The organism is Bowmanella yangjiangensis (assembly GCF_017255015.1).
GTDB classification, from domain to species: domain Bacteria; phylum Pseudomonadota; class Gammaproteobacteria; order Enterobacterales; family Alteromonadaceae; genus Bowmanella; species Bowmanella yangjiangensis.
The window spans coordinates 36,861-87,681 of the sequence record NZ_JAFKCS010000020.1 but is presented as its reverse complement, the minus strand read 5'-3'; the positions used below and the strand labels follow the sequence as shown (position 1 = coordinate 87,681).

Genomic DNA, 50,821 nt, shown 5'->3' with positions numbered 1-50,821 from the left:
CAATATATAAAGGTTGTTGGTCGGTTCGTCGAGCAGCATGATTTCAGGATCGGCAAACAACACCTGCGCCAACAACACCCGAAGCTTCCAGCCTGGTGCCACTTCACTCATCAGGCCAAAATGTTGTTCAACTGGGATATCCAGCGCCAACAATAATTCGCCAGCGCGGGACTCGGCGGTATAACCATCCATTTCGGCAAACTGCGTTTCCAACTCAGCAACTAACATACCGTCATCTTCGCTCATTTCCGGCAAGGAATAGATGCGATCCCGTTCTTTCTTCACTTCCCATAATTCTTTATGGCCCATGATGACGGTGTCGATAACGCTGAATTGCTCGAACGCGAACTGGTCCTGTCCCAATACCCCTACCCTGGTGTTAGGTTCACGCATCACATTTCCGGAAGAGGGTTCCAACTTGCCAGCCAGAATTTTCATAAAAGTGGACTTACCACAGCCATTGGCACCAATCAGCCCGTAGCGGTTACCTCCTCCAAACTTAATGGAAATATTTTCAAAAAGCGGCTTAGCACCGAACTGCATAGTGATATTGGCGGTAGCAATCATAGGAACCTGTACAAGCGAATAAGTTAGAAGGTTGGCCGACATAGCGGACAAAAAAGCGGCGCAGTTTAGCCCAATTTGCCAAGAAAGTATGCTGATTTAGGGTGTCACCCAAAAATTTATTTTCTTGTCATGAAAATGATGCAAAATCAACAAGTTGCTTCTACATTTCATTAACAAAAAGAACAGCAATATGGAAAGAGCTGTCAAACACCAAGGGGAAGCCATATGCAGATACCGCTATCTGGGTCTGGACAAGACAGTCTTAAGGAAACCTTAAGCAATGCACAATATGCTGAAGCTATTAGTAGTGCACCTAAGCGAACAGCCATGCCCGAACTATCTGTCGTTGTCCCGGTAAAAAACGAACAAGATAATATTCAACCGCTTATCAACGAAATACAGCAAAGCCTGCAGGGGCTAGTTTCCTACGAAATTATTTATGTGGATGATGGCAGCGACGATCATTCCTTTGCGGTATTGGAGAGTTTGCAAAAAGCCGGCGACGTCCCGCTACGCATTCTCAGAAACCCACAAAGTTGTGGGCAAAGCACTGCGGTTCATTTAGGTGTGAGCCACGCCGCTGGCAGACTGATTGCCACGCTGGATGGTGATGGGCAGAATGACCCAGCCGACATTCCAGCCATGCTGGAAATTGCTAAATCCTTCGCAGACAAGCAGGACTTTTTAATTGCCGGGTATCGTAAAAACCGCCACGACAGCAAATGGAAGCTCTTTCAAAGCCGTATTGCCAATAAGATCCGTGCCTCACTGCTGGGTGACAACACACCAGACACGGGATGTGGCCTGAAGCTATTCCCTCGCCACACCTTCCTCAAACTACCTTATTTTGATCATATGCATCGTTTTCTGCCGGCACTGGTTCAACGTAGCGGCGGCATAGTTAAAATTTCCGTAGTAAACCACCGTGCAAGAATGGCGGGGGTGTCTAAGTACGGCATGCTCAATCGTGCCTGGGTTGGTTTAGTAGATATATTTGGTGTGATGTGGTTACAGCGACGTAACCGAATGACCGCACAGTGCACGGAGTATCGGCATGATCAGTCCGGCGCATAAGTCATTCGTACGTAGTCTGTTTCCGGCTTTGGCCTGGCTGGGTGCACTACTTATCATTGGTTGGTTTGTCGGCAAAACCCAATGGCTGGCAGATTGGCAGCCAGAGCGTTTCGGTCAGTACCTGACAGGTAACTCATACTATGATGGCGCTATATTCGTTGGGATGTTCGCATTGCTTAGCGCTGTGGGTCTTCCCAGACAGCTTCCCGCATTTATCGGTGGCTATTATTTCGGGGTGTTCAGTGGGTTAGTATTATCGACCCTGGCGGTTACCCTGGGGGCCAGTCTTACCTTGCTGACAGTTAGGCTAATGGGCAATCATCTGGCCTTTCTCAAACAACGTCTGCCAGGTAAACGACTACGTGATTTTCTCTCACACAATACCCTGCAGGCAACGGTGGCGGTGAGGCTATTTCCGGTTGGAAACAATCTGGCGGTCAACCTGTTGGCAGGTCTGATTCGCTTACCTGCTCTTGCCTTTTTGACCGGTTCATTTATTGGCTACTTACCTCAGATGCTGGTTTTTGCCTTATCCGGTGCCGGGCTTAAATTCAATGCACACTTACAAATGGTGCTTGGCGCTATTTTACTGATTGTCTCCAGTGCCATAGGTCTCTGGTTGTATCGTCGCACTCGCCTAAGCCATCAAACTGAGACTAAGCAGGACGTTCATGCCCATGTTTAGTAAGTTATTTTCAGGCAAGAACGCCAAGTTAATACTGGCCTTGTTGGCTATCCTGGTCATTTTTTCAGGCCTGGGGCTCAGAGCCCCCTGGCCTGCTGATGAACCAAGATTTGCTCAGGTTGCCATTGAAATGGTGGACTCCGGTCAGTGGTTTTTCCCCATGCGTGGCGGCGAACTCTACCCGGACAAACCTCCTGTATTTATGTGGAGTATCGCGCTTTTTTACTGGTTGTTAGGCAGTATCAAGCTAGCCTTTTTGTTGCCATCGGCGCTATGCGGATTGCTGACACTCTGCTTGGTTTATGACCTCGGTAAACGCTTATGGAATGAGCAGACCGGCATATTAGCCGCGGCCCTTCTGCTGATGTGTTTTCAATTTGTGCTGCAAGCTAAAACCGCACAGATTGATGCCATGGTATGTGCGTGGATCACCCTTGGCTGCTATGGACTGTTACGACATATCTATTGTAAAGACGGCTGGCATTGGTATTACCTGGGCTTTGCCGCCATGGGGCTAGGCGTCATCACCAAGGGGGTTGGCTTTTTACCGCTATTGATGCTCCTGCCCTTTTTCCTGGCCCGTCACTTTCGACCTGCAGCCGATGACATTCAAGGCGGTTGGCGTTGGTGGGCAGGTCCGCTGGCTATGCTGGCAGTTATCGCACTGTGGTTTGTACCCATGCTTATTCTGGTGGCAAATAGCAACGATGCCGCCTTTGAAATGTACCGGGATAACATTCTGCTTAAACAGACGGCCAAGCGCTATGCAGATTCGTGGCATCATATCAAGCCATTCTGGTATTACCTGACCTCGGTCATTCCCCTCTTCTGGTTACCGCTTAGTTTGCTCTTACCCTGGTTGCTCCCCAAATGGTGGCGCGCAGTCAAAGCCGGTGACAGACGTATTATTCTGCCTTTGGGCTGGGTAATATTGGTCTTAGTATTCTTCAGTCTGAGTCCGGGCAAACGCGGGGTTTATATTCTGCCGGCCTTGCCTATGCTGACGCTGATTAGCGCGCCGTTTTTACATGATGTTTTGCAACGCCGCTGGCCAACCCGCCTAATAAATGGTGTAGTTGCCCTGCTTGGGTCGCTGCTGTTGATCATAGCCATCGCCGGTCTTCTGGGCGTTGAAAAAATACAGAGTCTGGTGGATGACTACCCTATTCAACCCTGGTGGTTCCTGCTTAGTCTGGGAGTCATAGGCCTGCTTGGTGGATTATTTGTGCGAGACCAGGGTAAAAGTTGGCTGGTGTTTATCCTGCCCTTCTGGCTACTCTACAGCACCTGGGGTTACGCCTTACTAGGCCCGGTGAAAACCCCACAACAGGTACTGAGTAATTTACAACATCACGAGCCCAATCCCGTACCTCTGGTGATCATTGGATTAAAAGAACAGTTTCTGCTGTTTGCGCCTTACCCCCTCGGCCACTTTGGCTACCACACACCAATACGTCTACAAGAGCAAGTGGCCTGGCAATGGTTAGCAGAACATCCAGACGGCAGGGTTTTAGTTGCACGTCAGTCGGGACTTAACTGCCTTAACTTTGATAAGGGCATTGACCTGGGTTTTGCCCATCGCGAAGACTGGCTATTGTTAGATAACTCCGCGAGACAGCCTGACTGCCTTGTGGAAAACCCCGCCCTGCCGGTCTTTTACGCTGCCAAACCTTAGTTTGGCAGCCAGGCTAATTCTCATCTCCCTTTCTTCAGGGTACTGCTGCTGAATACCCTTGTTTCACCACCGCAAATTTCAATCTAACTCCTTGTCAAAAAGGAATTTTATTAACCAAGCTAAAAATGCTTTGAAAAAATCTTGGCGTCTTCAGACTTTCTTAAGACTCAGAGAATAGGCTAAGGGTTAGCAGTATTCTTCAAGGAAATGCCATGCACCCAAGATTGCCCTATTACCAGGCGTTGCCTCTTGGTTTGACCTGCCTTTTAGGGTCAGCATCCATCATGGCATGTGAGCAACCCGCCGAGATTGAACTGAATATTCATACTATTTTTGATGAAAGTGAACCGGATACCACCTGGCTTCACAAGCTAGCCAACAACCTGCACATTGATACCCAAAAAGCCACTTTGGAAAATGAGCTGGCCTTTTTGTCTCCCTGCGAAGCTGATCCACAAAAGCTCTACGAAGTTGAGCGGCACTTACGTAGCCGAAATTATTTACGCGACGCTAAGGTTCAGTTGGTTAAAGACGCTCGTCACACAGCGCCACGGATTCAAATTGACACTTGGGATACCTGGTCGCTGATGCCGATTATGGACTTTGGCCGCAAAGGCGGGAGAAACCATTTTGAGGTGGGCTTAAAAGACCGCAATCTGTTGGGTTTAGGTGTTGATGCCGAACTTGCCTATTTTTCCGATCCACAGCGTACAGGCTACAAGCTGGATACCGAGTTCCCGTTATTTATGGGCCACAACAGCAGTGCCAGAATACGCTTGATTGACAGCCCAGATGGGTATCAGCGTAGCGTCTTTTTCGACAAGCCTTTGGTCAGCGTTGACAGTAACTTTGGTGGCAGTGTCGGTTTTAACCGCGAAGATCGCGTCGATACCCTGTTCCACAACAGCCAGGACGAACTGCTGTTCCGGCACCAGATTGACTACCAGACTCTCAACGTGGGCTGGAAAATCGGTAACTGGGATGATCATCACCTGCGTGTATTGGCGGGCTGGACCAAAGATGAACACAGATTCAGCGAGCCTCAATCAGATTATCTGCCCGCTGACCGTATCTTCAACTATCCCTGGGTTGGCATGGAATGGCTGGAAGACGACTTTGTCACCATGCGTAACCTGCACCTGATAGAAGAGAAAGAAGACATTAACCTGGGCTGGCATTTGCAAGCCAATCTTGGCCACAACCTGGCATCTGGCCCACAACAAGGCGCCTGGCTTTGGAACCTGTCCGCCAGCAAAGGGCTAGCCTGGAACGCCAACACTTTGCTGCTTGCCCGGCTACAAGCTGGCGGGTTTGCTGGCGGCGAACAAGACCACAGTTCCATGACAGGCCGCTTTGGCGGCGAGCTTATCCATCGCATCAACCAGCGTTTTGCCTGGTATGCCAGCGCCGCCTGGCAGTTCTCTGACAATCCTACCCTGGATAACCCGGTGAACCTCGGAGGTGATACGGGTCTGCGCGGATACCCGCTGCAATACCAATATGGAGAGCAAACCTTACTGGTCAGCACCGAACTTCGTTACTACCCCAGAATTAACCTCTTCAAGCTATTTGAATTGGGCGGCGCGGTGTTTTACGACGCGGGTAAAAGTTTCGGTGACACCCCACGCGCTAATGAAGAAACCGGATTATTGCAAAGTGCCGGGATAGGTGCCCGGCTGTATTCCACCCACTCAAGTGATCGTCAGGTCATTCATATTGATCTCGTTCACCCCTTTTCAGACCAGGAAGATGTAAGCGGCCTGGAATTTCGTGTAGAGGTAAAACATGCATTCTAAGCAAATGGAAGGCGCCCAGAACAAAATAATTAGCGCGGATGAACATCCACATCTGATTAAAGCCCAGGGTATGGCCCGGCTGATAAAAGCAGGGCTTAATTCCTATCGTGCAATTTGCTGGCTGTGTAAACATGAAGCCGCGTTTCGACAGGAGATATTGTTACTGGCCATACTGTTACCTGTGCCTCTGCTATTGGATTTATCACTGGGGGGGCGCCTTGCCATGATAATCAGCTTGTTGCTTATCCCTCTGGTGGAGATTCTCAATACGGCCATCGAAGCAGTGGTCGACCGCATTGGCCCGCAGTTTCACCCTTTATCTGGACTTGCCAAAGATCTCGGTTCTGCGGCCGTGCTGCTCAGCATGCTGATTGCCTCCCTGGTGTGGGGCTTATCTTTGTATGACTACTGGGCATAAGGACGCAACATGTTAGGTTTTGTAAGACTCAAACCATGGCAATGCCAAATACTGCTGGTGTTGTTTTTATTACTCAGCGCCAATGCCAGTTTCTTCAGCCAACTGACGACCCTCTACCCGATTAAGCAACATTGGGGCTTTGTGCTCTCAGTGGCCTTGCTGCTGGGCGTTGTGTTGCTGTTGATGGTGCAACTCCTCAGCCTGCTGCTAACACCTCGTTGGCTGTACCCGCTCATCTTGCTGATAGCTGCCATTACCGGGTATTTCACTGACGAGCTGGGCATAATATTTGACCGGGTGATGCTCACCAATACGCTACAGACCAATCCAGGGGAAGCAGGTGATCTGTTAAGCGCCGGGTTAATTTGGCGCATAGTGCTGCTAACTTTAGTTCCCAGTGCGCTACTTTGGTCACTTAATCGCGATGCACTAAGACGTCCTGGTATTAAGGCATCGCTTACGACCCTGTCCGCAACCTTTGTTCTGAGCATACTGAGCATGTTGCCCTATACCGACCAATACGCTACGTTTTTTCGCGAACATAAGACCGTTCGTTATAACGCCATCCCTATCTACCCCGTATACTCTGCCATCGATCTTGGTAGCCGTCACTTACGCAGCAAAACCCCCGACCAATTGGTTGAACTCACCGGTAATGAGGTAAATCCCAAACCAACGGGACACTATGAGCTGATGATTGTGGTGGTTGGTGAGACCGCACGAGCCGACCATTTTTCCCTGAATGGCTACGAGCGACAAACCAACCCACTGTTGTCTAAGCAGGCCAACTTACTCAGCTACGCCAATGTTAGTTCATGCGGCACGTCTACAGCGGTTTCCGTACCTTGTATGTTTTCATTCAGTGACAGAGAGTCTTTTGATTTAGACAGTGCTAAGTACACAGAAAATGTGTTGGATGTCCTGCATAAAGCCAAGGTTAACGTGCTGTGGCGGGATAACAACTCGGACTCTAAAGGGGTAGCAACCCGTCTACCTTATGAGGATTATCGCTCCGATGAAGTGAACCCAGTTTGCGACGACACTGAGTGTCGGGACGTGGGCATGCTGGCTGGGTTACAGCAATACATCGACCAGCAACAGGGCGACATTCTGATCGTGCTGCATCAGATGGGCAGTCATGGACCGGCCTATTACAAACGCTATCCAACTGAATTTGAACATTTTGTACCTGCGTGCAAAAGCAAGGAATTATCCGAATGTTCAGAGCAGGAAATTATCAATGCTTACGATAACAGCATTTTGTACACCGATTATTTTCTGAATGAAGTTATCGAACTGCTAAAGCGCAATACACCTAAGTATGAAACCGCCATGTTGTATATGAGCGATCATGGCGAATCTTTAGGAGAAAACGGCCTTTATCTGCACGGTATGCCCTATTTTCTGGCACCCAAAGCGCAAACCCATGTGCCCTTTTTAGTTTGGGTGGGTGAGAGCTCCGATATCCTGCTGGAGCCTTCTCGTCGCCTTACACATAAAGCCTTTAGCCATGACGATTTTAGTTGTAGTTTGCTGCAGTCTTTTGAAATTGACAGCCATATTGCCGGCGATACCCCTTGTGTTCCTTATTTTGTCTACCGCGATGAATAAGTTGTTTTTACGACATCTGATCCTGACCGCGGCCTTGCTGGTCGTGACTGTGACAGTATTCAGCCTGACCCCGCTGGATATGTTAGTGCAAAACACCCTGTATAACGGCAGTACACATCAGTGGCTTATGGATAAACAAGAGCCCTGGGCCAGATTATTTTTCTACGACGGAATTAAAGCAGCACTCTTTGTGCTCTTTATGTTGCTATCGAGCACACTACTGCTGAGTCGCTTTAAACCATCGCTCAAACCACTTCGAGCGGGTTTACTGATAGTTATACTGTCGATGATACTCGTCCCCTCCTCGGTTAGCATGCTAAAAGCCACAACCAATATGGCCTGCCCGGTAAATCTGGTGCAATACGGCGGTAAAGTGGAACATGTTTCTCTGTTTGCCTCTTATCCTGCGGATAAACAGCCAAGCAGAGCACAGAAATGTTTTCCAGCCGGTCATGCCAGTGGCGGCTTTGCCCTGCTCTCACTGATTTTCTTGATGCCCTCCGCCAGAACTCGCCAATTAACCTTGGTCAGCACTCTTTCACTGGGATGGCTGATGGGGGGCTACAAAATGGCCATTGGCGACCATTTCCTAAGTCATACGCTAATCTCCATGCTACTAGCATGGATGATAATTTGTACCTTGGCGTGGCAGGTATACCGACAATTTGATGTCCCGCGAGATTTGCTGGAATTCTTTGTACGCCCTCGTGTACCAGGTGATACCGCATTTACACCAGTCCCTCCACTGGTCACATCCTCCATTGACTTATCCCCTGAAAAAGCCGAACAATAGTGACATAACCCTACAATTAAAAAGGAATAATGAGATGTCTTCCCAACGCAACACCTATCATCCCATCAGCATTGCCATGCATTGGCTTATGCTGCTGCTCATTGTGGCCGTATACGCTTGCATTGAGTTGAGAGAAATTTATCCCAAAGGCAGTGATCCTCGTGAAGCCCTCAAACAGTGGCATTTTATGTTGGGGTTACTGGTAGGTATGCTGGTACTGATCCGCATTTATTTTCGTCTGACCACCCGTGCTCCGGCTATCGAACCGGCACCGTCTGCACTGCAGATTAAACTTGCAGGGGCCATGCACGGTTTACTGTATTTGCTGATGCTAGGCTTACCTGTAGCAGGCTGGCTTATCTTAAGTGCCGCTGGTAAAAGCATCCCTTTTTTCGGATTAACGCTTCCCCCGCTAGTGGCAGAAAACCGCGAACTAGCCGGCATGGTCAAAGAATGGCATGAAACTATTGGACAGGCCGGCTACTTTTTAATCGGCTTACACGCCTTTTTAGCGCTTTGGCATCATTACGGCAAAAAGGACAATACTCTGTTGCGCATGTTGCCGGGGAAAAAATAAATCAATAAGCCGGCTGTTTTACGGCAGCCGGTTTCTCCTTTGCATCTAAAGACTCAGATAATGTGCAACGATATCCAGACTGGATAAAATTCCCACCACCTCATCATCGCCCACTACCGCCAAATGGTGAAGCTGATGGTCAAGCATTAAGCGACAAGCCTGACGTATTTCGGCATCCTCAGAAATTGTCACCAAGGGTTGAGTGGTCAGTTGTTCAACAGCAATATTTCCTGAGCCATTTACCTTGAGCAGGTCTCTACTGGTAATCAGACCAACTGGCGCCGCGCTCGTATCTACTACCAGCAAGCTACTTATCTTGGCGTTAAGCATTTGTTGGCGTGCAGTTTCCAATGAATCGGATGCTTTAACGTACCTGATGACGGCATGTAAAGGTAAGTCGCCGACTCGCATAACAAACTCCATTTGTGGTTAGAATTCATACTCCAGTACAAATCTTAGCGTATGATCCTTCACCACACCGCTCACTTCTGAGATAAAACCTAATTCCCATTTTAACTGGCGCTGACCGTCAAATCGTTGCACCCCCATCAGTGCGGGGCCTAAACCAACAAAATCTTCGCCCACAAACAATTCAATAGAAGGTTGAACCTGGGGTTTCCAGCGAAACCTGTACTGCATGCGAAACTCGGTTTCAAATTCATTATGTAGCGCCTTACCCCATTCGTATACCAGAAACCAGTTCATGGTCAGGCTGTTACGTCCAAATTCCTTTTCCATCACCAGTCCAGAGGTGGCCTCCCAGGCATCTTGTTTGTGTTGTTTTTCCAACTCAAACACTAGCCCCCAATCTGCCCAGTATTTACCTTGGTCGGTAAGCATCCAGCGGCTTTCAAGTTCGTAGGCCTGCAAACCAAAATTATCGTCTCTGTCTCGTTCACCAACTATGTAAGCCTCCATGGTCACATACTCTGACAACGAGTGGCCATACCCGATACGCTGCGCCAGTACATTACGATCATCATTCTGACGCGACATAAAGCGCCACTCCAATCGCTGTTCATCGGGCAAAACGTTAGGATGGTAGACCTTGTCAACCACGTAGCCATCGGCTTGGGCCAGACAGCAAACCAGCAACGACGCCGCTGCTAAAAATTGATTTTTCATACTTCCCCCTTTGCGGCCAGAGGCGAGCGGGACAGGTGAACATGCCGGTAAAGCCAGCTAAAGGGCAGTACCACGGCTAACAAATAAATACTCAGTTGCAGCAAACCGGGCGCGGCTTCATATCCCATCAAGGAATTCAGCAAATGCCCAAGTTCAGAATTGTCCGCAATCCAATTGCTGGTATCCCAGATAGGCGTCATGGGTGGGAGCAAATCCACCTGGGTCAGAAGGTTAAGGGCGTAACTTAGTTGACCAGCCCCCCACATCAGCATCAGTAAAGCACCAGGCAACATATACCCTGCCGCCAACCACTGTCGACAAAGAATATGCAGCAACACCGCCACGCTCATGCATACGGCTCCCCCCAGAATCGTACCCATAATAAGGGCCAAAGGCGTTTGCTCATGGGCCCAATAACTAAAGAAATACACCAGGAAGTTGGCACCATCCATAGCTAGAAGCAAGGCAACTATCGCAATCGCTGACCAGCGCCAGCCGCGTCGTCTATGACTAAACTGGCAATACAAACTGAGCAGCAGCAACAGGAACGTAGCGACCTGACCGCTGAACATGAAAACCTCAACCCCGGCGCCATCAAGAAGCTCACTGAGATTATCCACCGCATGCGTTAAGCCCAGGCTGCCAAATAACCCCAGTACCAGCGCCCACCATAACCAACTGATTTGCCGGTGCGAATGATTCGCCACCGCTAATAACATGCTGATTAAAACAAACACCGGCAGGGCATCGCGTAAAAACAGGATCACGGAATTAATCAGCATTTCCGCCCTCCTGCCGAACAGCCACCACCTGTCCCCGTGCGGTATTGGGATTAAACTCACCAAAAAAATCATACACACCGGGTTTTAGCGGCCCAATGTACACTGTCGCCTTACGATTGGGGAAAATCACCTTTTCGCGGTTAAGGTCAAAACTGTCAAACTCCTCAGGGGTGTCGTCCTGGTTATGGATAACCAGCTTAACCTTGCGCCCGGCGGGCACCTCCAACCTGGCGGGGTAAAACAAATGTTCCTTAAGCACCAGCTCAAATTCATCTATCTCGGCCTGGCAGGGCAAACCAAACAACAGCAGCAGGCCAAGGGTAAGACGTCCTTTAGTCATACTTACCTCTCGTTTCGCTAAACTGCACCTGCACAGATAATCCGCCCAGCTTTACTGAGCGTTGCAATTGAATATGGGCACCGTATAAATCAACAATATGTTTCACAATGGCTAATCCCAGGCCACAACCCGTGGTACCAGACTGGTGACGATCGCCACCAACCCGATAAAAGCGTTCAAACACCCGCTCATACTCAGATTCTGGCAGACCAGGACCGGAGTCTTCCACACAAAGCCAAATACCCTGACTACGCTGCTCGACACTCACCTCGATCTGACTGCCAACCGGGCTATATTTACTGGCATTGGACACCAGATTCTGCACCAGCACATTTAATGAAAAGGCATCACCACGCATCGGCGTAGCTTTACCAGACAGGCCAATCTGTTGTTGTTTGGCATGAAGCTGAGGATACAGATTAGCAATACATTGTTGGCAAAGTTGGTAAAGGTCAACCTCAAGCCAATTCACGCTGAAATGCTCTGGGTTGGTGCGGTTTAGAAGCAAAATCTGATCGACCACATGCCCCATACGCTCAACGCCATCCGTAAGTTGAGCAAGGTTTGTGGATTTACTTCCCAGCTCCTGAGCCAGGTTATGGCAATTGATTTTCAGCACACTTAAGGGCGTGCGCAGTTCATGAGCGGCATCCGAGGCAAAGCGCCGCTCCCGCGCAAAGGCGCTATCTAATCGAACCAGCAAACGATTTATAGTTTTGAGGACTGGCTGCAGCTCTGACGGTGGTTGATTCAGTTCAACCGGGCTGAGGTCGTCGGCCTTTTTTTGTTTTAACGCATCAGACAAGCCAACCAGAGGCCGCAAACCTTGTTTTACCGCCAGAGAAATCAGCAACGCCAACAGAGGCAAACTGAATACCAACGGCTGCACTGCCGCCAACACTAATTCATCGGCCAAATCGTAGCGATGGCTTAACGGCTGGGCCAACATGAGCCAGTGTTGCGAATCAGGATAATATCGCGCCAGCGTACGCCAACGCTGACCGGAAAAGTTTTCATCGCGAAAGCCCTGCTCAAAGGCTGTCATCGGCGATTTAGGACTGTTAAAGGAATACAGCAGCAACTCGTTGTTGTGCCAAATCTGCAGAATCATCTCGGATTCTTTGCGCAATTGCCCCACCTGCATTGTCAACTGCATCGTCTCGAGCGTATCTGCCACCGCCACCAATTGGCTGTCGAACAAACTGGTAGCTCGTTCCATACTACCCCGGTAGCCTTTGATTGCAGCAAAAAACAGCACCAAGGTAATTACCGAGAGCAGTATCAATACGAGATAGCGGCGAATGGAGCTCATTTGTTTACGGTATAACCCACACCCCGGATGGTCTGAATAAAGCCAGCGGGTAATTTTTTACGCAAATGATGAACATGCACTTCAACAGCATTACTTGCCACTTCATCCCCCCACTCATACAAATGGCTTTCCAGCTGTTCGCGGGATTGAATACGGCCAGCATTTTCAATCAGGGCTTTAGCCAGCATATACTCGCGGCGAGATAACGCCAGAGGCTGCTGTTCAACCAATACCTTATGTGCCAAGGTATCCAGGGTTACCGTGCCAATAGCGATACAGCTATCATCAGAAGTTCCTAATCGTCTGGCGATAACCCGAATCCGGGCCAGTAATTCCGGCACATCGAAAGGCTTGGCAAGGTAATCGTCAGCGCCCAAATCCAAGCCCTTAATCTTATCTGCCATGCTGTCTCTAGCCGTCAATACCAGTATTGGAATACCCAGTCGCTGTTGCCTGGCTTGCTTGAGGATTTCGATGCCATCCATATCCGGTAAACCTAAATCCAGAATAGCCATATCAGCCTGTCGAGCCAGCAAAGCGGACAGTCCCTGACGGCCACTGCTAAGATGATCAACGGCAAAACCTTCGCTGCGCAGCGCCTGAATTAAGCCCGCAGCCAGTTGCATATCGTCTTCAATCAGTAAAAGTCTCATTGTTCCAACAGTCTACTATTTATTTTTGCCAGCATGGTTGAGGCCTGGCGTAAATTCAAGGAATACAAGGGGTCATCATTATCAGGTGAGGCATTAATGGCGAGCTCCAGATGCTTTTTGGCCGTTTGCGCTTGTCCTTTTTCCAGGTGATAGCGAGCAGCAGCAAGGTGATTTGCAGCGCTGTCTGGCCCAACTTTCAAAGCTTCTTCAATCAGCTTTTTCGCCTTGTGTGCATCACCAAAAGATAACGGCCAAGGTGGTGTTTCAAGATACAGCAGCGCTAACTCAGATAATGCTTCACCATCAGCAACGTAGGCATCCAAATGCGCTGCGCGGGTCAATGCATCCCTGGCGGAACGCGCCGCTCTAAGCTGAGCCAATCCGCCTGATTGGCGAGCCAGTTCATGACTGATGCGGCCTAATACCAACCAATTAACCGCACAATCCCCGCATTGGTGAGTATAGCGCTCGGCTTCTTGCTGCAGCCTTATCAAGACTCGCTGCGTTTGCTCGCCATCAATTCCGTCCATCGAATCAGCCAATTGTGTCAGAAGTGGGGTTGCCAGTTGCTGCGCCTGAGCTGGTATAGCTAATTGCCATACCAGGCACATGAACAGTCCTGTTATCCACTTATTCATCGCAATCATCCTGGTTTATTCAATCTGCTGCGACTTTAAAACACTTCCCTTAACAGAATATTAAGTTAAGACGGGCTGCGCACCTTGCATACGCTTTTCCTGCGCCATGGCCTGAACAAGCCCCTGATAAAGCGCCACGACATCATCCAGAGCTTCATCCAGAATCATTAACGAATAACGTACCTGTAGATTAACTGTTTGCCCTGATGCTGTTTCAAACGCGCTTTGAATCAGGCTTGATATCAAACCTTCCATATGTTCTTTGGCACGGATCTCATCTATATCGTTAAGGCAGACCAAAAATTCCTGACTACCCATACGCCCTATCACATCGCCAACCCGGCAAGCCTGACGAAGCTTGTCTGCAACCTGTCGCAGCACTTTTTCAATACTTCCCGGGCCATGACTAAGGTTAATACCGTCCAGGCCATCAATCTCAATTAAACTTATGGCATGGACACGCAATACAGAAGGCCGAGTAAATCCTTTCAGCTTATCCATCGCCGCACCACCGGTCAGCAATCCGGTGTGCTGATCCCGCTGCCGCTCTACCCTGCGACGGCGGTAAAACAACCAGGCGAGCAGCCCCAGCAGTGCAGCCACTACCGACAATGCGGCCACCAAACGCATGGTTGCCACGGCTTCTTTCTTCTTGATCTGTTCAAGGCTAGACTCCAAGGCCACAATGTCGGACAACATTTGCGCGACACCAAGGATCTTGGAAGATGACTGCTGAGTTTCAAATAGGCGCTGACTAACCTGGTCGTAACGCTTGAATACTGCATAGGCAGCATCAGACTGCCCCAGCACGTGATAGCTATTAACCAGCAGGCGTAAATAAGCCAAATCTTCCGACAGCTGGTAAGGCCGCTGTGGCACTTCCAGTGCAATGTAGTCGCGTAAACAGCGCAGATCTAAATCCACCAAGCAGGCTTCAGCCTGCATTCTGCGGTAAATAGTGTCCATGTCTGGGTGTGACAAGTCCGGCAGAAATACCGCCCAACGCGCCAGGCTATCTTTGAGAAGTTGCTGATTACCCTGATAAAAAGCATAACCCGCTTGCGCCTGCTGTACCCAGGCATTACTCAACGCCGTGTTCACCTGACTGTTTTGTTTAATCAGCTCGGAAAGTGCCTGATTGGCTTGTTCTAATCGACCACTATGAAGATAAGCATTGATGGCATTAAACAGCGGCATTAACAGGGTCTCTCCCTGATATACACCCTGAGACATCTGATAAGACTTAATGTACTGATCCCCCGCCAGTTCATGCTGGCCAATTAGCGCGTACAAATTGCCAATATTATTGAAAATATCCGATCTTACGGCTTGATCTTCTGCTGCAGAATAACGCTCCAGCAAGGCATAGAGTTTGGCTAGGCTTTTGTCGATATGCTGCTCGTCAATATCACAAGTAGAGGTCAACTCTAATTGCGCGCCCAGTAAAATTGATTGGGAGTCCACTCTCAGTGCTTCTTGCTCGGCGGCACGGTAATAATCACAGCGCTCTTGCGAGTGACTGCCACTGGTGACGATACCGGCTAAATATAAGGCGTAGGCTAAGTTCTCTGATCCTTCGTTTGGCGGTGGCTCGTTCAACATCTGCTCTAAGAGCTCAGAAGCTTCTTCCAGCTTGCCACCACAGGCCAGGTACTGCGCTTTACGCACCTGCAAATAAAACAGTTTGGAACGAGGTAAACTGTTATATGACAGATGTTCTTCAATTTGTGCTGCTTGCTCGTCGGTCGGACATTCATAATTGTCCGCCTGCAAAGAGCGAACTAAACCGTCTGCTGTCGACGCTGCATGTAGGGTTCCACTCCAGGCAAGTGTCACACTGCCCAGTAAACAGATTAAGCGCAAAGCTCCCTTAGTCATTCAATAACGTGCCGGTTACAGCAATACGTGCCCCATTGTAGCCAGACTATTTAGAGAATAGAAGCAAGTACCTGATAGATTGGCATTTATTAACAACGATTTGTCTTTTAAGCGTTGAATTTTCAACGTCTGTGGGCCATTAGAGCATAAAAGAGTGGACTTTATCCCCTGCACTTGGACGACAAATAACAACGCAGGGCTTCGTAAACGACATAGATTTAATTCGACTGGGTTTGCACTGAAAAGGTCACCCCAGTCTAGTTATCACGGCGATGCGAAGGCCACTCTTGTTCAGACTCAGCGGATGATTGCTGCCACTGATCACCAATAAGGGGATCTGGCTCGTCATCGTCTATGACCACTGGCGGCTCAACCACAGGTTTAGGATCCCGATGTTGAAAAAACACCGATGCCAGACATCCGGCCACAGCACCAAAAAAGTGATATTCAAAGGATATTTGCGGCTCTGTGGGGAAAATACTCATCACCATACCGCCGTAAAGGAAAAAACCGACCATCATCAGCGCCACAGACAGTTTGTCGCGGCGGATAATGGCGGATATCAGCAAGTAAAAAAACACGCCGTGGATCACGCCACTTGCCCCCACATGGGGTGCATGCCTGGCAAATAACCATACGCCGACACCTGAAAGCAGCCAAATAAGCAATAAGGCTGGCTTCCATGAACGTGGATAGCCATAGAGAAACAATGTCCCTAGCACCAACACAGGCAAGCTATTGCTAAATAGATGTATATAGGAGGCATGCAAAAATGGCGCAGTAATAATACCCGTCAGCCCGACTGCACTCCCCGGAACTAAGGCCAATGCGCTGAGATTTAAAGCGAAAAACGTCTCCGCCAGTTTCACCCACCACAGTAGACAAAGTGATAAGCAGGCTATCAGCATAGCCCGCCCCAGACTGGCCGGTTTGGTATGCGGCATCGAAGGCTCCACAATATCGCTATTAGTGTAAATATGAGGTTCGAATAAAGAGTTTAAATGCCGCAATAGCAAAAATTACCGGATAGCGCCTATTTACCTAAGAAATCGGCCGTCGAAAGTCGGTTTACTTGGCATAATAATGGCTAAGAATTTAGCGCCCAATCCTCGCGAAGTAATCCATACAAGGCAGAGTCAGATTTGTGCCCATCAACAATCCAGCGCTGACGCAGATGTCCTTCCTGCTCAAAACCTAATCGCAGTAACGCTTTGGCAGAGCCGGTATTATCTGGATCAATTTCCGCTTCAATACGGTTTAACGCCATCTGCTTAAAAGCAAATTCAAGCAGCGCTCGACCGGCTTCCTGAATATACCCTTTACCCCAAAAAGGAACACCTAAACCAAAACCAATTTCCGCTCGCTGCGAGCTCTGAACGATTTGCCATAACAGGCATTTCCCCATCAAGGTATGGTTGTGCTTGTCCACAATAGCAAAAACGTATTGTTCATCAACCAACATGCCTTGGTGGGCTGCGGCGATGTAGTTTTGCGCATCACTGATGACCGACCAGGGAGGCGTATGCCAATACGTCATTACCTGAGGGTCAGAAAAAATAGTAAACAAGGCATCAGCATCCGAATCCTCGAGATTTCTTAATATCAGTCGCTCTGTTTCCAATACGGGTAACGCTCGCATAATGGCACTCCTTGTAATGTTGCAAGCCTTGCTCAATGAGGCCTAAGTCGTTTATTTCAATCTAGGTAGGACTATTAAATATTTATGATCCCATTGCTCTAACAACAAAAACTGCTAGGTTGGCGGATTATGGCGAAAAACCACACAGGGCGGCCTGTGATAACCCAGAGATCGGGACGTCCATGAATCATCAAAATCTGGCCCAAATGCTAGGGTCATTCACGCGCTTACGCAGACTTGAGGCTAATTGGCGAGGTAAGGACTACTTTGTAGGTGATATCGCCGGCCAATACAGCGCCTTAAAACATGCGCTGCATAAAGCCCAGTTTGATCCTCGTCAGGATAGGTTATTTTGTGCAGGTAACTTGATAGATCCAGGCATAGAAAGCCGCGAAGTACTGAATTTATTAATGCAACCCTGGTTCTTCTCGGTGCTAGGGTTGCATGAACTTATGTTGCTGGACGCATTGCAACGCGGACATTATCTGCACTGGTATATGGCGGGAGGCCAATGGGCTTTTAATCAGAACCTTGAGCTCAAATGCGATTTGGTCAACATCCCTCCTCTCTTACAAGCACTTCCTATCGCCTACATTATTGAGCAAAGAAAATACCCACCGCTAGGTCTGGTAAGCGCAGCCCCCTTAAAACACTTTAGCGAAGAAGGTTTTATCCAAGCGAGTTTAGTTCAGTTACTGGACTGCCTTATTGGACATGATATATGGACCAAGAAACGTCGTTACTATAACGAACTCGATTTCGTAATCTTGGGCGGCGAACCTGCAAGAAAAAATTGGGCGAAAGGCAATATCACTGGCATCAATCTCGGTGCCGCGCTAATGCCACAACGAGGCACCCTGACGTTATTCAAACGAAAGAAACTACGTAAGACTATCGACCAGCAACTGCCTTATAAGGCATTTTAAGAGCCAGGTAAAACAAAACGATATCTGTTCAAACCCGGGTTTTTGAACAAGCTGAATGAGCGAAAATCCACTGTTTGCCAGGCTTTAGGATCCAACCAAGGCGCCAATTCCTTAACATTGTCTTTATGCATCAAGTGCATATCAAATACCGCCTCACCGCTTTTCACATATGCGGGCAATCTGCCATGCAAATGATCGTACGCCATCACAAGTGCCCAGGCACCTATCATAAAGTGCCCACCAACACTGGCGGTCACTTGGCCAGATTTAATTGCATCAACAACTTCAGGGATCCAATCAAACCCACCGATGCAATAAGTCAGGCCCTTTCTGGTTAAAGGTTCAACCGCCTCTGCTACGCCGAGCGCCATCCAATCAGACGCTGACCAGATAACACTTGTATCGGGATAGCGTCCCAGCAGTGCTTTGGTTTGCTGAACAGCCAGTGGCCGTTGCCATTTGGCATTGACCACCTGATGAACCAAAAATGGCGGTCTTTGATCAACCTCTTCCACCAGTCCGGTCTGACGCTGCAGCGCTTCCTGACCATGCAACCCATTCACTCCAACCACACCGGGACGCCCAGCCTGCGCATTTTCCTGACATGCACTGAGCAAATAGCTGCTTAGTAGTTCGCTCGCCGCCACATTGTCAAAGGCAACCTCGGCAATCCAATTTGGATAATGCTGGCCTGGCAGGCCTACATCCTCGGTCTCATGATTAAGCAAAAGATGTTCAAGGCTGATAACGCTGACCTTGGGGTAACGCTTTAAAAGCTCGAATAAGGCTTTGCCGGAGCCTGAATACACTTGCACCAATAAATAGTCGGGTTGGTCGCTGGCTAAGCGCTTTTCCAACTCTGCATGCTGGTAAATTCGATGCGCATCACCATAGACTACCATCAATTCCATACCCAGATTTTGCGCTGCCAAGCGGGTAAAAAGCTCAACCCGGCTGAAAAAGGGATCATCAGGAGTAGAGGGGGATACAAACATCACAGAGGTCGCCTGTGCGGCGAAACTCAGTAGCCAGCAACATACAAGTAAAACACTGTGCTTAAGCATTCTGAATGCTCCAACGGCTTAGTTATTTGAGTATAGTCAGGCCTTTTGTCGGGTGGGCAACATCCAGAGAAAAAGTCCAATAAACAGGTCAAATAACCCCGCCAACACTATGCCGCAACACAATCCCCAGATGATGGCGGTGGCATTTAATGGCACCCGATAATCATAGGCAGCACTGACTTCACTGAATAATTCAGGATCGGGTTGGACCAATGCATAGTAGCCACGTTGCAAGGCGTTAGTACTAAGCTGTTCTAGCATTCTCTCTAGATATTCAACCCGTTGCAGCAATTCCTCAATATTGTCTCCCCCGTCACGCACCGCGGCATCCTGGTTTTGCTGATAACGCTGAATTAACGCATGGATATCGCCGTTGGTATGCAAGTTGGCATCTTGCATAAAAGGGGTGACACTACGCTTAGCCTCGGCTAAATGGGCAGCTAAGGTATTCTCATATTGCTGGATAAAGCCCGGTGCTTGCACACCAATCAGCACTGCCGCCATAAATAGCAACAAACGCAGATATTCAACCAGTTTATTGACTAAGGCAGATAGCATATTTTCCTCACAAACGAATCAGGGCCAAGGTAATGCCCAGCAGCGCCCCGGCCAATAACACCAGAAAGGTCATCGCCATGCCCACAACACGTAACCTGAGGTTACGTCTGGGCATAGCTGCAGCATGCACAACACGCCCCATCAATAAGGTAATACCCAGACCATGAATTAACCATGGGCTTAAATGCTGCTGCTCCAACATAAACATCATCAATAGCGCCAGAGGCAAATACTCCAGCGCATTAGCATGAGCTCTGATGGCAAGTTGCAGGTCTTTGTGCCCACCGTCACCTACAGCCACCTGATGTAATCGACGCCGTCTGATAACTTGCACTGACAACCACAGTACCAGTAACAGTGACCAACCGGCATAAAACAAACTAATCACAAGAAACATCTCCCATTCAGCAGGTTCTCAGCCGATTTAACAGAAAATACACATTTCCTTACAACCCCCATATCAACTTTCTGCCACAGCCCCTCGACTTACACATCGATTGTTCAGTTACCCAGGGGAAAATACCATGAGCATAACCGATACCAGCGGTCAGGACGTGTTGCTGGCGCCCAAAGCCAGCCGCAAGAAAACTTACCTTATCATCACCGGCTTAATACTCACCAGTGCTACGCTGCTGCTGTTTCCAACCTTAAATCAGTGGTCCAGCGCACAAGCATCCATTCCTTTGCAGCGCCTTCGCTTGGCCGATGTTGTACAAGGGGACTTTGTTCGCGACTTATCAGTACAAGCACAAGTGGTGGCTGCCGTGAGTCCGCGCTTATATAGCCCGGCACAAGGAACCATCAGTTTTAGTGTGGATGCCGGTGCCCAGGTTGAAAAAGGCCAGGAACTGGCGAGTATCGACAGCCCAGAGTTAACCAACGAACTCAAGCAGGAAGAATCCAGTTTACAGAAGCAGAAAATGGAACTGGATAGAAAACGAATTCAGGCCAAAATTCAGCACCTCGAAAACCAAAAGTCTGTTGACATGGCCAATGTCTCACTGGTTGCCGCTGAACGGGAAAAGCGTCGGGCAGACAAGGCCTATGCCAGTGCGACTATCAGTCAGATTGACTTTGAAAAAGCCCAGGACGAACTAGAAAACGCCCGTCTGGTTCATCAGCATGCTGTGCAAGATGCCAAACTTGACGAAGAAAGCCTGGCCTTTGAAATTCGCTCGCAACAACTACAAGTAGATCGCCAACAATTACTGGTCGCCGACCTGCAACGTAAGGTCGATGAACTGACCCTGCGCTCACCGGTTAAGGGTATTGTCGGTAACCTGGCCGTACAAGATAAAAATCAGGTGACCCGCCACCAGGCCATTTTATCTGTGGTGGACCTCAGTCAATTCGAGCTGGAAGTCTCAATACCGGAAAGCTATGCAGACGATCTCGCCATCGGCATGGATGCTCAAGTCAATTTCAATGGCGAAACGCACCCCGCCACCCTGGTTACTCTCTCCCCTGAGATTGAGAACAATCAAGTGACCGGACGGGTGCGTTTTGCCGCCTCCACGCCTAAAGGGCTGCGTCAGAATCAGCGCCTGACGACCAGAATCCTGATGGAGAACAAAACCAATGTTCTGATGGTCCAGCGCGGCCAGTTTCTGGAAAGTGGCAACGGCACTATTGCCTACGTAGTGCGCGATGGTATGGCCAAACGCCAGCGCATAGAAACCGGTGCCCGCAGTTTATCCAGTGTGGAAATTCTGGCAGGCCTGCAAGCAGGCGACACCATCATTGTTTCAGGTACCGAGCAATTTGACGGCGCCGAGTGGATCCAAATCACCAACTAGCAAGCACGGCCATTTGCCTGGCTACGCACAAATAAAAAAGGAAATCTATTATGTTGAACATGCAGAACGTGACCAAAATATTCCGTACTGATCTGGTAGAAACCCGCGCCCTGAGCGATTTCAATCTGCACGTTAAAGAAGGTGAGTTTGTGACCGTCACCGGCCCGTCTGGCTCGGGGAAAACCACCTTTTTAAACATTGCTGGCTTACTTGAGAGCTTTGATGATGGCGTCTACGACTTAGATGGTGAGAATGTTCGTCATCTTAACGACACCCAGCGCAGTCGCCTGCGTAATGAGAAAATTGGCTTTATCTTCCAAAGCTTCAATTTGATCCCCGATCTGGACTTGTTCGACAACGTCGATGTACCACTGCGTTATCGAGGTTTTAACGGCAGTGAACGAAAGCGCCGCATTGAGCGTTGCCTGGAATTAGTGGGCCTGGCGAACCGAATGAAACACCTACCAGCCCAGTTATCCGGTGGCCAACAACAGCGGGTTGCCATTGCCCGGGCGCTGGCCGGCGAGCCGAGATTTTTACTGGCGGATGAACCCACCGGAAACCTTGATAGCAAGATGGCGCACAGCGTGATGCAGCTACTCAAAGATATCAATGATGAAGGCACCACTATTGTCATGGTGACTCATGATCCTTCTCTGGCGCGGGAAGCCAAGCGCAATATCTTTGTCAAAGACGGCAAGGTCAGTGACGTTACACACATCTCGGCCAGCGCGCCGGAGCCGATTGCCAGCATCAGCGCATCGGGAGCCCGCCATGTTTAACTACTATCTGCGGCTGGCGCTGCTTAGCATACGTCGGAATCCGATTCTCAGTGCGCTCATGGTGGCCGCCATCGCCTTGGGCATTGGTGCCAGCATGACCACTATCACGGTCAACTATCTGATGTCTTCGAACCCTATCCCGCAGAAAAGCGACCAGCTTTATTACGTGCAGGTGGACAGCTGGGACCCGAACGAACCGGCTGAAGAACCCAATGAGCCACCGGAACAGCTGACCTGGACAGACGCCAACAACTTATACGCCGCACAAAAGGCCCAGCGCCAAGTAATTATGGCTACCACGGCCGCAGTAGTAGAGCCGCCGAGCCAGGATGCCAAGCCCTTTAACGCTTATATTCGACTGACCACAAACGAGTTTTTTCCGATGTTTGACGTGCCCTTTTTGTATGGCGGACATTGGCAGGCCAGCGCCGATAAAGGTCGTGAGCAAGTGGTGGTACTAAGCCGAAAAAGCAATGACAAGATTTTTGGCGGTGAAAACTCAGTTGGCCGCAGTTTAAGACTCGCGGGACGCCAGTTCACCGTGGTGGGTGTATTAGAAAGCTGGTACCCAGCCCCCAAATTCTACGATGTTGGCACAGGCGCATTTGAAGAACCTGAAGATCTGTATATCCCGTTTTTGCTCAAAGAAGAACTGCAACTACCCAACGGTGGTAACACCAACTGCTGGAAAACCCCGGAAGATGACAGCTTTGCCGGATTTCTCCGTTCTGAATGCATCAACTATCAGATGTGGGTGGAGTTGCCCGAAGAACAGGACAAACAAGCTTATCTGGCATTTTTGAATAACTATGCCAATGAACAGAAAGCCTTGGGGCGCTTCCCCCGGCCATTGAACAATCGTCTGTCCGATGTAATGCAATGGATGGAAAACCGCCAAGTTGTCACCGATGATGCCAGAGTCATGCTATGGCTAAGCCTGATGTTCCTGGTGGTATGCCTGCTTAATACCGTGGGATTGCTACTCGCCAAGTTCAGTGGCAAGTCTGCTGAGATTGGCTTACGCCGAGCCATAGGCGCCTCTCGCCAGGCTTTGTTTTATCAACATTTGGTAGAAACGGCGTGTATAGGCCTGACCGGTGGTATTGCCGGATTGGCTCTGGCTTATCTGGGCTTACTTGGGATCGGCAGTTTATATGGCAGCTTTGCCGACAACCTCTCCAGTCTGGACATCAACATGGTACTGCTGGCTTTGCTGCTATCGCTGATAAGCAGCATTGCCGCAGGACTGTATCCAACCTGGCGCGCCTGCAGTATTGCACCGGCAAGCCAATTGAAAAGCCAGTAAGGAGCGCATCATGTTACATCTTTCAAGTTGGGAAATAGGCCCCATTTTTCGCGCCATGACACGCAATAAAGTCGGTGCGGTACTTATTGCACTGCAAGTGGCGGTAACCATGTGCATTATCGTCAATGCCGTGCATATCCTGATGGAACGTACCATGCAAATGGCGCGTGACAGCGGAATTGACGAAGCCAATAGCTTCTATCTTTCCAGTACCGGCTTTGCCGACGATTTTAACGACCAGGTGGTGATCCAGACGGACTTAGATGCAATACGCGCCCTGCCCGGTGTGATTGACGCTATGCAGATAAATGCTATTCCCATTAGTGGCGGCGGCTGGTCGATGGGTCTGCAAACCCAGCCAGGGGCCGAGTTTGAGGGTGTAGGTACTGCAGTCTATATGGTGGATGACCATGTACTGAATACCCTGGACCTTGAACTCATTGCCGGTGAAGCGTTCAAGCCCAGCGATATACGCTGGCGGCAGCGCTCTCAGCGGGATTGGCCGGCGGAAATCATCATCACCAGAGCACTGGCCGAGAACCTGTTTCCTGAGCAGTCCTATCAGGATACCGTAGGCAAAACCTTGTATATCAATGATGACGAGCCTGTCATTGTCAAAGGCATTATTGATAAGCTTCAGGCCCCTTGGGTGGGCTGGGAAAGGCTGGAGAATGCCATGTTGTCTCCCGAGCAGACCTTGTTCAGCTCAAGTACGTACTTTATCCGTACAGAGCCAGGAAGGTTGGACGAGTTAATGCCAGCGGTCGAACAAATGCTGGCCGATAGCAACAAAGGACGGGTTGTCCGGGGATTACGCAGTATGCAGGAAACCCGGGATCGCACCTATCGTCGTGATCAGGCCATGATCAAAATCCTCACCACAGTGATGATTACCCTAACCCTGGTGACAGCCCTGGGTATAGTCGGGCTGGCCAGTTTTAATGTTAATCGCCGTCGCAAACAAATCGGCACACGCCGCGCGCTGGGTGCCAGTCAAGTATCAGTATTACGCTACTTTATGCTGGAAAACTTTTTGATTAGTTCAATGGGCGTGATTTTGGGTGCAGTACTGACAGTTGGACTTAATATTTATCTGGTGCAGAGTTTGGGTTTGACCAAACTGCACTGGTGGCTGATTCCAGTTGGCATGCTGACTCTGTGGCTGGTCGGCCAGCTAGCAGTTTTGGGGCCGGCCCGCCGCGCAGCAGCAACCTCCCCCGCCATTGCCACCCGAACTGTGTAACGCAAGTAAGGCGGCTCTTGCCGCCTTTCCTTCAATCAAACTGCCCGACTTGGTAAGAGCCTACGTCAGCACCCAAACCAACGCAGAATCGATTCCAGCCGTTTATGGCATTAATGGCTAAGGTCAAATCCGTCATTTGCTTGTCGGTAAAGTGTCGCTTTACCCGCTCAAAGCAATCTTCCGTTACGCTGACCTGACTGAGTCTGGTCAGCACCTCACACCATTCAAGCGCAGCGCGCTCTTGCTGGGTGTAAATGGGAGACTCCTGCCAGGCATTGAGCAAATAGAGCCGTTGTTCTGTCTCTCCCATGGCCCTGGCGTCTTTACTATGCATATCCAGGCAAAACGCACAGTTGTTTATCTGTGATACCCGCATTTTTACCAGTTCGAGTAAGCTTTTGGGCAAACCTTCCGGGGTATCAGCTAACTTGCTGATATAGTTTTCCAGCCCCATCATGGCCTGAATGGCGCCGGGTGCACTTTGATAAAAATTAACTCTGAATGACATAAGATGGCTCCTTGGGTTGTTATCGCTGACCTGTAGAGTACCCGCTGTCGTTTTGGCAAAATTGTATAAACTCGACTTGGCAGCACCGATAGTGCCACTGGAGATTGAAAACCGGGTTCAGTACACTAGAGCAGCAGCTTAGCGTCTGATCCTAAAGTGCCGGATTTGAACAGAATCCACACTTACATGCTGATTACGCCCTAAATCCAATCCGTTACTGGTGATTGATTATGCATAACCTGGCCCATATGGGCTTTAGCTTACATTCCCCATGTTCTTTGTTGGCAGAACACATCAACTGCTATTGGACGATCAAGGCGGCACATTGTGATCTGTTGCAACGTGCTGAGTTTATGCATCCTGAAGGTGGCAGCGGAATTGTCTTTAACTTTGCCGACCCGATGCAATTTAATCACAACTGGCTAGCCGGCCATTGTCTGGTTAATGGTCCCACAAGAAAAACGACTCGCTTAACCTTGTTTGGCAAAGTTGACGCCTTAGGGGTTCGTTTTAAGCCAGGTAAAGGCATGGTGTTATTTGCCATGCCGCTTGCCCAGGTTGTGGATACGCAAGCAGATATTAGTGACATTCTGCCAAACTTCCCCGGTCAGGAACTCGCTGAGCGTATGGCCCCCCTTGATACCCCTGCACGTATTCAACTGTTGGAACAACAATTATTGCGCCTGTTATCACTGGATTTAGGTGAACAGCATTGCTTTGAAAACGCGGTAAGCCGCATTCAGTTGGCCTGTGGACAACAACCTATCCAGCATATATTTCAGGATATGGGTATAGGCCAGCGTCAGTTAGAACGCCAGTTTGGCCGCTGGTTGGGCATGTCTCCCAAGCAATACAGCAAACTTCAGCGTATTAGTCTGGCCAGAGATTTACTCAAAAACGCACAAGATAATCAATCGTTGACCGATTTAGCCTTGCAGGCTGGATACTACGATCAAGCGCATTTTATTCACGAGTTCAAGCAAGTGGTAGGGATAACACCAGGGCAATACCTGAAAAGAAAGCAATGTGATCATTTAATAGAACCACCGACGAGCACTAATACAACCGGCATCGTCGGCAATTCCCGTTGAGAAAAGCCTTGTCCGTGAGAGGGCACCCAAAACAGCCTTTCCTGCAACCCGGTTTGATGGGCCTCCCCATCTTTTTCCTAGTTGTTTGGATGATCAAACAGACCATCCTCATTCCCCGCCTGAAATTGTCTGGCATTAAGTGAGGTTCTTGTTAAACAAGGCTTATGCTGCACCTTGCCCATCTGTCGATTCAAACGAGTTAACCTTAATTCTTGTAAGTTCAGTCTTAAGCACTAAAAATCGTGATTTACGGACCCTTAAGGTAAGGGGTTTTCGAGAAATATCAGGAATATTGCAGACCGATAAAAGCTTGTCCCATCATGGAACAAGCTTTGGGTAAACCCGGTATCAGACGAAAACCGGGTTTAAGGCTGTTTACAGACGGCCACGTACACCGAAGGTCCAACGACGCTCGTAGACGTTTTGTGTCACGATGTTGTCTTCCCACTGTGCATAGATATTCTCGAATTCCTCAGTAATGTTGCTACCTTGCAGGTAGATACTGACGTTGTCGGTAATATCGTAGCTGGCAGACATATCCACATACAGTGTGTCATCTGCCCAAATCGGCAATACACCCTCGCCTATTCCAAAGCCCAGACTATCCAGTCTGTCGCTGCGGTAGTTCGCCGCGATACGGAATTGCAGGCCATCACGGTCATACCACAAGATAGCGTTAGCTGAGCGCTCTGAGTTGTCCTGAATAGGTAGATCAGCGCCATACACATCAACGTTGGCACTATCGCTTGGTGCATAGGTCAGGTTAACTGTTGTACCAAAACCACCTAATACACCAGGCAGGAAGTCAAACGCCTGATGGTAAGCCAATTCAATACCATCAATGCTGCCACCTTCACCGTTGATCTCGGTATTTACCGGCACTTCACGGCGTACAACACCGTCAATATCAGGTAGCGCCATCATGACCTGACCGCGTTCTATAAAGGATTCAATATCCATTTTGAACAGGCCAACACTGACCAGGCTTGACGCATCAAAGTACCATTCCGCTGACAGGTTGTAATTGCTGGCACGCCATGGCTCGAGATCCGGGTTACCATTACGACTACCGTTAATCGCCACCAACAAGTCCGGACTCACGCCCAATTCGGCAGCCAACACATCCCCTGCACGGGTACGCCCCACACTGATACCACCAGACAACTGGCTCATGTTCAGGCTGGTCATGGTTTTGCCATAAGCCGCACGGATCAGGAAGTCGTCGGTAATGTTGAAGGTGATATTGGCCGCTGGCAGGAAGTCTGAGTAGCTACGTTCCAGCACCTCGTAACCCGCAGTATTCGCCGCGGTACAAAGTGAACAAGGACGTCCGTCACCGATAATGTACTGTCCAATATCCAAAGAGGTCTTGATGTACTTGCCGCCGACATTGGCCTTATAAGGAATGCCAGCTAGTTCGCCATCAAAGTTAGCCTGCAGGTAAGCGGTTTGGGTTACTTCTTCGATATCGAAAGAACGCGACGGTCTGGACAAGCGTTTGTTACCTGGATACAGCGCGTTTTGGAAAGCAAAAGGATCATCCAGTGCTTTGGGGTTGATCATGTAGAAACTATCACCACTGGCAGGACCAAAACCATCCACTTTATGCACCCAGCCATCCGGCAGGTCAGTAAAGAAGTTGGTGTTGCCAATGGTCAGGTCGCCTTGTGAAACATTCACTGTGCCATCGCCATTGGTGTCACCCAGCGCGGCACTGGAGTCTTTCCACATAACATCTGCGGTAAACTGCCCACCGGTCATAGGTGCAACCAGGATATACGTATCACGCTCTACATCACGTTTGCCCCAACGCAGACCAAACTCTACGTTGGACAGGTGATCACCTTCAAACTCATAGGTTCCGTCAGCACGCAATACATCCAATGTCGCCTCTTCATCGAAGTTATTCTCAGAGTAGGTAGAAACCAGATTATATTTGCTCACATCAGAGCCAAAGCCTTGATCATAGCCCAGCGTGATGTACTTACCGGTACGATCAAAATCAACTTTGATAGGATCCGGGCCGTATCCATTGGGGTTCACAGGGGTGGCAACACCAGTGCTGTTGGTAAATGCCGCGTGCTGCGCACCGCTGGTCAGGTAAGAGTGAGCAACGTTTTCAGTATGCGAACGCTCGGCATCACCACGCAAGTAGCGCACTGAGCCGCTGAACGGACCTTCACCCTGATAATTCAGTTGCAGATTGATATTGGTTGATTCGCGGTCGTTGGTCAGACTCTCGGAATAAGAGCTTACCCGACGCACCAATAACTCAGCCTGGTTTACTGTATAGATACTGCCGCCCAACGGCCCTGGCGCACGCTCGATAAAATTATCCGAATACGCCCAGATGTTGCCTCGCGCGTTATCGATCATCAGACCTTGCTGACGATCCGCATCATCCATATTGGTGTAGAAAACGTCCGCTAAGAATTCCAGATTATCACTGACTGTAGCCTGGAAACTGGCGCTAAGACCCAAGCGATCACGCTCGGTTTGCTTATCCATCATGCCGTGAAAACGCTGGCTCAGATAACTATCGTTATTGTCACCGTCGCCATTGAAATCACGTTTATCGCCGGTTTGCTCACCCTGCAAATCGAAAGACGTCAAGATTGTACCGTAGCGATAGTTGGCTAGCGTGTTGGTGTCATAGGAAGCAGTAAACATCACGCCCATGTCATCACCACGATAACCGGCAAATGCCACTAGTTTGTGGTCGTTTTCTTTAGACAGACTGCCACGGGTTGCTTCTACTACGCCATTTAAGGTTAGCCCTTGCTCCAAATTAAAGGGACGTAGGGTCTGCAGATTCAATGTACCGGAAATACCACCAGCCAGCATATTGGCCGTTGGTGATTTATGCACAGAAATGGCTGACACCAAAGGTGCCGGAATATCGCTGAAGTCCGGCTGCACTGTGGTAATTGAACCAGCACTTAGCAACTGCTCACCGTTCAACAAGGTAGTAACCTGCGGCATACCACGTACGTTAACCGTTGAACCTTCACCGGCAGAGCGACGAATCTGCACCCCGGGTATACGCTGCAGCGTATCAGAGATAGTGACGTCCGGCAGTTTACCGATATCTTCAGCCGTTATGGCATCCGTCACCCCATCACTAAAACGTTTTTCATTCAAATTGCGCTTATGGCTCGCGGCGATACCGCGAACCTCCAGCACTTCCACATCGTCTGCAGCCACGTCCTGCGCCATTGCAACGGGTGCTGCAATGCCACTAAGGATGAGGGTAACGTTGGCTGCGACCAAGTGACGTTTAAACCGTTGAGGTTTCATTATATGTCTCCTGTTTCTTGTTATTGCTCACGTCTTGGGTTGACAAAATCATTGATGATGATTAACTTTGTCTCGCTTGTTACTTTTTACCAACACATTTCACATTAACGGGTATTTTTTAACACTCATATCAATACAAATGCAATGGTTATTTTTTAATGGCTTTATTCGGGCAAGATATGGGCTTAACAATTTACCGAGGATACAACCATGACACTGAGTAGTAATAAGGTGCTGACATTCAGTAAAGGCCAAGGCAATGCCGAGCTTTTGCAGCAAGGATGGAGCCTGCTGGAAGAGGACGTTAGCTTGCCGGTTGCCGTGTTAAGCCGCAGCGCCTTACAAAACAACCTGTCATGGATGAAAAACTATGCGCAGCAAACTGGTGTGCGCTTAGCCCCGCATGGCAAAACCAGCATGGCACCGGCGTTATTTGCCATGCAACTTGAAGCTGGTAGCTGGGCTATGAGTCTGGCCACTGCTCCACAAGTGGTTGCAGCAGCCAGAAGCGGTATTAAACGCATATTGATGGCCAATCAGTTAGTCGGTAAACGCAATATGCAGCTGATTGCCGAGCAAATTCGCAGTGGTTTAGAGTTTTTCTGCTTTGTGGACTCCATAGCCAATGCTGAAGCCCTAAATGCCTTCTTCTCTGCACAAAATCTACAGCTAAACCTGTTATTGGAGATGGGGGTTCCTCAGGGGCGTTGTGGCGTTCGAAGCGTCGAGCAGGCCAATGCACTTTGCCAACAGATTAACGCACTCCCGGCATTAGATTTACGTGGGATCGCTTTTTATGAGGGCGTTATTCACGGCCCGGATGCCCCGGCCCGCATTAGTGAGTTTGTCAGCGGGATCCGCACGCTAGCCCTTAGTTGGCGTGAACAGAAACGCTTTGCCGATGACGAGATCATTCTGACCGGCGCCGGCTCTGCCTGGTATGACATAGTAGCAGAGCAGATGGATCCCACTAACCTGCCCGATGATATGGCCGTGGTTATCCGCCCAGGCTGTTATTTGATCCACGACACCGGTATCTACCAGGATGCACAGGCCGAGGTGAAAGCCAGAAGCCGAATGGCCTGCGATATCAAAGGTGACCTGATCAGCAGTTTGCAGGTTTGGGCATATGTGCAGTCTATACCCGAGCCGGGCATGGCGGTTATTGGCCTGGGTAAGCGAGATGCGGCCTTTGATGCTGGCTTGCCGACACCGGTTTTACACCATCGTCCGGGGGATGCCTCACCAAGCGCCGTACCCTCGCATTGGAAGCTCACCCGTATCATGGATCAGCATGCCATGCTGCAAGTTAATCCAAAAGATGAGCTAACGGTTGGCGATATCTTGTGTTTTTCCACTTCACATCCCTGTCTAACCATGGATAAATGGCGTTATCTGGGAATTGTCGACGACGATTACTGCGTCCGGCAATTAATCGAAACCTGTTTCTAACGCCATTGGGGAGAACAGATTGGATATCGTATCTCGTATTAACAGCCGCCTTGCCCACCTTCGTCCGTCCGAACAGAAGGTGGCGCGTTTTATTCTTGATGACCTGACGTTCGCGGCCAGCGCACCTATTAATGAGCTGGCAGACAAAGCCGGTGTCAGCCATGCCAGTATTACGCGCCTGGCCAGAGCACTGGAATGCACTAACGTACGTCAATTGAAGATGTTGCTGGCCCAATCTGCAGCAGTCGGTGAGCGATTTATCAGCAACAAACCGGTTGAACGTCAGGATATACCCGCCATTTACCAGGCTATTCACGAAATCCTAGACCTCAATGCCGGGCTGATTTCTGACAGCGATTTGCAATCTGCCAGTCAGGTGGTTACTCAAGCCGACCATGTGCTGATATTTGGCGTTGGCGGCGGCAGTACCGTGATGGCACAGGAATGTCATAACCGCCTGTTTCGTTTGGAAGTAAAAAGCAACGCCTACTCAGACCCTATGTTGATGCGGATGACCGCCTCTACAGTGAACAAAGATGATGTGTTGATCTGTTTATCACTCTCAGGTGTTAGCCCAGATGTGCAATCTGCCGCGCAGATAGGCCAGGAATATGGCGCACACGTGGTGGCTATCTGTCCGGATGGGCCGCTAGCCCAAATTGCCGACGTGCACTTGCCCATCCAAACCCGTGAGGCCGATTACATCTTTAACCCCAGCGCGTCCCGCTACGTGATGCTGGCTGCCATTGATATGTTAGCCAGTGAAGTGGCAGTGAAAAACCAACGCAAGTCCCGCGAGAAGCTGCGGCGCTTAAAACACCACCTTGATGAGCACCGTAAAGGCTCAGAACGATTACCACTCGGAGACTAATTTGTCGCACGCTACGGATATCTTGATACTTAACGCCTGTCTGTATGACGGCACCCCGACCCCGCCGTTACAACAGGATGTGGCAATCCGTGGCGATAAAATCGAGGCAATAGGCGACTTGAAGGGTTATACAGCCAAACAGGTCGTTGATGCATCAGGTATGGCGCTGGCACCAGGCTTTATTGATGTTCACACCCATGATGACATCGAGCTAATACGCAATCCTTCTATGCTGAGTAAACTCAGTCAGGGTATTACCACCGTTATCGTGGGTAATTGCGGTATCAGCGCTTCGCCAGTGGCGGTCACCGAAACCGTGCCAGACCCGTTAAACCTGCTGGGCAGAGCCGATGAATTTCGTTTTCCAACCTTAAGTGCATATAAAGAAGCATTTGAGCAAGCTCAGCCCGCGCTAAATGTCGCCGTACTGGTAGGCCATACCGCCCTGCGCGCACAGGTCATGGACAGGCTAGACCGCCCTGCCACCAAAACAGAGATCGACACCATGCGCGCTATGCTGGTGGGGGCACTTGAGCAAGGCGCTAAGGGCCTGAGCACAGGTTTGGCTTATCAAAGCGCCTTTCACGCGCCAGTTGAAGAGATTGATGCACTAAGTGCCGTGCTGGCCGAGTACGATGCTCTGTACACCACACATTTACGTACTGAGTTTGATGGCATCATTGACGCCCTGGACGAAGCTTTTGCCACCGGCCAAAAAGCCAAAGTGCCGGTGGTTATCTCCCACCTTAAATGTGCTGGCAAGGCTAATTGGGGGCGCTCAGCTGAAGTGCTGGCACATTTACAGTCAGCACAGCAGCATCAGCATGTTGGCTGCGATTGTTACCCTTATAGCGCCAGTTCCAGCACCCTGGATTTAGGCCAGGTCACCACAGATTTTGAAATTTTTATCACCTGGTCGGATCCTCATCCTGATATGGCCGGGCAGACTCTGCACGCCATTGCCGATAACTGGCAATGCTCAATGCTGGAAGCCGCCGAGAAGCTGCAACCTGCAGGTGCGGTTTACCACGGCATGGATGAACAGGACGTCCAGCGCATTGTCAGTTTCCCCACCAGCATGATCGGATCTGACGGCTTGCCCTGCGATCCCAGTCCACATCCCAGGTTATGGGGCAGCTTCCCCAGAGTGCTTGGCCACTATGCCAGGGACAAAGGCTTAATGCCCATGGAATTGGCCGTGCACAAGATGACCGGCTTATCCGCGCAGGAATTTATGCTGCACGGACGGGGCTTGGTTAAGCCGGGTTTTCAGGCTGATTTAGTGTTATTTGACCCACTAAAAGTCAAAGACAACGCCAGCTTTATCCAGCCCAAACAGGCTGCCGAAGGCATTCTCAAGGTCTGGGTAAATGGACAGCTTAGCTATGAAAACACACAGAATCCTTCACTGACCGGCAATCGGGCCGGACAGTTTCTTCAACACACAGGTAAACAGCAATGACAATCAAACGTTTTGGAATTAATGGCGGTGTAGGTACAGGCGGACAACATCTGCCTTTTTCGCGGGCAGTCGAAGCCGGCGGCTGGCTTTATGTATCAGGCCAAACTCCGATGCGTGATGGTGAAGTAGTGGAAGGCGGCATTATCGAACAGAGCCGTATCGCTATTGAAAACTGCCTGGAAATTATGCAGGAAGCCGGATATGGCTTACAAGATGTCGTGCATGTGAAGGTAATTCTGACAGATGCCCGCTATTTCCAGTCATTTAACAAAGTTTTCAAAGAAGTTTTCGGCGAACATCCACCCGCCCGTATTTGTGCGGTCGCTGATCTGGTGGTGGACTGTAAGGTTGAAGTCGACGTCACTTGTTATAAGGGCGCCTAACTCCCCATCTTCTCCGTTTTTCTGGCGGCTGGCATAGCCGCCTTTTCCCAGAGGTATATCAACAATGCAAACCACCTTTATCCTGGCCTTCGGCCTTTATCTGCTCGGCATGATTGCGCTTGGCTGGTATGTATCCAGAAAGGGCAATAGTGGTGAAGACTTCCTGCTTGGTGGCCGCAGTCTGCCGTTGTTGTTAACCCTGGGAACGACAGTGGCAACCATGGTCGGCACTGGCAGCTCAATGGGCGCGGTAGGCTTTGCTTATCAAAATGGCTGGGCAGGCACCCTCTACGGTATCGGCGGTGCCATTGGTATTTTACTGCTGGCTTGGTGGTTTGCACCGGTCAGAAATCTGCGCTTTATGACGATGAGCGAGGAGCTGGCTTACTATGTGGGCGCTGATCCACTGATTAAAAATCTTATTGCGCTGGTGATCTTTATCGCCAGTATCGGCTGGCTAGGCGCCCATATTATTGGCGGTGGCATGTACTTATCCTGGCTCACCGGTATCGACATTCAATGGGCCAAAGTACTGATCGCCCTGAGTTTTGCTATTTATGTCGTGATCGGAGGCTATACCGCGGTCGTCTGGACTGATTCCATCCAGGCCCTGATTCTGTTTACCGGCTTTATTCTTATGGCCGCGTTTTCACTTCACCATGTTGGTGGATGGGATGCCATGCTGGCCGCGCAGCCAGCCGAAAATGTTTCCTGGTTTGCGGTGGATAAAACCGGCGTGTTACCGGCCATTTCATTGTCACTGGCGATTCTGGTTGGCATCTTAGCCACGCCGTCTTTCAGACAACGAATTTATTCCGGTAATGACGTAGGCTCGATACGCCGATCTTTTGTTTACTCCGGTTTACTGTATCTGATGTTTTCCTGCATCCCGGCCATTATCGGTATGACGGCTTATGCCACAGTCTCCGACCTGGATAATCCGTCCTTCGCCTTTCCTCATATCGCCCTGCATTTAATGCCCATGGGATTAGGGGTGTTGATTATTATTGCCGGTATCTCGGCAACACTGTCTAGTGCCAGTTCTGACGCCATCGCCGCAGTGAGTGTGGTACTGCGTGATTTGTATGTACTGGTCACAGGCAAAATGCCAGAAGCAGCGAAAGTGGTACTGCTATCGCGTATTTCACTGGTTATAACCATCAGCCTGGCATTAGGCTTTGCGCTGACCTCAAATGACATCATTGCTTATATCACCAAAATGATCGCCATTTTAATGTCCGGAATGTGCGTATGTGGCCTGCTTGGGCGTTTCTGGCCCCGTTATAACTGGCAAGGCGCACTGGCGACCTTAGTGGCAGGCATGGGCACAGCGCTGTATGTGAGCCTGACCCCACAAATCAACAGTCTGTTTGGCAACCCCGTATTACCTTCACTGACGGCAGCGCTGTTTGCCGGCGTACTTGTGACCTTGGTGACACCCCGTTGCACCATCAGCCGCGAACAAGCGCTGGCCATGCTGGATGCAGAGCGTCAGAAAATGGAAAGCCGTCCAACCACCCAGAATGTCGCCGGGCAGGAGGCCTAAGCATGCGCATTGTACTGTTTGGCGAATGCATGCTGGAGCATAGCGACTCGGGAGAATTTCGTTTTGGCGGTGATACGCTCAATACAGCGTTGTACCTAAGCAGAATGCTCCCCCCCGGTAAGGTGCAAGTGCGCTACGCTACCGGGTTAGGAACTGATACAGATAGTGATGCACTGATTGAAGCCTGGCAGCATGAAGGCCTGGATACCTCCCTGGTATTAAGGCTTGCTGACAAGCTTCCCGGTCGATATCAGATTCATCTCAATACGGATGGACAACGTCGCTTTGAATACTGGCGGGATGACAGCGCAGCCAAACATTATCTACGCGACGCGGGTAACCCCTTGCTGGACACCCTTAAACATCAAGGCTGCGACTATTTCTACCTAAGTGGTATCAGTCTGGCTATTTTGTCCTCCTCACACCGTCAGATGCTGTTGGATACCATGGCGCGCTTTTGCCAAGAAGGCGGAAAAGTTATTTTCGACAATAACTACCGGCCAATTTTGTGGCAGCAAAATCCCCTGCCTTGGTATCAAAAAGTGATGCAAATGGCGTATCTGGTGTTACTTACTGACGAGGACGAATACGCCTTATACGGCGGCGATGATCCTGATTCCATTCTCACCCGGTGCCAAAACTGGGGCATACCTAACGTCCTGATAAAACGTGGCAGTCAGCCCTGTCTTATACGAACACGCCGCGAGCTTACCCAAGTCTCAGGGCTTAAGGTTGAAAAGGTGGTGGATACCAGTGCCGCCGGTGATTCCTTTGCCGCTGGGTTTCTGGCCAGTTGGCTTTGCGGAGAGCCAACAGATGTGGCAGCCAAAACCGGTCATGCACTGGCCGCACGGGTCATACAGTATCCCGGTGCCATTATTCCCCGCAGCGCTATGCTCGATTTGATGCCGATTAAGGAGTAATTCATGAAAAAAACGCTGTTATTCACCTCATTGATGTGCGCGGGACTCAGCATGTCTGCTCTCGCCGCTGCACCGGCATTAATGCCCTACCCGGCTAAGCTGAGCCAGCAGCAAGGGTATTTCAGCCTGCCGGCGACGTTAGGTTTTTCAGTTTCTCAGATGGGAGATGCCCGCTTAGCCTTGTTAAAACAACAACTGCAGCAAAGTCTGAACACTCAGCTTGTCGATAACAACCAAGCCGCTTCCCTGCAAATCCATGTCAAGCAAAGCGCAAACGCCGACTATCCAGCCTTGGGTGATGATGAGTCATATAGCCTAAAGATAAATTCGCAAGGAATTCGCATTGATGCGGCAACCGAGCTTGGCGCATTGCGCGCAGCGCAAACCCTTCGTCAGTTGGCATTCGAACACCAGGGCAAGCTGCCTTTTGTTAGCATACAGGACAGCCCTCGATTTCCCTGGCGCGGCCTGATGATTGATAGCGCCCGGCATTTTATGCCATTGGATGCGATTTATCGCCAATTGGATGGAATGGCGTCAGCCAAGCTGAATGTGTTCCACTGGCACCTGACCGATGATCAAGGCTGGCGACTCGAGTCAAAGACCTATCCAAAACTGCAAGAGTTAGCATCCGATGGTCTGTATTACACCCAGGACGATATCCGCAAGGTGGTAGACTATGCCCGCCAGTTGGGCATTCGCGTAGTTCCTGAATTTGATGTTCCAGGGCATGCGAGCGCCATAGCAACCGCATACCCTGAACTGATCAGTTTGCCAGGCCCCTACCAATTAGAGCGACACTGGGGGGTATTTGAGCCCTTGCTCGATCCCAGTAATCCCAAGGTGTATACCTTTATCGATGCCATGGTAGGTGAAATTGCGTCACTATTTCCCGATCCTTATCTGCATATTGGCGGCGATGAGATTAACCCCAAACAGTGGCAGCAAAGCGAAAGCGTTGCTGCCTATATGACCGAACATAAGCTGGCTGATCATCATGAGTTACACACGCACTTCAATGCAAAAGTGCAGAAGATTTTGGCCCGTCACGGCAAGAAAATGATGGGCTGGGATGAAATTTTCCATCCAGACTTGCCTAAAGACATCATGATCCAATCCTGGCAAGGACTGGACTCATTAGCACAAACGGCCATGGCTGGTTACCAGGGCTTGTTGTCCACTGGCTTTTATATCGACCAGCCGCAAAAAACAGCCTATCACTACCGAAACGAGCCAATACCAGCCAATGATTTTGTGGCGCCGAAAATCAGTAATGATACCCAGTGGCAGCAATGGCAATTTGAAATGCCCCGCTTAAAAGGCAGTGCAGTCAAAGGCGAATTTGTTATTTTTACTCAGGCAGATGGTAGCCGCCAGGGCTATATACAGGTTAATAAACAACAAACCCGGATGCTGAAAGACATTGAAACCTTGGGAAGTTTGACCCGTTTCTGGTTAGATACCTGGATGGGGCCAATGCAGTTTGAAGTTAGCCTGAATAGCACTAAAAGCCTTGATGGTCGTATTTTGATAGGTAACAGTCCTTATTCTGTCAGGGGTAAGCAGCTAGGTTCAGGCCAAGGTAACAACAACGCCCCACAAGTAGTGAAGCCTACCCACTTCGAACCGCAGTCTGCCGACAACATTCTTGGTGGTGAAGCCACTATTTGGAGTGAGATTATCACCGGCGAGAACCTTGATTTACGTATCTGGCCGCGCCTGTATGCCATTGCCGAACGTTTCTGGTCAGCTAAAACACTCACGGATAAAGATGAGATGTATCGTCGCCTGGCGGTTATGCATGAATATGGTACTAAGGTCGGTCTGGCTTATGCTGATCAGCAGCAGGCCGGTTTTGCGTCATTGGTTAGCAAAGGCGCAGATTTATCCCCTCTGTACACCTTGGCTGAAATTGTCGAACAGGCGCAGTATTACACCCGTCATCATATTAAGTTCCAGGCCGATGCCTATCACCATGGTGAAAGGCTGGACCGTTTTGTGGATTTTCTACCGGCAGAAAGCCTGGCCTTAGTGGCATTGGATCGCACAATCAGTCAGGTTAAACCAACCGATAACACTGCATTGTCGAAGGTAGATGAGACCTTATCTACCTGGCAACAGCAACTTCCGGCTATGCGCGAGCTGGTCAATACCAATAGTGAGTTACTGCCTCTGGCACCAGTTGTCACTGACATTGAACAAACCTTACAACTTAGCCGCCAGTTGGTTGCAAATTGTCGCAACAGCGCAATTAACCAAGCTGAGGGGGAGACACTGCGTAACCAGCTGTGGCAGCTCGCCGAGGTCAGACAGGAAATGGTGATTGGCCTTGCCCATAGCACCGAGCGTTTGCTTGAGCGTTGCAGCAACTGAGCATAAAGGGGGCATATTCCCCCTTATTTATTCGGGCTGCTGCTGGTAATGCAATTCCCGAATCTGATTGAAAGCACCGCTTTCCACACCTTGTCGAATAACTTCCTCGAACTTGTCCTTTAGGTGAAGTAGTCGGGAGTTGGCGCTAATTGTCACATAATAATCGTTGTAATGTGTAGGCTGATACTTGGCTTTCACCACTTCCCCACTCAGGCCCATTTTTTCAAGTAGCGGTAAGGTGCTTTCCTGATAGTGGATAAAAGTATCAATACGGCCTTTCATCAATAACTGGATCTTCTGAGAAAGGGTTGAAACGCCGACTAAAGCAAAGTCCTGCTTGCGCTCAAAGTTATCGAAATACTTGGCATAGATGGTCACACCAATCTTCATATTGCCCAAATCATCAATGGTCGCCAGTTTCTTTTGATTGTTCTTACGCACAAAATAGGTATGACGAAGCTGCTCATAACTAGGGCGTAAATAAATAATTTCATCCTGTTTATCACTATCACGGGTCACCCCGACCATTACATCGATATCACCGTTTTTAAGCGCCATCAATCTGCGCGCAAACGGCATGGGGTTAATTTCCAGCTCCATATCCATTTGCTTGGCGATATAGTCCAGATATTTGGTATGTAAGCCGTCAACAAACTCTGGAGAAACGGAAGAGCGGAGGATTTCTTTAGCACTTACCTGCATGCTGATGCATACGAGCAGTACCGTAAATATCGAGATAAAACGCATAAAATACCTAGCAGTCGCGGACTAATTGTCTTCTGGTCTGAGTTGTGGGCAACGCATCATACCACCCACATTCGCCCTTGTACGTAAAAGTTTAATGACTCCAATACACTAGCGCATCCACGCTTATCAGTTGCGCGACCTTGTCACGACTATGTAACCAAACCCTCACATTTCTCATGCATTATTAATATAAGCAAACATGTCGTCAACGCGCTGAGACGGGTCTTGTCGCCAACCGTTCTTACTGAAAAAATGCTGCGCCCTTATATTATCTGCACTCACATAGGCCAGCCGATTCTGCTGTTGGGTATGCTGAATAAGTAATTCCAGCGCTCTTCCTCCCAGGCCCTGCCCGCGAAACATCGAGTTTACCGCAAAGATATTATGCCTGGTTAAAACAGGGAAACCTTATCAGTTTGTAGCCACAAAGGGTGCCGAGGAAAAAAAGGGGGGCGATATTCGCCCCTGTCATTTTACGCTCTTTGCAATATCAGCCTGGCCCGATACACCAACTGATAGAGGGCCGGTAGCACCAATAAAGTAAGCAGAGTTGAACTGAGAATACCGCCAATCACCACAGTGGCGAGGGGCCGCTGCACTTCTGCCCCGGTGCCCGTGTTCAGGGCCATAGGCACAAACCCCAAGCTCGCCACCAATGCCGTCATCAGTACGGGGCGAAGTCGCTGACTGGCTCCCTGCCAAATGGCGTCCTGCAAGGACTTGCCTTCTTCCCTCAGTTGCCTAATAAAAGACAGCATCACTACACCGTTAAGCACCGCCACGCCGGATAAGGCAATAAACCCCACCGCCGCCGAAATTGACAGCGGCATCCCCCGTAAGCTTAACGCCAGGATGCCTCCAGTCAGGGCCAGCGGTACACCGCTGAAAACAATAAGAGCATCACGCAACGAACCAAAGGCACTGAAAAGTAAGCCTAAGATCAACAACAAGGTCACGGGAACGACCAGGCTTAGACGCTGACTCGCTGATTGCAGCTGTTCAAAGGTGCCACCGTATTCCAACCAGTAACCCGGTGCAAGCCCCAGCTGGTTTTGCATCAGTTCTCGGGTTTGCGCGATAAAGCTGGCCAAATCCCGCCCCTCGACATTGGCGGTGACCACCACATTGCGCTTACCGTTTTGCCGATTCACTTGATTAGGCGCACTGACCAATTCAATATCCGCCACCTCCCCCAGCGGCACATAGGCAAGGTCAGGATTCTGGCTGTTATTCAAGGTCACAGGGAGTTGCGACAAGTACTGCGGGTCCTGCCCCCAGTCATTCTCCATCCTGACCAGCAGTTTAAAGCGACGGTCTCCCTCATAAATAAGGCCGGTTTGTACACCGCCGATAGCAACCGCAACTGCCTGCTGGATGTCAGCCACGGTCAGGCCCAGCAATGCCATATGTTCTCGCTGCGGAACTACCGACAAAGTCGGCAAACCCGCGAGCTGCTCCAGTCTTACGTCTGTTGCCCCCGGCACGGTTTTTAACAGCGCCTCAGCCCGCTCACCGCTGGCTTTAAGTACCTCAAGATCATCGCCATAGATACGCAGCGCCACATCAGCACGCACTCCTGCAATGAGTTCGTTGAAACGCATTTCAATAGGCTGTGTGAACTCGTAATTATTGCCGGGCACGTCTTCTACCCGCTCACGAATCTTCTCGACCAGTTCCGCTTTAGACAAACCGGGGTCAGGCCACTCGGATTTATCCTTGAGCATAATAAAAGTGTCGGCCACATTGGGGGGCATAGGGTCACTGGCAATATCCGGCGTACCTATTTTGGAGAATACCTCGCGCACCTCGGCAAGCTCCCCCACCGCCTGCTCCAGTTGCAACTGCATGGTCACGGACTGGTCCATGCCTGTACCGGGGATCCTAAGTGCATGCATAGCAATATCCCCCTCATCCAGTTGCGGCAAAAACTCCGCTCCCATGCGACTGGCCAGCCAGACGCTGGACACTAACATCAGCAATGCCAGGATAACCAGTTTGAAGGGATGTTTGAGCGACAGCGACAACAAAGGCAGATAGAGCTTGCGAGCACCGCGCATCAGCGGGTTCTCCTTCTCCACAATCTTACCGCGCACAAAGATGGCAATAGCCGCCGGCACAAAGGTCATGGCAAATAAGAGCGCACCCAGTAACGCAGCCACCACAGTAAACGCCATGGGATGGAACATCTTGCCCTCCACCCCACTTAAGGCAAAGATGGGTAGATACACCAGCATAATAATCAGCACACCAAATACTGCCGGGTTGAACACTTCTTTGGTACTGTGAAACACTTCACTCAGCCTTTCTTCGAGGGTCAGCAAGCGGCCAGCCCGGTGCTGGGCCAATCCCAGACGACGCAAGGCGTTTTCCACCACAATCACTGCGCCATCGACAATAATGCCAAAATCGATGGCCCCTAGGCTCATCAGATTGCCGGAAACCCGGTTGGCAGCCATGCCACTGATGGCAAACAGCATACTCAGGGGGATAACCAGGGCGGTAATCAATGCCGCGGTGACATTTCCCAGTAAAAGGAATAACACAACAATCACCAGCACCGCCCCTTCGAACAGATTCTTCTGTACGGTTTGTATGGTTTTCTCCACTAAGCTGGTGCGATCATAAACCGCCTCGACATGCACGCCTTGGGGCAGACTTTGCTGCACCTCCGTCAATTTAGCCGCCACTCTTTTGGCGACTACCCGACTGTTTTCCCCCAATAGCATCATGGCCGTGCCTAACACCGCTTCCTGGCCATTATGACTGGCAGCACCGCTGCGTAACTCCCGGCCAAGCTGCACTGTGGCTATATCACGAATACGTACCGGCGCATCGTCGCGTTTTGCCACCACCAGGGCTTCAATATCAGCGATGCTGCTAAGCTGGCCTGGAGAGCGCACCAGGTACTGCTCACCTAAACGCTCTATATAGCCCGCGCCACTGTTAATATTGTTGCGCTCCAAAGCCGCAATCACGTCGGCCACACCCAGTTTGAACGCCAACAGCTTGCCGGGTATGGGCGCCACTTGAAACTGACGTTCAAAACCGCCAATACTGTTGATCTCGGTGATACCAGGAATATTCAGTAACTGCGGACGAATAACCCAATCCTGCAAGGTGCGCAAATCTTCAGCGTTGTACGGCTGGCCATCTGCTCTTTTCGCGTCAGGGCTGGCGCTGACCACATAAGTGAAAATCTCGCCCAAGCCGCTGGCAATAGGCCCAAGGGCGGCTTCAACACCAGCGGGTAACTCGCCACCGACGGCTTGCAAACGCTCGCCGACTTGCTGTCTGGCCCAGTAGATATCCGTACCTTCGTTGAACACAACTGTTACTTGGGAAAGACCATAGCGCGACAATGAGCGGGTATACTCCAAACTCGGGATGCCCGCCATGGCATTTTCGATCAGATAGGTGATGCGCTGCTCCACTTCCAGCGGGGTATAGCCGTCTACCTTGGTATTGATCTGAACCTGGACATTAGTAATATCCGGCACCGCATCAATAGGCAGGCGCAAGCTGTTGTAGATTCCGACTGCAGCAATTAACAAGGTCAGCGCCATCACTAGCCAACGGCGAGCTATGGCAAATTGAATAATTTGATTAACCATAATTCACCTCAATGTGCATGACTGGCACCGGCTTTAAGCACATCGGCTTTCAGCACAAAACTGTTGGCTGTAACATACTGCATACCCGCCGACAGCCCAGACAGAACCTCAACCCATTGGTTATCGCTCAGCCCCAACTCAACTGGCCTGGCCTCAAAGGTGTTGCCCACCTGCACAAATACCACTGACCGTTCGCCTAACTGCTGGATCGCCTGGCGCTCAATTCTTACTGGTGCTTGACGCAGCTCGGTAATTACATCCGCTTTGACATGCATACCGGGGCGCCAATGGCCGTCAGCGTTATCAATCAGTAAGCGCGCTCGGGCAATATGCCCGGCTGACATTATGGGGGCAATATAAAACACCTCTCCTTCGGCCTGCAGATGCTGATGAAGATCCTTCACCAACGCGCGCTGTCCTATTCTCAAACGTTCGATGTTTTCCGGAAAAGCGGAAAGCTCGACCCACACCTTGGAGAGATCCGCGACTTCCATTAGCACCTGATTGCCAGCCAGTTCGCCGGCGTTAGCAAATTGCTCTGTTACCACCCCATTAGCCGGACTATTCACACTATAGCTTTTCAAGGTTTGGCTATTTCGCACCCGCATCAGAGGCTGACCAAGTTTGACCTGCTCCCCCACCTGCACCAGCAACGCTTCCACCACACCAGGATAGGGTGCCATCAAGGAAAAACGTCGATCTATGGTGGGGGTAATAACCCCAAACAGCTTATCTTTGCTGCTGATATCCCCAGGACCTGCCACTGCAGTACCAATGTTGGCAAGCTTAATTGCCCGGTCTGACAGTTCAGTTCTGCCTTCTGGGCTGTCGTAATGCCATGTATAGACTTTGCCTAGATAACCGGCCTCGATGTCTACTTCAAAAGAATGAGGTTCAGTGACCTCTTGGCGACTAACAAGATACGGCCCTTCGCGCTCAAAGCTAAGAGACTGAATCTCCCCACCTAGCCTATGCAACTGCACCTGCAGAGATAGCCCAAGTGGGCTGATTAGCTGGCCGTTTACATAGGGATACACACGCATCTCTGCTGGTAAACCCGTTTCATAAATCACCACCTCAAGGGCCAACTCGCCCTGCTCCAGCCAGCGCCCACCTTGCGGCCCGGTGTCTGGGTCAGCATGTTTTTCGACACCATGATCCGGCGAAGCAACAACAGAAAGTGTTAAGGCGCAAGCCAGCAACACAGTGACTATCAAACTACGTAAAATATGTTTCATCACTCGATTCCTTAAGCTTCAATCAGGGGCTGGCCGGTTAAACGCTGCATATTCAGTAGGGCGTCAAACACGGCAAAATGCGCCTCTATTAATTGGCGCTGGGCGTTAAACAAGACCTCTTGGGCATCCAGCAATTGCAGTACAGAAATCTGGCCATGCTGGTAACCTGCGCGGGTGCTGACCAGTAACTTTTGGGCCTGCGGCAAGAGCTGACGGTCAAGCTGGCTGACTCGCTCTCTGGCTCGTCGTTCCTGATGCGCCAGTGCCTTGACCTGGCTACGCAGTGCCTGGCGTAGCTGTGCCTGCGCAAAGCTAACGCCGTCCAGTCTCGCGCGGGCTGCATCAATATTGCCCTGATTGGGATTGTTCAGGTTAAGAGGCATGGAGAGACCAAACACCAGAGCACCATCAGACCCGCTGCGACTGTATCTGAGTCCCGCATCAAGAGTGACATCAGCCTTGCCATTGGCTTGCGCTAATCGAAGACTCGTCTGTTCAAGAGCATATTGCTGCTGAAGTAATAAGAGCTCGGGCGCATCATTAACAGCCTGCTCCAATCTCAGTAACGATGGACTGGCTGGAAGTACCCGGATATCGCCCTGCAGCGCGTCAAAGTCGGGAGATTGCAGCCATTGCTGGCTTAGCTGATAGCGAGCATTGTGAAACTCGCTGTCAAAACCTTGCTGCTCCAGTTCAACTTCGGCCAATCGGTATGCCATGCGAGACACATCAGCATCAGACACCGCCCCAGCGGCTGCGCGCACACGGATGATGTTGAGTGACTCTGTGATTTTTTGGATACGCTGACGATTCCACTCTCGTAGCTGCTGCCAGTTAAGAACCTGATAGAAGCGTTTGGTGGTTTCAGCCAACACGCGCAGACGATCCCATTCGTACTGTGCATTTTGTTGTTGCAGTGCGTGATCCTGCTTATTCACGCGCATCTGACGCTTATCGCCCAACTCAATTAATTGGCTAAAGGACAGTGTAAGATCAGCATTATCTATACCCTGGTTCTGCCCGCTGCCGAGCACGTTTTCCAGCTCTATACTCAGATTGGGATTAGGTCGTAACCCGGCTTGCAGGCGCTGTGCTTCCAGTTCCCTCAGTTGATAAGGGTACTGCGATAAGGTTGGGTTAAAGGCTAAGGTTCTCTCTAATGCCTGCGCCAGCGACAAGGGCTGATTGGCCTGCACACCCAAAGCTGACAATCCGCCAAGGCATAGCACAGCAAGCCTTGCCGCAACACTGCGGAAAAACTCAATATTCATAAATTATTCTCTTAAATCAATAGATTAATTGGGTTAAACACCCGCTTATATGTGATTCAGAGATAATAATTGGGAGGAGGAACCGGAGGTTGGTAAAACAAATTCAGATAGTGTTTTGCCGGTTGAGCAGCATTGACACTTAGACAAGGTGGAAACTGGAAGTCGGCACCATAGCCACTATGGCAGGACAAATGCACATGTAATTGATGCTGATGATCCGGACCTGAATCGCCCTGATTATCCAAATGATAGTCAGGTGCTTCCATATGGCTTAAGTGAGAATAGCCGGGATGTTCAGGATCCGGCACATGAAAAGGTGACGCCACACAGCTAAAAAAACTGTGTGTCATAAGCAATAGCAGTGCGTAAATAACCTGCTTGGCTCTCATCCTTGTTCAACTCACCTTAGTGCAGCAACGTGTTTGCGGCTTATTATCGGCGGCTACTTGCCGGGCATCCCGAATAATACGCAAAGCTGAAAAAATTATAATCAGGGCAATTAGCGTACCAATGACCCAATCAGGCCAGGCTGCGCCTAACCAACTTACCAAAGCAGCAGATAGCAATACGCCTGCATTTGCCAGCATATCATTGCGTGAACACACCCAACTGGCACGTATGTTAATGTCACCACTTCGGTACTGATACAGCATGGCAAAACACAGCACATTCACCAGCAGCGCCATTAATGCAACAACATACATAGTTTGCGTGTCGGGGGTTGCACCAAGCCAGATGTTTTTTACCACATCCAACAGCACCAAACCACCCAAAAGCAATTGCAAGCCACCACTTAGTAAGGCCACGTTGGCTTTGGTATTAATAGCCCGCCCAACCGCATACAAGCTGGCGCCGTATACCAGGGCATCAGCCAGCATATCCAACGAGTCTGCCATTAAACCGCTGGAATGGGCCCACCATCCGGCCACAAACTCAACCCCAAACATCAAAGCGTTGAGCACTAAGACCGCCCACAGCAGTTTACGTTGTTGGATGTCCTTAGCCTCAGGTGCGCAGCAGCCGGCCATGTCGGGTCCTTGGTAGTTGATAGGAATGCATGTAACCTAGAATAAAGTTTCCAGCAACTGGAAGGTCAAGGTGAAAATCAATCAATTGGCAAAACAGGCCGACGTACCGGCCAAAACCATCCGCTACTATGAGGAAATTGGTTTACTTAAACCGGCAGAACGGGCCGACAACGGCTATCGTATTTACCGGGAAGCTGATGTGCATACCCTGTTGTTTATTCGGCGCTGCCGTGACTTGCAGATTTCTCTGGAAGATATCAAAACGATGATAGCAGCTCAGGTCGACGACAGCGCCCCCTGTACAAATGTGGATAACATTATCAAACAGCAACTTGAACGTGTCAGGGTAGCGCGCGATGAACTCAATAAACTGGAACAAAGCCTGACGATGTTGGCCAATAGCTGTAAACGTAACAAGGTCAGTGAGTGCGGGATCCTGCATAAATTAACAGGCGAATAGTCGGGCCAAGACTTAGGGTTATGAAGCTATCTTGTACTTTATCAACTTACAACACTCGTCAACCGCAGCACTGTTTGTAATATCTACGATACAAGGCTTAGATTGCCCCACATTTTGAGTTGCCAGGATCCTGGCTCTGGTTGCCTCAGCAATATCCAAGGCCAACACATCTTCCAGACATTTCTTAGGCACATAAAGGGTGGCTTGCATAAAGCCTTTCCAGGCAGACATCCAGACTATTGTGCGGCGTTTGAACTGAACTTTGCATAACCATGCGCTGCCATCTGTGTAGTATCGCCAGTTAACCGATAACCCAAGTGGCTCAAAACGCTTTAGCAGCATCAAATATGCTTGGTAGGAGCTGTCACCGAGAATTCCAGCCAACACCGCTTCGCTTGGGAAGACTTGCCGGTCAGCTAACTCAATCTTGTTGATGGTCTCCATCTAAACTTATGTCTGTCCTTCAATGTACAAGCTTAATGGTGATTAGATGAGTGAAATAAAGGCAGAGCAATATGCTCTGCCTTATGCGCAACTTAGTCTTCGTTGCTGGAGAATACACAGTGTTTAGCAAAATCTGTGGCTTCGTTTGTTGTCCAGTCGCCCTTTGGCTTCTCTTTCATATCTTCACACCAGGCTTTGCTTCCCACTTCGGGGGCACAAGCGGTCAACAAAGCACAGCAAGCCAACAATAATCCTATTTTTTTCATGGTTTTCTCCAACAACTGGGCTGCCCTGCAGGCCCAATAAACACGTCAAATTGGTAAAATAAAAACTTATCAGAAAATTCTCATGGCCGATTATTCGACCACCTCAATGGTAACAGAAATTAAACCCGAGTCTGTATCACCAATTTTGCTAAAGGCGCTGCGAGACAAGTCAATCACCCGTCCCTTTATAAAAGGGCCTATGTCATTAATTTTAACTACCCTTACGTTCTTTTGCGGCCTTGTCCTTCATCATTTTCTTGCTCTCCTTTTCATGTTTTTTGGCCATCTTGGCAGCATCCTTACGCTCTTTATGCATTTTGTCCCTGGACTCGCGAGACTGCTCTTCGTTGGCTTTCCGTTCCTCGCGCATATCTTTATCCTGCGCTTTAGCGTGCTCGGCTTTCATAGCCTCACCTTGCTCACGAGCCTGCTCGGCCTTTTCCTGACCAAACTCACTAGCCTGCTTACCTTGCTCTTGCTTCATTTTGGCCAGCTCGCGTTTTTGTTCCGCCACTTGTTTAGGATCGTCCTTATCCTGAGCTACTGCCTGTACCGAGATAGACAAGGGCAATATTGCCGCTATCAAAACAGAACATATGGATTTTTTCATCAGTGAACTCCTGGTTGACACTGGGGCTAACTCCCCCTGATGCTCGGGTCGCAACGTGCATCCCGAATGAATAAAGTGTGGTGCCAAACAGCCGAACTGACAACCGTCGCCAATTGAAGACGAAAAGTAAAGAACGGGCAGTTTTTCGCAAGTAACAGCACATAAACCCGCCTTTTTCACCTATTGGGTCACCAAACACCCATCAACAGCAGCATAATTAATTCATCTATTCATTGCCTCATTAAAGACTGTCGGGAATTGGCAACAAAAAATATCAGCCTTTGACATTGTCGCATTTATTCAATAATGAGCCTCTAAAAGCCTGCATCATAAGAAAAAACAAGGAGAAACAGATGATCTTCAGATACACCATACTTTATGTAGAGAATGTGGCCGACACCCTGGCCTTTTATCAACAAGCGCTGGGCCTGGAAACTGGCTTTTTACATGAAAGTGGTGATTACGGTGAGCTGGTCACGGGTGAAACCAAATTGGCTTTCTCGTCACATCATTTAATGCAAAGCCTGGGTAAGCATCCGCAACATCCCAATCCAGAGCGGCCGGTATTTGAAATTGCATTCGAAACTCAGGATGTGGCCGGTGCGCTGCAAAAAGCCAAACAGGCGGGCGCCAAAATTGTGCAGGACGTAAGGGAAGAGCCCTGGGGGCAAACCACCGCCTATATCCTGGATATTAATGGCTATCTGGTGGAGATTTGCTCTTCGGTCCAGTTACCCAGCCCCGAGTGAGCTAATAGCGCCAGTCTGTCTGGCGCTTGTTGTAAGCGCCTTGGCGTCATACCAAACCAACGGCTGAAATCCCGGGTCATATGCGCCTGATCGCTATAGCCCGAATCGGCCGAGATGGCGGATAGCGACTGACATCTTGTTAGAGCCAGCGCGGCCCTTCTTGCGCGGCCAAGCTGCCGCCAGTATTCTGGCGCAGGTAACCCCTTTACCGCAAAGCGTCGTTGCAAAGTCCGTTCACTGACACCGGCCTGTGCTGCTACCGCTTTCACGCTTTTACCTTCCAGCGCCAGTGCATCAATAATTTGCAGTATTTCCCAATCGGGCAAGAGCAAAGATGACACCCTGGCGTCTTGTAACACTTCATTTTTATCAAGGCAGCAAGCACGGATCGCCTCTAACTCGGCTAAATCTGGCAACAAACCCGGACGAAATCGAAAGCCACAAAACTGTTGTCCAGGCAACAGCGTAACTTCACGCGGCTGCCAGTCCCAATCGCTGAATAAGACCTGCTCCACCCTACCGTTACGGCTGACAATAATCAGATCCCGGCAGCCATCCGGCATAATCTCTGCCGCTATCGGCATGCTAACCTCGAATGACCAATTGCTGAATAGCATTGTCGTACCTAAACCATCTTATTTGGGTAATGTCGCATAGTATGTAAATAGTGAAAAGTCATGGCGGGAGTAAATGCCATTTACAAGGAAAATCAAAGTCAGCTTGGGTCGCACGGGGAGTGATGAATGTAAAGCACTTTAGTCAGAATGTCGCCAATCTGCTTAAAATGGATGCTTAAGCGAGGATTTGAAATTTAGCTAACTGCTTGATTTTAAATGGTGCCCGGGGCCGGACTTGAACCGGCACGGAGTTACCTCCGAGGGATTTTAAATCCCTTGTGTCTACCAATTTCACCACCCGGGCATCGGGAGGATTTTTTAAACTTGTGAGCCAGTTTTGGCTTCTGGAACTGTCGTTGACAGTTTCCTTGTGGTCGCTAACGGCTTCTGCCTAACGCGACACTTGTGCTTCCTGCACTTCAGTCTATCCATCTCACCACCCGGGCATCGGGTGTCGACCTTTACAGGCCCGATATTCACTCAGCCACATTTCAGAGCAATGTCTGCTGGCAAAACAACGTTAACACGTTGAGGAGATGGAGGCGGAACCCGGAGTCGAACCGAGATACACGGATTTGCAATCCGCTGCATAGCCATTCTGCCATTCCGCCAATTTGGAGCGGGAAACGAGACTCG

The 50,821-nt window shown here is 49.9% G+C and carries 50 protein-coding genes, 3 tRNA genes and 1 pseudogene (1 of these 54 running past the window's edge); 23 read left to right on the top strand and 31 right to left on the bottom strand.

Annotated elements, in window-relative coordinates; translation table 11 throughout:
• Positions 1-567, bottom strand: a 567-nt coding sequence (locus J0A65_RS17270) for an ATP-binding cassette domain-containing protein (RefSeq protein WP_206595587.1), incomplete at its 3' end; no start/stop codon positions are given.
• A 327-nt stretch (positions 568-894) separates the two neighbouring features.
• On the opposite strand from J0A65_RS17270, the gene J0A65_RS17265 reads away from it, so the two are divergent.
• The 8 genes from J0A65_RS17265 to J0A65_RS17230 all read left to right on the top strand — a co-directional run bounded on the left by J0A65_RS17265 (position 895) and on the right by J0A65_RS17230 (position 9,196).
• Positions 895-1,641 (top strand): glycosyltransferase family 2 protein, encoded by a 747-nt coding sequence (locus J0A65_RS17265; RefSeq protein WP_206595593.1) that lies wholly within the window; start codon positions 895-897, stop codon positions 1,639-1,641.
• Positions 1,622-2,326: a TVP38/TMEM64 family protein gene (locus J0A65_RS17260; RefSeq protein WP_206595586.1), complete on the top strand. Its 705-nt coding sequence runs from the start codon at positions 1,622-1,624 to the stop codon at positions 2,324-2,326. Before J0A65_RS17265 ends, J0A65_RS17260 begins: the two co-directional genes overlap by 20 nt.
• Positions 2,319-4,001, top strand: coding sequence for an ArnT family glycosyltransferase (locus tag J0A65_RS17255; RefSeq protein WP_206595585.1), 1,683 nt, complete (start codon positions 2,319-2,321; stop codon positions 3,999-4,001). Before J0A65_RS17260 ends, J0A65_RS17255 begins: the two co-directional genes overlap by 8 nt.
• A gap of 212 nt (positions 4,002-4,213) precedes the next feature.
• Positions 4,214-5,797, top strand: a complete 1,584-nt coding sequence (locus J0A65_RS17250; protein ID WP_206595584.1) for a ShlB/FhaC/HecB family hemolysin secretion/activation protein — start codon at positions 4,214-4,216, stop codon at positions 5,795-5,797.
• Positions 5,787-6,215, top strand: coding sequence for a diacylglycerol kinase (locus J0A65_RS17245; RefSeq protein ID WP_232850025.1), 429 nt, complete (start codon positions 5,787-5,789; stop codon positions 6,213-6,215). Before J0A65_RS17250 ends, J0A65_RS17245 begins: the two co-directional genes overlap by 11 nt.
• 9 nt (positions 6,216-6,224) lie before the next feature.
• On the top strand, positions 6,225-7,826 hold the full coding sequence (locus J0A65_RS17240; RefSeq protein ID WP_206595583.1) for a phosphoethanolamine transferase: 1,602 nt from the start codon (positions 6,225-6,227) through the stop codon (positions 7,824-7,826).
• On the top strand, positions 7,819-8,619 hold the full coding sequence (locus J0A65_RS17235) for a phosphatase PAP2 family protein (RefSeq protein ID WP_206595582.1): 801 nt from the start codon (positions 7,819-7,821) through the stop codon (positions 8,617-8,619). The genes J0A65_RS17240 and J0A65_RS17235 overlap by 8 nt, the downstream gene beginning before the upstream one ends.
• A 34-nt stretch (positions 8,620-8,653) precedes the next feature.
• Entirely contained in the window at positions 8,654-9,196 is a 543-nt protein-coding gene (locus J0A65_RS17230) for a cytochrome b (protein WP_206595581.1), read from the top strand.
• Between the two features lie 45 nt (positions 9,197-9,241).
• Here J0A65_RS17230 and J0A65_RS17225 read toward each other — a convergent pair whose 3' ends face one another.
• From J0A65_RS17225 to J0A65_RS17180, 10 genes are all read right to left on the bottom strand, one after another.
• Positions 9,242-9,607, bottom strand: a complete 366-nt coding sequence (locus J0A65_RS17225) for a CBS domain-containing protein (protein ID WP_206595580.1) — start codon at positions 9,605-9,607, stop codon at positions 9,242-9,244.
• Positions 9,608-9,625: 18 nt separating this feature from the next.
• On the bottom strand, positions 9,626-10,321 hold the full coding sequence (locus J0A65_RS17220) for a hypothetical protein (protein ID WP_206595579.1): 696 nt from the start codon (positions 10,319-10,321) through the stop codon (positions 9,626-9,628).
• Positions 10,318-11,103 (bottom strand): hypothetical protein, encoded by a 786-nt coding sequence (locus tag J0A65_RS17215; protein ID WP_206595577.1) that lies wholly within the window; start codon positions 11,101-11,103, stop codon positions 10,318-10,320. The genes J0A65_RS17220 and J0A65_RS17215 overlap by 4 nt, the downstream gene beginning before the upstream one ends.
• Positions 11,093-11,443 (bottom strand): cupredoxin domain-containing protein, encoded by a 351-nt coding sequence (locus J0A65_RS17210; protein WP_206595576.1) that lies wholly within the window; start codon positions 11,441-11,443, stop codon positions 11,093-11,095. The genes J0A65_RS17215 and J0A65_RS17210 overlap by 11 nt, the downstream gene beginning before the upstream one ends.
• The gene (locus J0A65_RS17205; protein WP_206595574.1) at positions 11,436-12,755 is read right to left on the bottom strand and encodes an ATP-binding protein; all 1,320 of its coding nucleotides are present in this window, start codon (positions 12,753-12,755) and stop codon (positions 11,436-11,438) included. The genes J0A65_RS17210 and J0A65_RS17205 overlap by 8 nt, the downstream gene beginning before the upstream one ends.
• Positions 12,752-13,408, bottom strand: a complete 657-nt coding sequence (locus tag J0A65_RS17200; RefSeq protein ID WP_206595572.1) for a response regulator — start codon at positions 13,406-13,408, stop codon at positions 12,752-12,754. Before J0A65_RS17200 ends, J0A65_RS17205 begins: the two co-directional genes overlap by 4 nt.
• Entirely contained in the window at positions 13,405-14,046 is a 642-nt protein-coding gene (locus J0A65_RS17195) for a tetratricopeptide repeat protein (protein WP_206595569.1), read from the bottom strand. Before J0A65_RS17195 ends, J0A65_RS17200 begins: the two co-directional genes overlap by 4 nt.
• Before the next feature lie 60 nt (positions 14,047-14,106).
• Entirely contained in the window at positions 14,107-15,924 is a 1,818-nt protein-coding gene (locus J0A65_RS17190; RefSeq protein ID WP_206595568.1) for a diguanylate cyclase domain-containing protein, read from the bottom strand.
• Between the two features lie 257 nt (positions 15,925-16,181).
• Positions 16,182-16,868 (bottom strand): rhomboid family intramembrane serine protease, encoded by a 687-nt coding sequence (locus J0A65_RS17185; protein WP_206595564.1) that lies wholly within the window; start codon positions 16,866-16,868, stop codon positions 16,182-16,184.
• Positions 16,869-17,011: 143 nt separating this feature from the next.
• Positions 17,012-17,563, bottom strand: coding sequence for a GNAT family N-acetyltransferase (locus J0A65_RS17180; RefSeq protein WP_206595563.1), 552 nt, complete (start codon positions 17,561-17,563; stop codon positions 17,012-17,014).
• A gap of 182 nt (positions 17,564-17,745) precedes the next feature.
• Between J0A65_RS17180 and J0A65_RS17175 the strand changes: the two genes are divergently transcribed.
• Positions 17,746-18,489 carry a metallophosphoesterase gene (locus J0A65_RS17175; RefSeq protein WP_206595561.1) on the top strand — a complete coding sequence of 248 codons (744 nt, stop codon included), beginning with the start codon at positions 17,746-17,748 and terminating at the stop codon, positions 18,487-18,489.
• Here the strand turns inward: J0A65_RS17175 and J0A65_RS17170 are convergent.
• The 3 genes from J0A65_RS17170 to J0A65_RS17160 are packed head-to-tail and all read right to left on the bottom strand — an operon-like array spanning position 18,486 to position 20,508.
• Positions 18,486-19,553: an ABC transporter substrate-binding protein gene (locus J0A65_RS17170; protein WP_206595559.1), complete on the bottom strand. Its 1,068-nt coding sequence runs from the start codon at positions 19,551-19,553 to the stop codon at positions 18,486-18,488. The two genes, J0A65_RS17175 and J0A65_RS17170, sit on opposite strands and share 4 nt — an antisense overlap.
• 36 nt (positions 19,554-19,589) lie before the next feature.
• Entirely contained in the window at positions 19,590-20,111 is a 522-nt protein-coding gene (locus J0A65_RS17165) for a DUF2937 family protein (RefSeq protein WP_206595557.1), read from the bottom strand.
• A 7-nt stretch (positions 20,112-20,118) separates the two neighbouring features.
• Positions 20,119-20,508: an MAPEG family protein gene (locus J0A65_RS17160; protein WP_206595556.1), complete on the bottom strand. Its 390-nt coding sequence runs from the start codon at positions 20,506-20,508 to the stop codon at positions 20,119-20,121.
• Between the two features lie 127 nt (positions 20,509-20,635).
• Here J0A65_RS17160 and J0A65_RS17155 point away from each other — a divergent pair, with 127 nt between their 5' ends.
• Genes J0A65_RS17155 through J0A65_RS17140 form a run of 4 tightly spaced genes read left to right on the top strand, consistent with a single transcriptional unit; the run spans position 20,636 to position 25,238 of the window.
• A complete protein-coding gene (locus J0A65_RS17155; protein WP_206595554.1) occupies positions 20,636-21,907 on the top strand; it encodes an efflux RND transporter periplasmic adaptor subunit in 1,272 nt (423 codons plus the stop codon).
• 50 nt (positions 21,908-21,957) lie between these two features.
• Positions 21,958-22,689 (top strand): ABC transporter ATP-binding protein, encoded by a 732-nt coding sequence (locus J0A65_RS17150; protein ID WP_206595552.1) that lies wholly within the window; start codon positions 21,958-21,960, stop codon positions 22,687-22,689.
• A complete protein-coding gene (locus tag J0A65_RS17145; RefSeq protein WP_206595551.1) occupies positions 22,682-23,995 on the top strand; it encodes an ABC transporter permease in 1,314 nt (437 codons plus the stop codon). The genes J0A65_RS17150 and J0A65_RS17145 overlap by 8 nt, the downstream gene beginning before the upstream one ends.
• A gap of 10 nt (positions 23,996-24,005) precedes the next feature.
• Positions 24,006-25,238, top strand: a complete 1,233-nt coding sequence (locus J0A65_RS17140) for an ABC transporter permease (protein WP_206595549.1) — start codon at positions 24,006-24,008, stop codon at positions 25,236-25,238.
• Between the two features lie 31 nt (positions 25,239-25,269).
• Here the strand turns inward: J0A65_RS17140 and J0A65_RS17135 are convergent, their stop codons facing one another.
• Positions 25,270-25,746 (bottom strand): carboxymuconolactone decarboxylase family protein, encoded by a 477-nt coding sequence (locus J0A65_RS17135; protein WP_206595548.1) that lies wholly within the window; start codon positions 25,744-25,746, stop codon positions 25,270-25,272.
• Positions 25,747-25,976: 230 nt separating this feature from the next.
• Between J0A65_RS17135 and J0A65_RS17130 the strand changes: the two genes are divergently transcribed.
• Complete coding sequence (locus tag J0A65_RS17130; RefSeq protein ID WP_206595547.1) at positions 25,977-26,837, top strand: AraC family transcriptional regulator; 861 nt, start codon at positions 25,977-25,979, stop codon at positions 26,835-26,837.
• Positions 26,838-27,212: 375 nt separating this feature from the next.
• Here J0A65_RS17130 and J0A65_RS17125 read toward each other — a convergent pair whose 3' ends face one another.
• Positions 27,213-30,134, bottom strand: coding sequence for a TonB-dependent receptor (locus J0A65_RS17125; RefSeq protein ID WP_206595545.1), 2,922 nt, complete (start codon positions 30,132-30,134; stop codon positions 27,213-27,215).
• Between the two features lie 210 nt (positions 30,135-30,344).
• Between J0A65_RS17125 and J0A65_RS17120 the strand changes: the two genes are divergently transcribed.
• The 7 genes from J0A65_RS17120 (at position 30,345) to J0A65_RS17090 (ending at position 39,144) form a co-directional block, all read left to right on the top strand.
• Entirely contained in the window at positions 30,345-31,586 is a 1,242-nt protein-coding gene (locus J0A65_RS17120) for an amino acid deaminase (protein WP_206595544.1), read from the top strand.
• Between the two features lie 19 nt (positions 31,587-31,605).
• Positions 31,606-32,457 carry a MurR/RpiR family transcriptional regulator gene (locus J0A65_RS17115; protein WP_206595543.1) on the top strand — a complete coding sequence of 284 codons (852 nt, stop codon included), beginning with the start codon at positions 31,606-31,608 and terminating at the stop codon, positions 32,455-32,457.
• 1 nt (position 32,458) lies between these two features.
• Complete coding sequence (locus J0A65_RS17110; protein ID WP_232850024.1) at positions 32,459-33,919, top strand: N-acyl-D-amino-acid deacylase family protein; 1,461 nt, start codon at positions 32,459-32,461, stop codon at positions 33,917-33,919.
• Positions 33,916-34,302 (top strand): RidA family protein, encoded by a 387-nt coding sequence (locus J0A65_RS17105; protein WP_206595540.1) that lies wholly within the window; start codon positions 33,916-33,918, stop codon positions 34,300-34,302. The genes J0A65_RS17110 and J0A65_RS17105 overlap by 4 nt, the downstream gene beginning before the upstream one ends.
• A 64-nt stretch (positions 34,303-34,366) precedes the next feature.
• On the top strand, positions 34,367-35,848 hold the full coding sequence (locus tag J0A65_RS17100) for a sodium:solute symporter family protein (RefSeq protein WP_206595538.1): 1,482 nt from the start codon (positions 34,367-34,369) through the stop codon (positions 35,846-35,848).
• A gap of 2 nt (positions 35,849-35,850) precedes the next feature.
• Positions 35,851-36,771, top strand: coding sequence for a sugar kinase (locus J0A65_RS17095; RefSeq protein ID WP_206595536.1), 921 nt, complete (start codon positions 35,851-35,853; stop codon positions 36,769-36,771).
• A gap of 3 nt (positions 36,772-36,774) precedes the next feature.
• Positions 36,775-39,144, top strand: a complete 2,370-nt coding sequence (locus J0A65_RS17090) for a family 20 glycosylhydrolase (protein ID WP_206595535.1) — start codon at positions 36,775-36,777, stop codon at positions 39,142-39,144.
• Between the two features lie 27 nt (positions 39,145-39,171).
• On the opposite strand, the gene J0A65_RS17085 is transcribed toward J0A65_RS17090, so the two are convergent.
• From J0A65_RS17085 to J0A65_RS17055, 7 genes are all read right to left on the bottom strand, one after another.
• Positions 39,172-39,891 (bottom strand): substrate-binding periplasmic protein, encoded by a 720-nt coding sequence (locus tag J0A65_RS17085; protein WP_206595533.1) that lies wholly within the window; start codon positions 39,889-39,891, stop codon positions 39,172-39,174.
• Between the two features lie 174 nt (positions 39,892-40,065).
• Positions 40,066-40,272 carry a GNAT family N-acetyltransferase gene (locus tag J0A65_RS27930; protein ID WP_416135316.1) on the bottom strand — a complete coding sequence of 69 codons (207 nt, stop codon included), beginning with the start codon at positions 40,270-40,272 and terminating at the stop codon, positions 40,066-40,068.
• A 92-nt stretch (positions 40,273-40,364) separates the two neighbouring features.
• Positions 40,365-43,502: a CusA/CzcA family heavy metal efflux RND transporter gene (locus tag J0A65_RS17075; protein WP_206595531.1), complete on the bottom strand. Its 3,138-nt coding sequence runs from the start codon at positions 43,500-43,502 to the stop codon at positions 40,365-40,367.
• An 8-nt stretch (positions 43,503-43,510) separates the two neighbouring features.
• Positions 43,511-44,740 carry an efflux RND transporter periplasmic adaptor subunit gene (locus J0A65_RS17070; RefSeq protein ID WP_206595529.1) on the bottom strand — a complete coding sequence of 410 codons (1,230 nt, stop codon included), beginning with the start codon at positions 44,738-44,740 and terminating at the stop codon, positions 43,511-43,513.
• 11 nt (positions 44,741-44,751) lie between these two features.
• The gene (locus J0A65_RS17065) at positions 44,752-46,011 is read right to left on the bottom strand and encodes a TolC family protein (protein ID WP_206595527.1); all 1,260 of its coding nucleotides are present in this window, start codon (positions 46,009-46,011) and stop codon (positions 44,752-44,754) included.
• Positions 46,012-46,067: 56 nt separating this feature from the next.
• Positions 46,068-46,400: a hypothetical protein gene (locus J0A65_RS17060; protein ID WP_206595526.1), complete on the bottom strand. Its 333-nt coding sequence runs from the start codon at positions 46,398-46,400 to the stop codon at positions 46,068-46,070.
• A 6-nt stretch (positions 46,401-46,406) separates the two neighbouring features.
• The gene (locus J0A65_RS17055; protein ID WP_206595525.1) at positions 46,407-47,039 is read right to left on the bottom strand and encodes a cation efflux transmembrane domain-containing protein; all 633 of its coding nucleotides are present in this window, start codon (positions 47,037-47,039) and stop codon (positions 46,407-46,409) included.
• A gap of 70 nt (positions 47,040-47,109) precedes the next feature.
• Between J0A65_RS17055 and J0A65_RS17050 the strand changes: the two genes are divergently transcribed.
• Positions 47,110-47,499 (top strand): MerR family transcriptional regulator, encoded by a 390-nt coding sequence (locus tag J0A65_RS17050; protein ID WP_206595524.1) that lies wholly within the window; start codon positions 47,110-47,112, stop codon positions 47,497-47,499.
• A gap of 18 nt (positions 47,500-47,517) precedes the next feature.
• Here J0A65_RS17050 and J0A65_RS17045 read toward each other — a convergent pair whose 3' ends face one another.
• The 4 genes and pseudogenes from J0A65_RS17045 to J0A65_RS17030 form a co-directional block, all read right to left on the bottom strand.
• Entirely contained in the window at positions 47,518-47,943 is a 426-nt protein-coding gene (locus J0A65_RS17045; protein ID WP_206595523.1) for a DUF3788 family protein, read from the bottom strand.
• 92 nt (positions 47,944-48,035) lie between these two features.
• Positions 48,036-48,209 (bottom strand): DUF3012 domain-containing protein, encoded by a 174-nt coding sequence (locus J0A65_RS17040; protein WP_206595522.1) that lies wholly within the window; start codon positions 48,207-48,209, stop codon positions 48,036-48,038.
• A gap of 90 nt (positions 48,210-48,299) precedes the next feature.
• A pseudogene (locus J0A65_RS17035) lies at positions 48,300-48,428 on the bottom strand (RlpA-like double-psi beta-barrel domain-containing protein); the annotation flags it as partial.
• Positions 48,421-48,819, bottom strand: coding sequence for a hypothetical protein (locus J0A65_RS17030; RefSeq protein WP_206595521.1), 399 nt, complete (start codon positions 48,817-48,819; stop codon positions 48,421-48,423). The pseudogene J0A65_RS17035 and the gene J0A65_RS17030, both read right to left, overlap by 8 nt.
• 353 nt (positions 48,820-49,172) lie before the next feature.
• Between J0A65_RS17030 and J0A65_RS17025 the strand changes: the two genes are divergently transcribed.
• Positions 49,173-49,568, top strand: a complete 396-nt coding sequence (locus tag J0A65_RS17025; protein WP_206595520.1) for a VOC family protein — start codon at positions 49,173-49,175, stop codon at positions 49,566-49,568.
• Here the strand turns inward: J0A65_RS17025 and J0A65_RS17020 are convergent.
• From J0A65_RS17020 to J0A65_RS17005, 4 genes are all read right to left on the bottom strand, one after another.
• Positions 49,520-50,185, bottom strand: a complete 666-nt coding sequence (locus J0A65_RS17020) for a helix-turn-helix domain-containing protein (protein ID WP_206595519.1) — start codon at positions 50,183-50,185, stop codon at positions 49,520-49,522. The two genes, J0A65_RS17025 and J0A65_RS17020, sit on opposite strands and share 49 nt — an antisense overlap.
• A 217-nt stretch (positions 50,186-50,402) precedes the next feature.
• A tRNA-Leu gene (locus J0A65_RS17015) sits at positions 50,403-50,489 on the bottom strand.
• A gap of 233 nt (positions 50,490-50,722) precedes the next feature.
• Positions 50,723-50,796, bottom strand: a tRNA-Cys gene (locus J0A65_RS17010).
• Positions 50,797-50,800: 4 nt separating this feature from the next.
• Positions 50,801-50,821: transfer RNA gene (locus J0A65_RS17005), tRNA-Gly, on the bottom strand (it continues 61 nt past the right edge of the window).

Excerpts from the sequence above, each read along its gene's own strand:
- J0A65_RS17265 (WP_206595593.1), top strand. The coding sequence starts at position 895 with ATGCCCGAACTATCTGTCGTTGTCCCGGTAAAAAACGAACAAGATAAT.
- J0A65_RS17260 (WP_206595586.1), top strand. The coding sequence starts at position 1,622 with ATGATCAGTCCGGCGCATAAGTCATTCGTACGTAGTCTGTTTCCGGCT.
- J0A65_RS17255 (WP_206595585.1), top strand. The coding sequence starts at position 2,319 with ATGTTTAGTAAGTTATTTTCAGGCAAGAACGCCAAGTTAATACTGGCC.
- J0A65_RS17250 (WP_206595584.1), top strand. The coding sequence starts at position 4,214 with ATGCACCCAAGATTGCCCTATTACCAGGCGTTGCCTCTTGGTTTGACC.
- J0A65_RS17245 (WP_232850025.1), top strand. The coding sequence starts at position 5,787 with ATGCATTCTAAGCAAATGGAAGGCGCCCAGAACAAAATAATTAGCGCG.
- J0A65_RS17240 (WP_206595583.1), top strand. The coding sequence starts at position 6,225 with ATGTTAGGTTTTGTAAGACTCAAACCATGGCAATGCCAAATACTGCTG.
- J0A65_RS17235 (WP_206595582.1), top strand. The coding sequence starts at position 7,819 with ATGAATAAGTTGTTTTTACGACATCTGATCCTGACCGCGGCCTTGCTG.
- J0A65_RS17230 (WP_206595581.1), top strand. The coding sequence starts at position 8,654 with ATGTCTTCCCAACGCAACACCTATCATCCCATCAGCATTGCCATGCAT.
- J0A65_RS17225 (WP_206595580.1), bottom strand. The coding sequence starts at position 9,607 with ATGCGAGTCGGCGACTTACCTTTACATGCCGTCATCAGGTACGTTAAA.
- J0A65_RS17220 (WP_206595579.1), bottom strand. The coding sequence starts at position 10,321 with ATGAAAAATCAATTTTTAGCAGCGGCGTCGTTGCTGGTTTGCTGTCTG.
- J0A65_RS17215 (WP_206595577.1), bottom strand. The coding sequence starts at position 11,103 with ATGCTGATTAATTCCGTGATCCTGTTTTTACGCGATGCCCTGCCGGTG.
- J0A65_RS17210 (WP_206595576.1), bottom strand. The coding sequence starts at position 11,443 with ATGACTAAAGGACGTCTTACCCTTGGCCTGCTGCTGTTGTTTGGTTTG.
- J0A65_RS17205 (WP_206595574.1), bottom strand. The coding sequence starts at position 12,755 with ATGAGCTCCATTCGCCGCTATCTCGTATTGATACTGCTCTCGGTAATT.
- J0A65_RS17200 (WP_206595572.1), bottom strand. The coding sequence starts at position 13,408 with ATGAGACTTTTACTGATTGAAGACGATATGCAACTGGCTGCGGGCTTA.
- J0A65_RS17195 (WP_206595569.1), bottom strand. The coding sequence starts at position 14,046 with ATGAATAAGTGGATAACAGGACTGTTCATGTGCCTGGTATGGCAATTA.
- J0A65_RS17190 (WP_206595568.1), bottom strand. The coding sequence starts at position 15,924 with ATGACTAAGGGAGCTTTGCGCTTAATCTGTTTACTGGGCAGTGTGACA.
- J0A65_RS17185 (WP_206595564.1), bottom strand. The coding sequence starts at position 16,868 with ATGCCGCATACCAAACCGGCCAGTCTGGGGCGGGCTATGCTGATAGCC.
- J0A65_RS17180 (WP_206595563.1), bottom strand. The coding sequence starts at position 17,563 with ATGCGAGCGTTACCCGTATTGGAAACAGAGCGACTGATATTAAGAAAT.
- J0A65_RS17175 (WP_206595561.1), top strand. The coding sequence starts at position 17,746 with ATGAATCATCAAAATCTGGCCCAAATGCTAGGGTCATTCACGCGCTTA.
- J0A65_RS17170 (WP_206595559.1), bottom strand. The coding sequence starts at position 19,553 with ATGCTTAAGCACAGTGTTTTACTTGTATGTTGCTGGCTACTGAGTTTC.
- J0A65_RS17165 (WP_206595557.1), bottom strand. The coding sequence starts at position 20,111 with ATGCTATCTGCCTTAGTCAATAAACTGGTTGAATATCTGCGTTTGTTG.
- J0A65_RS17160 (WP_206595556.1), bottom strand. The coding sequence starts at position 20,508 with ATGTTTCTTGTGATTAGTTTGTTTTATGCCGGTTGGTCACTGTTACTG.
- J0A65_RS17155 (WP_206595554.1), top strand. The coding sequence starts at position 20,636 with ATGAGCATAACCGATACCAGCGGTCAGGACGTGTTGCTGGCGCCCAAA.
- J0A65_RS17150 (WP_206595552.1), top strand. The coding sequence starts at position 21,958 with ATGTTGAACATGCAGAACGTGACCAAAATATTCCGTACTGATCTGGTA.
- J0A65_RS17145 (WP_206595551.1), top strand. The coding sequence starts at position 22,682 with ATGTTTAACTACTATCTGCGGCTGGCGCTGCTTAGCATACGTCGGAAT.
- J0A65_RS17140 (WP_206595549.1), top strand. The coding sequence starts at position 24,006 with ATGTTACATCTTTCAAGTTGGGAAATAGGCCCCATTTTTCGCGCCATG.
- J0A65_RS17135 (WP_206595548.1), bottom strand. The coding sequence starts at position 25,746 with ATGTCATTCAGAGTTAATTTTTATCAAAGTGCACCCGGCGCCATTCAG.
- J0A65_RS17130 (WP_206595547.1), top strand. The coding sequence starts at position 25,977 with ATGCATAACCTGGCCCATATGGGCTTTAGCTTACATTCCCCATGTTCT.
- J0A65_RS17125 (WP_206595545.1), bottom strand. The coding sequence starts at position 30,134 with ATGAAACCTCAACGGTTTAAACGTCACTTGGTCGCAGCCAACGTTACC.
- J0A65_RS17120 (WP_206595544.1), top strand. The coding sequence starts at position 30,345 with ATGACACTGAGTAGTAATAAGGTGCTGACATTCAGTAAAGGCCAAGGC.
- J0A65_RS17105 (WP_206595540.1), top strand. The coding sequence starts at position 33,916 with ATGACAATCAAACGTTTTGGAATTAATGGCGGTGTAGGTACAGGCGGA.
- J0A65_RS17100 (WP_206595538.1), top strand. The coding sequence starts at position 34,367 with ATGCAAACCACCTTTATCCTGGCCTTCGGCCTTTATCTGCTCGGCATG.
- J0A65_RS17095 (WP_206595536.1), top strand. The coding sequence starts at position 35,851 with ATGCGCATTGTACTGTTTGGCGAATGCATGCTGGAGCATAGCGACTCG.
- J0A65_RS17090 (WP_206595535.1), top strand. The coding sequence starts at position 36,775 with ATGAAAAAAACGCTGTTATTCACCTCATTGATGTGCGCGGGACTCAGC.
- J0A65_RS17085 (WP_206595533.1), bottom strand. The coding sequence starts at position 39,891 with ATGCGTTTTATCTCGATATTTACGGTACTGCTCGTATGCATCAGCATG.
- J0A65_RS17075 (WP_206595531.1), bottom strand. The coding sequence starts at position 43,502 with ATGGTTAATCAAATTATTCAATTTGCCATAGCTCGCCGTTGGCTAGTG.
- J0A65_RS17070 (WP_206595529.1), bottom strand. The coding sequence starts at position 44,740 with ATGAAACATATTTTACGTAGTTTGATAGTCACTGTGTTGCTGGCTTGC.
- J0A65_RS17065 (WP_206595527.1), bottom strand. The coding sequence starts at position 46,011 with ATGAATATTGAGTTTTTCCGCAGTGTTGCGGCAAGGCTTGCTGTGCTA.
- J0A65_RS17060 (WP_206595526.1), bottom strand. The coding sequence starts at position 46,400 with ATGAGAGCCAAGCAGGTTATTTACGCACTGCTATTGCTTATGACACAC.
- J0A65_RS17055 (WP_206595525.1), bottom strand. The coding sequence starts at position 47,039 with ATGGCCGGCTGCTGCGCACCTGAGGCTAAGGACATCCAACAACGTAAA.
- J0A65_RS17045 (WP_206595523.1), bottom strand. The coding sequence starts at position 47,943 with ATGGAGACCATCAACAAGATTGAGTTAGCTGACCGGCAAGTCTTCCCA.
- J0A65_RS17040 (WP_206595522.1), bottom strand. The coding sequence starts at position 48,209 with ATGAAAAAAATAGGATTATTGTTGGCTTGCTGTGCTTTGTTGACCGCT.
- J0A65_RS17030 (WP_206595521.1), bottom strand. The coding sequence starts at position 48,819 with ATGAAAAAATCCATATGTTCTGTTTTGATAGCGGCAATATTGCCCTTG.
- J0A65_RS17025 (WP_206595520.1), top strand. The coding sequence starts at position 49,173 with ATGATCTTCAGATACACCATACTTTATGTAGAGAATGTGGCCGACACC.
- J0A65_RS17020 (WP_206595519.1), bottom strand. The coding sequence starts at position 50,185 with ATGCTATTCAGCAATTGGTCATTCGAGGTTAGCATGCCGATAGCGGCA.